Genomic DNA, 55,980 nt, shown 5'->3' on the forward strand with positions numbered 1-55,980 from the left:
CCTCGGTGTCCGGCGCCTGCGCGAGCACGGTCCCCCACGGGTCGATGATCATGCTGCGCCCGAAGCAGGTTCGCCCCGGATCGTGATCACCGATCTGCCCGGCGGCCAGGACGAAGCACTGGTTCTCGATCGCGCGGGCGCGCAGCAGCACCTCCCAGTGGTCCCGCCCGGTGTGCAGCATGAACGCGGCCGGCACCACAAGGATCTTCGCCCCGGCGATCGCAAGCCGCCGGTACAGCTCCGGGAACCGCAGGTCGTAACAGATGCTCAGCCCGGTCGACACACCACCGATCTCGGTGACCACGGTCTCGTCCCCCGGAGCAACGGTGCGCGACTCCTGGTACGAGACACGGCCGGCGATCTCCACGTCGTACAGATGGATCTTGCGATAGCGGGCCGAGAGCGATCCGTCGGGCCGGAAGATCAGCGTGGTGTTGAAGGTCCGGCCCTCCTCCGGGCCGGTCTCGTGGAACGAGCCGGCGTGCACCCAGATGCCGAGCTCACGCGCCGCCGCGGAGAAGAACGCGGCGAACTCGCCGTCGACCCCCTCGGGCTTCGGCGCGTCAGCCGCGCGACCGAGGAAGTCCACGTATTCCGGCAGGACCGCGAGCTCGGCGCCGCCTGCGGCGGCGCGCTCGAGCAAAGACCTCGCGACGGAGAGATTGTGGGCGCGGTCATCCCGCGCGTTCAACTGGCAGACGGCGACACGCATAAATTCGAGCGTACGGCGTGAGCCCCGTCCCGCACCCAGCCCAACGCCCACTTCCCACCCCGCGCCGTTATCCACACCAGCGAGTTGTCCACAGGCCGTCCACACGATCATGAAGGTTCTTGCCACACTGGCATTGGGCACGCCCCCCAGGGAGCGGTGGGGTCCGCGCCGACGTCGGCCGGAGCACGTGAAGCCAGAGCCCCAGCGAGGGGTCAGGCCGGGACCGGCAAGGGTTAGGCCGGGCAAAGCCGGCGGAGTCCGAAGCGCGGCCACGCAGAAACCGGCGCGAGTCGGGGTGGCCGGGCAGGGGCCCACCGCGGTGGCTACCAGCCGGCGGTGCCGGGCATGAGAAGGACTTCCGAGCCGACGGGCTGGAAGCCGGCGGCCAGCAGGACACGCAGGCTCGCGGAGTTGCCGGGGGCGCACTGGGCCCAGATCGGCCGGTCCTCCGGGATCAGATGCCGGGCTGCCGTGGCCAGCAAACGCCCGTGACCTCGGCCCTGTGCGGCGGGATCGACCTCGAAGGCCACCTCCCAGCGCCCGGCCAGGCCCCGGCCGACGACGAGCAGGCCGTGCTCGGACTCCCAGACGCGCACATCCCGGCGGTAGCGGTGAGCACGCAATGCCCGCGGGTGCTCGCTCGCGTCGAGCGGGGTCAGCGAGAGCGGCGGATCGCCCGGGAGTGGGCTCGCCAGCAGGGAGACGTCGAACGCCCCGGCGTGAAGGCCGAAGCGGTCCTCCAGGGCGGTCAGGAAGCGCGGGCCGGTGGGCGCGGCGAAGTCCTCGCCGGCAAGTTTCTCGGCCCAGGCGAACTCGACGTCGGCGGCGACGACGACATGGCCCGGGAACGACACCACCGCCGCCCGGTCGGGCGACGGTGGGGGTACGACCTCGAGCCACGGAACCGGCACGTGCCGGTCGCCGCGTTCGATGCCGGCGAGAATGCCCGCCAGATCGCGGGAGCCGCTCAGGCCGACTTCTCCTCACGAGCGTGCCGGCGCCGGCCCACGAACTCCCGCGGGACGATCGTGGGAATCACGTTCTCCACGACGACCTCGCGAGTGATCACGACGCGGGCGGCGTCGGGGTTGCTGGGCACCTCGAACATCACGTTCTGCAGGACTTCTTCCATGATCGCCCGGAGACCGCGAGCGCCCGTGCCGCGCAGCATCGCCTGGTCGGCGATCGCCTCCAGGGCACCCTCGTCGAACTCCAGCTCGACACCGTCGAGCTCGAAGAGACGCTGGTACTGCTTCACGTAGGCGTTCCGCGGCTCGGTGAGGATCTTGATGAGCGCATCCCGGTCCAGGTTGCGGACCGTGGTGATCACCGGAAGACGGCCGATGAACTCGGGGATCAGGCCGAACTTCAGCATGTCCTCGGGCATCACCCGGCTGAAGATGTCGTCCGTGTTCCGGTCCGAGATCGAGCGCAGGCGGGCACCGAAGCCGACGCCGCTCTGACCGACGCGCTGCTCGATGATCCGCTCCAGGCCGGCGAACGCGCCGCCCACGATGAACAGCACGTTCGTCGTGTCGATCTGGATGAACTCCTGATGCGGGTGCTTACGGCCGCCCTGGGGCGGAACGTTCGCCACCGTACCCTCGAGGATCTTCAGCAGGGCCTGCTGGACGCCCTCGCCGGAGACATCCCGGGTGATCGACGGGTTCTCGCTCTTGCGGGCGATCTTGTCGACCTCGTCGATGTAGATGATGCCCTGCTCGGCGCGCTTGACGTCGTAATCCGCCGCCTGGATCAGCTTGAGCAGGATGTTCTCGACGTCCTCGCCGACGTAGCCGGCCTCGGTCAGCGCCGTGGCGTCCGCGATGGCGAACGGCACGTTCAGCATCCGGGCCAGGGTCTGCGCCAGGTGCGTCTTGCCGCAGCCCGTGGGGCCGATGAGCATGATGTTGGACTTGGCCACCTCGACGTCGCTGCCCCCACCGGGAGCACCGTTCGACTCGGCCTGGATCCGCTTGTAGTGGTTGTAGACCGCAACCGCGAGCGCCTTCTTGGCCTGCTCCTGGCCGACGACGTAGTTGTCGAGGAACTGGCAGATCTCCATCGGCTTGGGAAGCTCTTCCCACTTCACCTCGCCGGTCTCGGCCAACTCCTCCTCGATGATCTCATTACAGAGATCGATGCACTCGTCGCAGATGTAGACCCCAGGGCCCGCGATGAGCTTCTTGACCTGCTTCTGTGACTTCCCACAGAAGGAGCACTTGAGTAGGTCGCCACCGTCACCGATCCGTGCCACCTACGTTCTCCTTGCGCTCAACGACTGACCACTGGCCGGTCCGTGTCCGAGGACGGAATGCCTCGTTGCCATCTCATCGTCTGCCGACCCGCGTAACTGAGGCTGCTGGCTCGACGTTACCCGCAAAGGGGCAGTTCTCCGACCCCCCAAAACGGGCGTGTCAGGGACCGGCCAGTCTAGTCCGACCGGTCCGGCCCCTGACATCGAGTGCCTCAGCTACCGGCGCCGACGGACTGCAGGCTCTTCTTCCGGCTGACCAGAACCGTGTCGACCAGGCCGTACTCCTTGGTCTCGTCCGCGGTCATGATCTTGTCGCGGTCGATGTCCTTGCGGACCTTCTCGACCGTCTGGCCGGAGTGACGGGCCAGCAGCTCCTCGAGCTGGGTCCGCATCCGCATGATCTCCCGGGCCTGGATCTCGATGTCCGAGCCCTGGCCGTAACCACCCTCGGTGGCCGGCTGGTGGATGATGATCCGCGAGTGCGGCAGCGCCATCCGCTTGCCCGGCGTGCCGGCCGCCAGCAGCACAGCGGCCGCGCTGGCGGCCTGGCCGAGGCAGACGGTGCTGATGTCGGGACGCACGTACTGCATGGTGTCGTAGATCGCCGTCATGGCGGTGAACGAGCCACCGGGCGAGTTGATGTACATCGTGATGTCGCGGTCCGGGTCGGTGCTCTCCAGCGTCAGCAGCTGGGCCATCACGTCGTTGGCGGACGCGTCGTCCACCTGGACGCCGAGGAAGATGATCCGGTCCTCGAACATCTTGTTGTACGGGTTCGACTCCTTGATGCCATACGAGGTGCGCTCGGTGAACGAGGGCAGCACGTAGCGGTTGTGCACCGGAGCGAACCCGGGAGGCAGGGAAAGGTCGGTCATGGTTCAGCTCCTCAGTTCAGCGTTCCGGCACCGTCCGGGACCTGAACGGCCCCGGTGATCACCTTGTCGATGAAGCCATAATCTTTCGCCTCCGCGGCCGTGAACCAACGGTCCCGGTCGAAGTCGGTGGCGATCTGCTCCGGGGTCTGACCGGTGTGGAACGCAATCCGATCCTGGAACATGCGCTTGGTGTAGAGCATCTGCTCGGCCTGGATGGCGATGTCAGCGGCGGTGCCGCCCATTCCGCCCGACGGCTGGTGCATCATGATGCGCGCGTGCGGCAGGGCGTACCGCTTGCCCGCCGCGCCGGCGCAGAGCAGGAACTGCCCCATCGAGGCGGCCATGCCCATCCCGACGGTGGACACGTCGTTGTCGATGAACTGCATCGTGTCGTAGATGGCCATACCCGAGTAGACAGAACCGCCGGGCGAGTTGATCCACAGGTGGATGTCCCGCTCCGGGTCCTCGGCGGAGAGCAGCAGGAGCTGCGCGCAGATACGGTTGGCGACCGCATCGGTCACCTCACTGCCGAGGAAGATGATCCGCTCACGCAGCAGGCGGTTGAAGACCGAGTCGTCGAGGTTGCCACTCAGGGAGTCGCCGCCGCGCCGCGACACCGGCCCGGCAGGGATGTGGAGATCGGTCATGGCAGCCCTTCACAGCTTGCTGTATCGGCCGGGTTCCGGCCGGCAGGTCGTCCGTCGTACGACCAACCTAACTGGTCGATTGCGCATCAGCTTCCCGCTCAGGCGGGTGTTCGCTGACAGCGCACCGGCCCACGTACGTACCTCTGAAATGACAGCGGCCACCGCGCACCGTGAGGGGTGCGCGGTGGCCGGGTGAAGCCTGCCTTGATCAGTGGTTGTGACCGGCGTGCTCGTCCTCGCTGGCGGCGCGGAGGTCGTCCAGGGAGAGCGTGTTGCCCTCGCTGTCCTTCATCGTGACCTGCTCCATGACCGAGGCGAGAGCCTTGCCCCGGCGCACGTCGCCGAAGACGGCGGCCGCGGCACCCGAGCGGACCAGCTGGTCGTAGTACTGCTGCGGCTGCATCTGGGCGCGCTGCGCCCGGTGCACGATCTCGTGACCGAACTCGTCGTCCGTGACCTGCACGTCCTCGGCGTCGGCGATGGTGTCGAGCAGCAGCTGGATCCGGACGCCCTCCTGGGCCGCCTCGGTCAGCTCCTGGTCGATCTGCTCCTCGGTCTTCTCCTCGGAGGCCAGGTAGTCCTGCAGGGTGGCGCCGATCCGCTCCAGCTGGTCGGTCATCGCCTGCTTGCGACCCTCGACCTCGTCCTTCACGACACCCTCGGGCGCCGGGATGCCGGCGGCCTCGACGAGCTGCTTGAGAGCCTCGTCACGGGCGGCGTAGATCTGCTCGACCTTCTTGGCCTTGGTGAGCCGCTCGCGCAGGTCACCGCGCAGCTCCTCGAGGGTGTCGAACTCGCTCGCCAGCTGGGCGAACTCGTCGTCGATCTCGGGCAGCTGCTTGTCCTTGACGGTCCGGACGGCAACCTTGACCTCGGCGTCCCGGCCGGCGAAGTCGCCACCGACGAGCTGCGTGGTGAAGGTGGCCTCCTCACCGGCGGACAGACCGACCAGCACCTCGTCCAGACCGGGGAGCAGCTGCTTGCTGCCGACCTCGTGGGAGATGTTGGTGGCCGAACCGCCCGGAACCTCTTCGCCGTCGACAGTCGCGTTCAGGTCGAGCTGAACGTAGTCGTTCTCCGCAGCGGCGCGCTCCACCGTCTTCAGGGTCGCGAAACGCTCACGCAGGCCGTTGATCTGCTCGTCGATCTCGTTGTCGCCGATCTCGACGGCCGGCACCTCGACGGTGATCCCCGACAGATCCGGGATGGCGATCTCCGGGCGCACGTCGACCTCGGCCGTGAACTTCAGCGGCGCGTTGTCGGAGAACTCGGTGATCTCCACCTCGGGACGACCGAGGGTCTTGACGTCGTGCTCCTGGACCGCGGCGAGGATCTGCTGCGGAATCGCCTCCTGGACGGCCTCGTTGAGAACCGCTCCACGGCCGACACGCTGGTCGATGACCGCCGCTGGGATCTTGCCCTTTCGGAAGCCCGGCACCTGAACCTGCGCGCCGATCTCCCGGTACGCCTTCTGCAGGCTCGGCTTGAGCTCCTCGAACGGCACCTCGATGGCGAGCTTCACCCGAGTCGGGCTCAGTGTCTCGACGGTGCTCTTCACAGGCGTACTCCTTGTTGCTGCGGGTAGTTGATGATCAGTCGGGGTGGCGGGATTTGAACCCACGGCCCCTCGCTCCCAAAGCGAGTGCGCTACCAAGCTGCGCCACACCCCGTGGCGTCGGCCAGTGTATGCGGTCTGCTTACCCGCGTGTGCGCTGGAGTCACCTGCTGGGGAATCCGGTTCGCGCGGACGGGAGATGATTCAGTAAGCTGTGCACGAGACCCGGGAAGTTCCGGGGCCTCGCGGGCGTAGCTCAATGGTAGAGCCTCAGTCTTCCAAACTGATTACGCGAGTTCGATTCTCGTCGCCCGCTCCACTGCGAAGGCCCTGGTCAGAGGTTGTTCCTCCGACCAGGGCCTTCGTCGTTCACCCGCCCGGATGATCTTGCGAGCCATTAGCTCGTCTCGGCCTTCCGGCGCTTGCCCTTCTACTTGCCCTTGGACTTCTCGCCGGCCTTCGCGATGCGCCGATCCATGGCCGAGGCGATCTCGCGATCCTGCTCGCTCGTCGTGTGCTGGTGGATTCAGTGCCGCCCGCATCGACGCGTGACCCATCCGGTGCATCAGCTCCCAGGTGGTGCCGCAGATCGTGGAAGCGGAAGTCACCCAGGCCCAGCTCAGCGACGGTCTCGTGCCAGCTCGTGGCTCTGCCGAAAGAACTCGACCGCAGCAGCTGGCTCTTGGCACCGGTGAACACCAGCGATTCCGGGTTCGCGCCAACAAACTCGGCCATATGCTCGGTCAGCGCGTTGACGGCTGCGGCCGGCAGCGCCACGACGCGTACCCCGGCCGCGGACTGCGGTGGCCCGAACTCCACCCGCCCGTTCAGGACCGCGAGCTTGCGCGCCACCCGCACGGTCCCCGCGTTCAGGTCCAGGTCGGAGCGTCGCAGCGCGGCCAACTCGCCCCAGCGCAGCCCGGACAACGCCGCCGTCACGATCAGCGCCCGGAACCGGGGCGGCATCGCGCCGGCGAGCACAAAGCCCTGGACCACGGTCGCGGTCGGCCGCTCGGGAGTGTGGTTTCGGTCATAGCCGGGGATGCGGCACGGTTGACCGGCCGGACCCGGTGCGAGTCGATGTAGGCGGCCACCGCGCCGGTCTCGAAGCGGACCAGGCGGCCGACCTTGACGAACTCGATGCGCCGCTCGGAGGCGAGGCGGATTCTGCCACCATCGGCACACCACCCGACTATGGAGCGCAGGTCGGATCCTCAGCACCGGTCGACGCCTGCAACCAGCCAGACCAGGCCTTCGGCGTAGCAAGCAGTTCCGGTCGCGACGCACCTGGCCAACGGCGCGGGAGGCATCCGTACCGGCCGAAGACCCGCAGCGCCACCCGACGGAGCGAGCAGGGATTTTCCTCGCCGCACACCGCGCAGGCACCGTCCGCGCTATACGCGACGTGCCGATCGAGCTGGGCTTGGGCGAGCTTCAGTTGCTCCCGGACGTCACGGGACAGGAAGACGCTCACGTGTCACCTTCCGAGTTCGAACGAATAGATAGAGGTCGGTAGAAGTGCAGCGCCGCGTGGCGCACGAAGATTTCCCGACGCTCGATGGCGGCACCCGCGCTGTTCACCGAGTAGCCCTGGAGCCAGACCCAGCCGTCATAGGTCGGCTTGCGGTCGATAGAAATCACTCGGAACAGCAGCCAACGCGTACCGGCGAACTGCACTGACGCGTTGCCGTCGACGACCACTACGTCACCAGACCGCGGAATCACGGGTCCTCCCCCCACACCGTCTGGGAAGGCACCGAGGCGGGTGGGAACAAGAGCCAGCACCCGCCCCGGTGCCGGCTCACGAGGCCGTCGCCACCAGATGGCCGCGCCCACCGCAATCCCTGCAGGAACGCCGGGCGGTCACCCGCGCGTCCCGGCACGTCTGCGCCACCATCAGCAGAGCCGTCCGGCGGGTCGTGTACTTCCTCCAACCCACGCCAGCGCACGAGCGGCAGGCGGCGGCCGGGGCGGAAGGGCCAAGAACGGTCATGGAGACAGGCTGTGGCCGAAATCGCCCCAGAACCCGGAAAATCATTCCGGGGTCGCCGATCCCCACACGGGGAGGGTCAGCGGATGCACGGCATGACCACGAACTTGACGATTGGCGAGCGAGTCGCCTGGTACCGCCGCAGGCGCGGCCTGTCTCAGGAGGTGCTCGCCGGCCTGATCGGCCGTACCGCGGACTGGCTCGGGAAGATCGAGAACAACCGGATCGAGCTTGACCGCCTCTCGGTGATCAAGTCGCTCGCGGATGTCCTGGACGTCTCGCTCGGCGATCTGCTCGCCGAGCCGTCTCTCGTCGAGTGGACGACGGACAGCGGGATGGAGACGGTGCCGGCTCTCCGGACCGCCCTCATGGAGTACCGGACGATCACGGCGCTCGGCGCCCGCGGCGAGGGCTCGGTTCCCCCGAACCTGGACGAGCTCCGGAAGGAGACCGGGAAGCTCTGGGACGCCTACCAGGCATCCCGGTTCGGGTTCGTCACCGGCCGACTTCCCGATCTGCTCCACCAGGCTCAAGCCGCCGCCGACGAGTTGGAAGGCCGCGACCGGGAGGAGGCACGGAGCCTGCTCGGCCTTTCCTACCAACTGGCCGCGACGCAACTGACCAAGCTCGGTGAGACCGACCTCGCGTGGATCGCGGCCGACCGCGGGCTCTCCGTGGTCCGGCCGGCGGGAGATCCGACGATCACCGGGTCACTGTTCCGGTCCGTCAGCCACGCGCTCCTGTCTACCGGCCGCTACCAGGACGCCGTGCGTCTCACGACCGACGCCGCTGACTACTTGGACCAGTACCTCACCGAAGCCGGGCCGGAGCTGCTGTCCGTCTACGGGACATTGCTGCTGGGCGGATCGGTTGCCGCCGCCAGGGCGAACGATGCCGGCAGGGCGCGGACGTTCCTCACCGCAGCCGACGAGGCCGCCGGCAGATTGGGGCAGGACGCCAACCACCTATGGACTGCCTTCGGCCCGACGAACGTCGCGATTCACCGGGTCGCCACAGCCGGCGAACTTGGGAACGTCCAGGTCGCGATCGACCTCGGACCGCGGGTCAACACCGCCGGCCTTCCGATGGAGCGTCGAGTCCGTCACGCCTTGGAGGTGTCCCGGGCCTACGGTGCCTGGAACCGCCAGGACGAAGCCCTGTCGGTCCTACTCGATGCTGAGCAGATGGCTCCCGAACAGGTCCGGCACCACTACCTCGGTCGCCAGCTGGTGCTCACCTGGATCAGGCAGCAACGCGGCAAGCCGTCCTCCGAGCTTGTCGGCCTGGCACGCCGTCTCCACGTGCTCGACTGATCCACTCGCCCTACGCTGCTCGATGTGACGACTCCAGAGACGCCCCCGATGGCCACCCCACGCGTCGCCGCTGGCGCCCTCTTCTTCGATGAGGCAGGGCGAGTCCTTCTCGTAAAGCCTGCCTACAAGGACGGATGGGACATCCCTGGCGGCTACGTCGAGCCTGGAGAGTCACCGCGTTCAGCCTGCGCTCGCGAGATCCGGGAAGAGCTTGGCCTTTCAGCCACGCTCGGGATCCATCTCGTAGTCGACTGGGCACCTGCCCCCTCCGAGGGCGACAAAATGTTGTTCATATTCGATGGCGGAGTCCTAGCTAGGGACCTACGTAACCGGATCGATTTTCACGACGGTGAACTGACCGAGTGGCGATTCGTCGCCGACGGAGATCTGGACGCCCACGTTCCTGCCCGTCTGTCACGCCGCATCCGGACAGCGGTGACAGCGAGAAAGCGCGGGGTACCAGCGTACGCGGAACACGGCGACGAGCCATCGCCGATATAACCAAATCAAAAATGGCCCTGATCCGAGGCTCCGTCATCGATTCGCTGACGCTGCTCGGCAATAAGTCGCTGAAGGCTAATGACGATCCGTCGCTGCCCTTCATAGGACGGGTGCTCCGGAGGATTACACGTCAGTGAATCCTCAGAAATCAGATACTCGGAGAACGCGATTACCTTCGATTCTCGCCCATAGACACCACCTCGTATAGCTTGGCGCATTCCATCGAATGCAGCCATGCTCCGGATCGGCGTCACGTCGGCCATGGCGTTGACATATTCGAAGTAACCTAAACTCCAACTGAGATGCTGCCTGCCAGATAGAGATATCTCAACCCTGCTGGCGCTGGAAAAGTCAGTTACCGTTGGGTCGAAGTTGAGAACTAGGCCCGCGCGAAGAAGTGCGTCAACAGAGCTTGAGGCGAACGTCCCAGCCAATCCCATCGACTCGCAGTATTCTATTACGTCTTCAACGTCCGCGAAGTGATCATCCGGATTGGAGTCGGCGAAATCCTCTAGCATCTGCAGAATTCGAACAGACACAAGGGGCGTAGCATCGACAGAATCCCCAAGGAAGAATACGTTCTGGACGTAAGGATTCTGGCCCACCGGATAGCTGTCATACTTCAGGCAGACTAGGGCCTTTGCCGCACGCCACCTTGGAAGCGAGCGCCCAGAGGAAACAAGGAATGCCCGAAGAAGGTCATCTACCTTTAGATGCGGCGAAGTCACGAACAGACGAGCTATCTCCAGCGCCCGCCGAAGATCGTTGTTTGCGAAGTTACCGATCCATTCAGAAACATCATCAGTCTGAAGAAATATTGCTTGCAGACTGCGAGTAAAGGCCGACAGATCGCCAAGCGAGAACGCAATTCCCCTTTCCAAGAAATACTTGGCCTCTGATCTTTGTCGTTCTAGTTCGATTCGACTCTGAATAAAATCGATCCTCTTCTGAATAATTCTATCCATCGGAGGAGTTGGAAGGTAAAGGTCAACGTGCTCAAACGACTGGAGCGCACCTTGGCGAGACATCTGCCAACTGGTCTGATCTGTAATGGGAAGAATGATTAGACACAAGCTTCGCTCGTGCAAGGATCTCGCATACTGATAGACGGATTCCTGGAAATCGATAGCGAAGTGGTCAGCATTATCGAAAACCATAACGGGAAGCTTGTTCCTGACACCTATTACATGACGAAGCAAGCCTTCGATGTACTCATGCGGACGCTGATCCCGGATGTCTTCAATTCGCCTTCCAAAGTCGATCTTAAAACGTTCCTTATCAGAGTTGTAAAGGGTCGACCAAGGGCCGCGCCGGAGGCGGTTGTACTCATCAAAGAACATCCCCTCCAAATCCGAGAACTCCGGGTACCCGTCGCCGAATACAGAGCGTTCGATAGCCTCGACCAGCTTTCGCTGCAGCCAATCGATTACACTGGAGGGATCCGCAGAATAGTCTCCCATATTGATTCGAAGTACGGCGCAACGCTCAGAAACATCTCTATTCAAAATGTGATTAAAGAAGCGCGTTATGAAGGTCGTCTTCCCGGCACCTTTGGTTCCTACCAGGATAATGAATTCATTCCTTTTGGCCCGAGCCGCCCGATCGATAAGCTGAGTCAAGTAGCTTGAGTCAGTTGTATCAATCTCACGGATTCGACCTACAAGATCGCTCGACACTCGCGCCAATCTCGCGTCCGCGGCTTCGCTCTCTCGGGTTTCCACGAAACACGATGTGATCATGTCTGGATCCTGATCGCCCGTTAGTCTTTGAAAGAACGAGGCCATGATCCGATCCATGTCGACCGCCAAGCTCGATGCCGGCACTACACGTGCTGAACCGGCGCGGTTAAGAGACCGAGATACAGCAGTTGTACGAAGAGGCTTACCTTCAGCCTCCTGGAATCGAGGGCGGTATTCGAGCGTTTTAACGGAATCACGGGACAACAGGCCGTAGAAGGCTGAGAAGTTCTGAATCACCTCTTCAACCTCTTTAAAGGCGAATCCCATACCCTCTACGGTATCTTTGCCGTCGCCCAATCGGTTACCCCGGAAAATTACCCACTGTCGACCGTTGGAGAGACAAGCAAGTTCAGCATTCTTCGTGCCACAGTAGCGGATCGCTTGTTCGATACCCTCCCGCAGCGTGGCCTGCTTAAAAACTGGTCCGTTTAGCTTATAGCCGCGAGTGGCATTCTTAGCCCCGTCTAAATCAAACTTCAGGCCATCCCTCTTTGCCTCTACGATAAGGCGCGAGCGGCCATCAATCCGAAAGTTATAGTCGGCAAAACCAGTAATCGCCGGATCCTCAGTAAGAAGCTCGCCGCGATCCCAGCCGAGCACTTCAACGAAGATTCGATCGATGACTTTAACCCGGGTATCCGACTCTGTGATTACGGTTTCGGCGTATCCACTTACCTCTGCGACGATGGCTTTAAAACGCTCAAAAGCGACATCAATCGGTTCCATCACGCCTCCTGCCCGACGACTCCAGCAGCCACGCTCAGCATCCATTACGTAAACATGAAATTCCTCGCATGGCAACGACTCGGACTAGCGGGAAAGCGTCGACGGCAAGGCGGGACCTCGGTCGGAAGGAGTCCCACGATCGCCTACTTCGAATCGACCCAAAATTTCCCATATGCGACAAAGTCTGATCGGCTGATACAGAAACCTAATTTCGGTATCGATCAAAGACTGCCGAATTGATCTCTTTTGGATCAAGGCGCCGCGCGAGCGCGGCGCGGCCGGGCCACTCGGCCTGCTGGCGGCCTCCGGCCGGCATCGGCCGGCGGCCCGGCCAACTATCCGAAGCAGCTTGTTCTGCTCCTCAGCACCACCGCGAGTGGCGGCACGGGTTAGGCCAGTTGATGTCTGGGACAGACGGGCCGCTGCCGCTTCCGGAGTCCTGGTATTCGAGGTTGGCCACCGTCAGCTTGATGGGCATTCCGAACTTCATCCGTTTCCCCGGCGCCGGCTTCTGGGCGACGATCGATCCCGGCTTCTCCCTGCCCCTCGCATCCCGCCAGGAGTACGAGATGTATGCATCTACCGGCGCTCCTGGCCCTGAGTTGATTTCGAGCCACATGGAGCCACGGAGGTCTGGCATCGGCTTGGAATAGAACGCGATCTCGCCCTTGGACGCTTCGACGATGGTGACCGTCGAGCCTCGCGCCACTCTGGTGCCGGCAGCAGGCTTGATCCGCAACACCACAGACTTTTCGCTCCAGTCGCTACTGCCGTGGGCGTCGGAGGCCGACCCCTCAAGGCCGGCTGACTCAAGCTGGTCGGACACGGTGTTCATGGCGTCGCCGACCAGATCGGGCACCGCGACGACGCTCTCGGCCTGCGAGTTCGAATCGGCACCAAAGAGACGGCCGCCGCAACACGCCACAAGCCAGAGAAGGCCTACGGCGCCGATCGCCGCGGCCTGACCCTTCTTCATGGCAGTTGAGGCTACGTATGAGCCTGCCAGCACACAGCCAGCGTCACCTGCAAGGTGCTGAGCTTCGCCCCTGAGGTGTCGCCCGTTCAGCCAGTCCCGGGTCCAGCAGGCATGGCTGCCGCGCCGCTTCGCGGCTTGCCACTGGGAAGGGTGGTCGCTGTGGGCGGGGCGCCGGCGGGCCGGCGAGGTGGGCGCGGGCGTGCCAGGAGCGTGCCATTAAGGCGTGCCGTCGGGGGTCTCAAGCGGTCATGATCGGGCAGTGGTGATCATGGGCTGAGCAGGCAATCCGGGCGGATCATGACAGGGCGCAGCGATCTTCCAAACTGATTACGCGAGTTCGATTCTCGTCGCCCGCTCCACTGCATCGGCCCTGGTCAGGGGGATTCCCCCGGCCAGGGCCGCTTGCTGTCACCCCTAGGGTGATCTTGCGTCCCATTGCCGTGCCATCAGGCCTTTCGACGCCGATGCTTGGCCTCGGACTTCAAGGACTCTCGGCGATCTCAGTTGCTCGCGGCGTGCTGGTAGATCAACGCAACCCGCAGACTCGCGTGGCCTACGGCGGTGCATCACCCCGCGGCGCCGCGACGCCGTTTTCGGTCTGCCGGATGCGAGGCCGACCCGCAGCGCGATCGGCCGCTCCACCGTCCGGCAGAGTTGCCGGTTCGGTTGCCAACTCCAGGCCGCTTCTCAGCGCGGCCAATTTTCTCCGTACGTAGATGGTCTCGACATGTGCGTCGGGGCATCGCCCCGGCGCAGTCCGGAGAAGACAGCCACGGTGATCAGCGCCACGTTCGGGCCGGCATCCTCTCGGCGAGCTCCCTCGCGAACCGCAGTGTTGAGACTCGCGGCCCCGGGCCGGCTGAGGTCACCTACGAGATCGCGATCGAGCCACGGCTGAGCCGCCTGCGTGGCAACGGCGGCAACGCCCCTGCCCGCCCGCTTGCAGCACACGGATGAGATCCGGTGCCCGCACGGTCAGAGGAGCACCGCAGACAACAAGCGTTGCGTACCCGGCCATGATTGATTAGCTCAGCGCACCGACCCGGGCTGCACGGCCATGAAATGCCCGCCAGATCCTCGGCCGCGGCCGGCAATCAGCCGGACCAAATCTTCGGCGTCGCAGCCAGTCCCGGTCGGGACGCACCCGCCAGCGGCGAGGAAGACACCAATGGACTGGAAGACGCTCACTTTGTCACCCGCCATGTTCAAACGACCAGTTCGAGGTCGACAGTGGCGGAGCCCGGCGTGCTGCACGACGATCTGTCGGCGCTCAATCGCCTCGCCGCGCTGTTCAGCGGGTAGCCCTGGATCCAGGCCCAGCCTTCATAGGTCGACTTGCCCCCAGCCGAGATCACCCGGAACAGAAGCCAGCGCGTGTCGGCGAACCGCACTGACGAGTTGCCGTCGATGACCACGACGTCACCGAAGGCGCCCCTGTCAGGAGTGCACTGGTCCCTGGGAGGGCGACACCAGGGGCAACACGGATCGGGTTGATAAGCCTATGCGAGATCCAGCAGGTGCAAATCACCGCCGCGAATCATCCAGTCGTCCCAGTAGCCGAGTCGGCCGCATGCGACGCAGCGGCTGGTGATAGCAAGCGCCCGGATTCCATCGCGACCCTCGTAGAGCGAGTAGCCGACGGCTATGTTGAAGTCCTCTTCGTCCCCATCGCCGTCGCACTCGCAGACCATGATGCCGGTCTTGCTTTCGTCCCAGTAGCCGCCACTGTCTGCGATGAAGTGCTCTTGGCCGCAGCCGCGGCACAGGCGTTTGGCCGTGTTCTCCGTAAGGTCGCCGTGGAGGCCGAATACATGGCCGCCGCAGGATGCGCACGCACACAGCCGCACCTCGTGCACGTCGTAGCCCTCGGCACCCTCCGCCCTCGCGTACTCGACGAGGTCGTCGAGGTCGTGCCCGATCTTCCAGTTGTCGCCATTGCGGGTTGCCACGGTCGCAATCTCATCACGGGGGCTCCGACTTCGAAACGCCTCATAGAGCCAGACGCACTACAGCAAATCAGGTTCAGGCGGAGTCGGACGGCTCAGCTCCGTGATGCGTCGCTTCGGTACGGGGATGGTCTTGCCCCAGTTGGCTGACGCCGCACGGCCCAGCGCCGTGGGCTTGCCCAGCGCGGGCCCGAAACGGCGGCAGCGGTGATCAGGGCCACGTACCTGAGCAACATTCACAAGGGGCTGAAGCACGCCGCGGCCGGGCCGCTCGGCCCGGTAGGAATCCGCGGATCGGCCGGCAGAAATGGGCTCGACGACTGCGGGGCGGCTGCGATCATTCGGTGGTGGAGTTCGGCGGGCGGCTGTATGAGATCGACTCGTGGTACTGCCTTCCTGAGAATGCCTGGCACTACGAGTTGTCCGGGCTGAGCGGTGCGCCCGGTGTCGGGCCGTACCTGACTTTCGCCATCCCGGATGTGACGCCGGACGGTGCTTTCACGCCGAGCTCGGCTCAGCATGTCGTGGTGCGTTTTGGTGGTGGTGTCGCGCCGTGGCCGGTCCTGCAGGAGTTGATCGGCCGGCTCGACTCCAGTGGGGACCTGGTCGATGAGGAGCGGGACTTGTCGGCCGGGGCGATTGCTCTTCCGCTGACGCTCAACACCTGGTCGCACGGATGCCGGCGGTTCGAGGTCAACCACTTCCACAACGACGATTCGTGGTGTTACGAGCTGTACGAGGTCGACACGGACGCAACCGGGAACAACTACATCGCCGTCCGGATCCCCGACGCGCCGGAGACGCCTGGTGATCATGTGGTCCTGACCATGCACGGCCGGTGGACAGTTCCGTGGGCGGTCTTTCGTCGGTTTCTCGATGCCATCCGGGCCGCCGACGGCTGGTGATCATCGCCATGTGCCGGGGACGCCGTCAGGGGGCTCGGAGGTCATTTCCGGGGCGGGAGCGGTAGAGGAGTCGACGCAGGGTGGCCGGTGGGGAGCCGGTCTCGGTGCGGATGGCTCGGGTCATGTGGGGCTGGTCGGCGAAGCCGGTGCGGGCGGCGACCGTGGCCAGCGACGCGCGGGGCTCGGTGAGCAGGTCGTCCAGAGCGGCTCGGACGCGCAGGCGGCGGCGGTAGGTGCTCAGGGTGGAGCCGGTGGCCTGGTGGAACGCGCGGGACAGGTGCCACGGGGACCAGCTCACCACGCCGGCCAGGGCGGTCAGGTCGAGGGTCGGGTCGAGGTGCAGGAGTTCGCGCACTTCCTCGACCACCGGGTGGGCCGGACGGGTCGTGTGCGGGGCCGGCAGCAGGGCGGCGAGCAGTTCGCCGGCCAGGTCGGGGCGGTCGACCGGCGGGGCGGCGAGCAGCCGGCGGTGGATCAGATCGGCCGGGGCGGAGACGTGGAGCAGGCCGGCGCGAAAAGAGGCGCGAAAAGAGACGCGGGAAGAGGTGCCAAAAGAGGCGCGGGAAGAGCTGGGGAGCGGGCCGGTGCGGGCCAGGCGGTCGGCCAGCTCGGGGGTGACGGTGAGGGCGGTGCACACGTCACCGCCGTGCGGGTGGCTGATTCGCTGGGTTTCGCCCGGGCGCTGGATGTAACCGGTGGTGACGTCGGCCAGGGTGGCGCGGCCGTCGGCGTGGCGGACGAAGACGCCGCGGCGGACGAGCACGACCGCGGGGGTGGTGACCGGCTCCTCGGGGGCGTGGCCTCCGGCGCAGCGGACCGCGGTGGCCGTGACCCACCCCGTGGTCAGCAACCCCCGGAACTCAAGCATGGCCCGACGGTAGCGACGGGGTACGACAAGACCGTTCAAGACCTGGGGGCGGGGCTCGGGGACGGTGGCGGCATGACTCTTCACGACGAGCTCGCGGCTGACCGCCCGTACGGGGAAATTGATGATCTTTATGGTCTTTTGATCGGAAGCTGGGACGTGGTCAACCGCTATCGGCGGCCGGACGGTGAGTGGGTCACCGGGACCGTGGTGTGGACGTTCGGGCGGGTGCTGGCCGGGCGGGCGGTGCAGGACGTGATGTGGTTCACCGCGCCGGGGCCGGACGGCTATCCGGTGCGCCGGACGGGCAGCACGATGCGGCTTCACGATCCGGAGGCGGGGGTGTGGCACGTCGTGTGGTTCTCGCCGTTGGGGCGGATCTGGACGCTTGTGGGCCGTTCGGGTGACGACGGCGACATCCTGCAGGAGGGCCGCCAGGGGGACGGGACGACCGTGCGTTGGGTCTTCACCGATCTGACCGAGACGAGTTTCCGCTGGTTGGGGCACGTCTCGGCCGATGACGGGGCATCTTGGGAGCTGGAGCAGGAGATGTTGGCGTGCCGACGCGATTGACATGTGACCGTAAGGTCACATAACTTTGCGTCATGACGGACGACGATCGGGTGTTCAAGGCTCTGGCCGACCCGAGCCGTCGCTTTCTGCTCGACCTGCTGTTCGCGCGTGACGGCCGCACGCTCACCGAGCTGGAGTCCGAGCTGGAGATGACGCGGTTCGGCGTCGCCAAGCACCTGAAGGTGCTCGAGGAGGCGGGACTCGTCGTCACGCGCCGATCGGGGCGGGAGAAGTTGCACTTCCTGAACGCGATTCCGATCCGGCAGATCCACGACCGGTGGATCGACAAGTACACCGAGCACCAGATCATCACCCTCATCGATCTCAAGCACACGCTGGAGGAAGAGTCATGAGCGACACCAAGGTGTTCCGCATCTGGGTCAAGGCCACGCCGGAGAAGATCTGGCAGGCGATCACCGATCCGGAGTGGAATCGCAAGTACGGGTACGGCACCCCGCAGACCTACGACCTGCAGAAGGGCGGCCAGTACCAGGCGGTCGCCTCCCAGGAGATGAAGGACTACGCGGCCGCCAACGGCTTTCCGATGTCGTCGGACATCGTCGTCGACGGGGAGGTCCTGGAGGCCGAGCCGCCGCGCCGGCTGGTGCAGACCTGGCGGATGCTGATGGACCCGACCACCGCGGCCGAGCCGTTCACGACGCTCACCTGGGACATCGAGGACTCGGCGCCGGGCGTCTGCCGGGTCACCATCACCCACGACGTGACCGGGGCTCCCGCGACCGGCGGCATGGTCATGGGCAGCCCGGACGCGGGCGCCGAGGGTGGCGGCGGCTGGGCCTGGGTCCTCAGCGACCTCAAGTCGCTGCTGGAGACCGGCAAGATCCTGGCCGACGCCTGAGATCGCGCCGGTCCGGTCATGGGCGGGGGAAAGCTATCCTCCGCCCATGGCCGTTCTCTGGTTCGCCCTTCTCGGACTGGGAATATCGATGACCGCGGTGGCGATCTGGCTGTCGGCGCGGGACCGCCGCCGGGGGTCGGACGGCTCCTGACAGACTGGGCCCGTGAAAGACGGGGAGTTGGCGGCGTACAGCCTCGTTGAGCTCGCCGTCGACCGGCTGCGACGGGACATTCTGAGCGGGCGCACCGATCCGGGCGAGCGCCTGGTCGAGGAGCAGCTGACCAAGCGGCTCGGGATCAGTCGCGCCCCCCTGCGCGAGGCCATGCGGTTGCTGGCCGAGCAGGGTCTGGTCGAGCACATTCCCCGGCGGGGCGCGCGTGTGGCCACGCTTTCCGACGATGACGTACGGGAGTTGTACGAGCTCCGTGACGTCCTGGAACGCCACGCCGTCACGTCCGCCCCGGAGCCGCGCGACCTCACCCGGCTGCGGGCCGCGCTGGACGTCATCCGCGAGGCCACCGAGGCCGGGGACCGGCTCGAACTGGCCAACGCGCACCGCCGCTTCCACGTCGAGGTGGTCGCGCTCGGCCGGAACCGGCAGCTGACCGCGCTCTACGAGACCGTGCTGGTGAAGATCCAGCTGTACATGGCGGTGAACATGCGCCGGGAGGCGGAGACCTCGGACGCCGTCGACGGGGTGCACCGGCACGAACGGCTCTTCGAGGCGGTGGAGCACGGTGACAGCACGGCCGTCCTGACCGCGCTGGCCGCGCACGGGGCTCGCGCCTACCTCGGCTGAAGATCACGCCGGGAAATCACGGCGTTACATGGGGTGGGATTCCCGGAAACAGAACTGTCGACAATCGACGATGTGACGTGCATCTAAGGATTGTCGAAGGGAATCCGCATGACCGCGACGATCGGACCGGTTCAAGCCAACCCTTACCTCTGGCCCTACGACGGCACGGTGCCGGTGAGCCGCACCGCGCTGATCTGCATCGACTGGCAGACCGACTTCTGTGGACCGGGTGGCTACGTCGAGGCGATGGGCTACGACATCGAGCTCACCCGCGCCGGGCTGCCGGCCACCGCGAAACTTCTCCAGCACGTCCGGGACCTGGGCATGCTGGTCATCCATACCCGCGAGGGACACGACCCCGACCTCTCCGACCTGCCGGCCAACAAGCTCTGGCGATCCGCGCAGATCGGCGCCGAGATCGGTGGCCAGGGCCCCTGCGGCCGGATCCTGATCAAGGGTGAGCCGGGCTGGGAGATCGTGCCCGAGGTCGCCCCGGCCCCCGGCGAGGTGATCGTCGACAAGCCCGGCAAGGGCGCGTTCTACGCCACCAACCTGGACCTGGTGCTGCGCACGCACGGGATCACCCACCTGATCCTGACCGGCATCACCACCGACGTCTGCGTGCACACGACCATGCGGGAGGCCAACGACCGCGGGTACGAGTGCCTGATCCTGAGCGACTGCACCGGGGCGACCGACCCGGGCAACCACGCGGCGGCGCTGCACATGGTGACCATGCAGGGCGGCGTGTTCGGCTGTGTGGCCACCTCCGGGGACGTCATCGCCGCGACGGAGGTGGCCTGATGCCCACCGTCGCCGCCGATCCCGGCCCGTTCACCTTCGACCTGGACAGCACCGCCCTGGTCATCATCGACATGCAGCGAGACTTCCTGTTGCCCGGCGGCTTCGGCGAGAGCCTGGGCAACGACGTCGCGCAGCTGCGCCGGACGATCGAGCCGCTGGTCACGCTCCTGGCCGCCTGGCGGGCGGCCGGTCTACCGGTCATCCACACCCGAGAGGGGCACCTGCCCGACCTGTCGGACTGCCCGCCGGCCAAATTGAGGCGCGGGTCGATGATCGGCCAGGAGGGGCGATTCGGGAAAATCCTGATCCGCGGGGAGTACGGCCACGACATCATCGACGAGCTCCGACCGGCCGCCGGTGAGGACATCATCGACAAACCCGGCAAAGGCGCCTTCTACGCGACCGAATTGTCGGAAATCCTGGAGAAGTCCGGCGCAAGGCAGCTCATCGTCACCGGGGTCACCACCGAGGTCTGCGTCCACACCACCGTCCGCGAGGCGAACGACCGCGGCTACGAGTGCCTCGTCCTGGCCGACTGCGTCGGCTCCTACTTCCCCGAGTTCCAGAGCGTCGGCCTGCAGATGATCGCCGCCCAGGGCGGGATCTTCGGCTGGGTCGCGGAGTCCCCCGCCCTGATCAAGGAGATCACCCGATGAAACTCGCTTATTGGGTCCGCGGCGACACCAACGCCTTCTTCGGCTTCGGCGTCAACGTCCTGGTCAACGTTCTCACCCTCACCGGCCTCTGCCTCGGTGTGATCAAGATGCCGGCCTCCGACGTGTTCGGCGTGATCCTGCCCGCGCTCGGCATCGCGCTCGTCGCCGGGAACGTCTACTACACCTACCTGGCCCGGCGACTGGCCGCGCGGGAGAACCGCACGGACGTGACGGCCATGCCGTACGGGCCGAGCGTCCCGCACATGTTCATCGTCATCTTCGTCATCATGCTGCCGATCTACCTGACCACGAAGGACCCGGTCAAAGCGTGGACGGCCGGGATCGCCTGGGCGTTCATCATCGGCGTCATCGTGCTCATCGGGGCGTTCGTCGGGCCGTACATCAGGAAATATGCCCCTCGGGCGGCCCTGCTCGGCACCCTGGCCGGCATCTCGATCACCTTCATCTCGATGAACCCGGCCGGCAACATGTTCAAGGCCGCCTGGATCGCCCTGCCGGTCTTCGGCCTGCTGCTGATCGGGCTGCTGACCGACGTGAAGCTGCCCGGCAACCTGCCCATCGGCCTGGTCGCGCTGCTCGCCGGCACCGCGATCGGCTGGATCGGCGGGGTGATGTCGGTACCGGACGTGACCTCGGCCGCCAAGGACATCGCGTTCGCGTTCCCGCACCTCAAGTTCGACCTGCTGGTCGACGGGCTGAAAGACATGGCGCCGCTGCTGGCGACCGCGATCCCGCTCGGCGTCTACAACTTCACCGAGGCGATGACCAACGTGGAGAGCGCGGCCACCGCCGGCGACCGGTACAACCTGCGCAGCGTGCTGCTGGCCGACGGCGCCGGCGCGGTGATCGGCTCGTGCCTGGGCTCGCCGTTCCCGCCCGCCGTCTACGTCGGCCACCCCGGCTGGAAAGCGGCCGGCGGCCGCACCGGTTACTCCATGGCGACCGGCGTGGTGATCGCGCTGCTCTGCTTCTTCGGCCTGTTCGGGCTGCTCGGCGCCATCTTCCCGACCGCCGCGATCGTGCCCATCCTGCTCTACATCGGCCTGCTGATCGGCGCGCAGGCTTTCCAGGCGACACCCCGGGCGCACGCCGCCGCCGTGGTCGCCGCGCTGATCCCGAACATCGCCAGCTGGGCCACCGGGCAGATGGACAACACGCTGGCCGCCGCCGGCACGACCGCGGCCCAGGTGGGCACGGACGCGCTGGCCGGGGCCGGAGTCGTCTACGACGGGCTGAAGACGCTCGGCGAGGGCGCGATCCTGGCCGGGCTCGTGCTCGGCGCGATCGTGGCGTTCATCATCGACAAACGCTTCTGGCACGCGGCCGTCTTCTCCGGATCCGGTGCGGTGCTGACGTTCGTCGGGCTGATCCACGCCGAGAAGGTGCAGTGGAACGCGAACGGGCAGGTGGCGCTCGGCTACCTGTTCCTCACCGTGATCCTGGCGCTCGTCGCGCTGACCCGCCCGGCACCGCGCGTGCCCGAACCCGGTGAACCGCCGGCGATGGAGGGCGACACGTTCACCGAGGCGCCCGAGGGCGGCGTGCCCGTGTCCTCCGCGGCGTGACCATGGAGAGGGACCGGCCCGAGGTGGTCGCCGAGGTGGCGGCCGCGTTCGAGGCGTACGAGCGGGCGCTGGTCGACAACGACGTGGACGGCATGCTCGGCTTCTTCGCCGACCGGGCCGTGCGCTTCGGCATCGCCGACCAGCAGAACGGCCTGGAGGAGCAGAGGCGGTGGCGGGTCGCTCAGGGCCCGCTGCCGGCGGGCCGCTTCCTCAAGGAGACCCAGATTCATACGTACGGGATGAGCACCGCCGTCGTCACGACCCTCTTCGGATATCCGGGATCGGTCGTGCTCGGCCGCCAGACCCAGTCGTGGGCCCGCCTGCCCGAAGGCTGGCGCATCATCACCGCCCACGTCTCCGAGCCGGCCTGACGAACGACCTTGAGTGGACGAATCACCGGATTCGTCCACTCAAGTGCTCAGAACAGGTCTTTGACCCAGTTGAAGGCGGCCATGACCCACTCGGTCTGGCGCAGGAACGTGAACCCGACACCGGTCAGGTAGAGCCCGGCCACCATGTGCGCCCCGCGCGCGGTGTGCCGCGGCCGGCTCAGGTAGCGCTCCAGAACCAGCCGCCCGACCAGCCGGGCCAGCGCGAACACACCCACCCCGACCAGCAGGGTGATCACCAGCACGACCACCGGCGTGCCCAGGTCGCCGCCCTCGGAGAGCGCCCAGATGCCCCAGCAGACGAACGCGAACAGGACGGCCGCGGTGCTCCACTCGCCGCCGCGGCGCAGCCGGCGCATGTGCCAGCCGACGCTGTGCTGCTCGCGCGGCGCCGACGTGCCCGGCCAGCCGGTGCCGGTCGGCTCGTGCACGGCGGTCTGATCGTGCCGCTCGGTGCGCGGCGTGACCGAGGCACGGCCCTGGCTGAACGGTGACTGCGGCGCCGGGGAGGTCGGCTGGTGCGGCCGCGTGGGCTCGCCGTTCTCCGGACCGGCCGGCGCGGTCACCGTCGGCGGGTCGGCCCACGGGTCCTGCGGCGGCATGTCGAGCGTCCGCTCCGACCACTGCGGTTGCTCCGGCATGATCCCCCTCTTTCGAACAGTCGGCCGAGCGGCCGTCCTGATCCGAGAGTAACGAGCCCGCAAATAGCTGGCCCGTACCCACGCGAGTCCGTTACACAAGCTCCATGGACGAGGGCATCCGGTTGCGGCCGGGCACGGACGAGGATTTCCCGGCAATCTGCGACCTGCTCGGCCTGGTCTTCCACGAGGAGTTGGAGGGCGCGGCCAAGGTCGTCGAACGGGAGGTCTTCGAGCCCGGGCGTTCGATCGTCGCCGACGAATCCGGGCAGGTCGTGGGGCATGCGCTGGCCTACACCCGGGGGCTGACGGTGCCCGGCGCGGTGCTGCCGGCCGCGCACATCTCCAGCGTCGGCGTGCGGCCCACCCATCGGCGCCGGGGCCTGCTGACCGCCCTGATGCGGCGGCAGCTCGAGGACATCGCGGCGGCCGGGGAGTCCCTGGCGGTGCTCTGGGCCAGTGAGACCACGATTTACCCCCGATTCGGGTACGGGGCGGCCGCCTCCCGCCTCCGGTTCTCGATCATGAATCGTGAGGTCCGGCTGACCGTCCCGCCCGCGAATCCGCCCGGCCGCCTGCGGATGGGCGATCCGTCGGCCCTGCTCTCCGAGATCAGCAAGGTGTTCGACCAGGCCCGGACCGGCCGGGTCGGCTGGTCGGACCGGGACGACCGCTGGTGGCGGTACGTGCTGGTCGACCCGAAGGACGGGCGCGGCGGCGCCACGAGGCTGTACGCCGTGGTCCACGAGGGCGCCGGCGGCCCCACCGGGTACGCGCTGTGGCGGGTCAAGGAGGGCTGGTCGCACCACGGGCCGGACGCCGAGGTGGAGGTCCGCGAGGTGGTCGCCGCCGACCCGGAGGCCTACCAGGCGCTGTGGCGGTTCCTGCTGGGCATCGACCTGAGCCGGTCGGTCACGTTCAGCCTGGGCGCGGTCGACGAGCCGTTGCAGTATCTGGTGGACGAGCCCCGGCGGCTCGGGCCGAGCCTGGGTGACGCGCTCTACCTCCGGGTCGTCGACGTGCCGGGCGCGCTGGCCGGGCGGCGCTACCGGACACCGGTCGACGTGGTCATCGAGGTGGCGGACCCGATCCGGCCGGTCAACTCCGGACGCTGGCGACTGACCGGCGGGCCGGACGCGGCGGCCTGCGTACCGACCGGTGAGCCGGCCGACCTGAGCGCGACGGTGACCGATCTGGGCGCGGCCTACCTGGGCGGGACGTCGTTCACCGCGCTGGCCGCGAGCGGCCGGGTGCGGCTGCTGACCGGGAACGATCCGAGCCTCGCGTTCGGCTGGCACCGGGCGCCGAGCGCGACCGAGATCTTCTGAGCGGCGGCGGGGTACCGTCGGATCATGGCTGAGCCCGAGCGTCGCCGCCGGCGCGTGCGACCCCCGTCCGGGACGAACACCGGGCCGGACGAGCCCGCCGCCCCGGTGCCCGGCCCTCCCCCGGTCCCGCCCACCCCGATCCCGGCAGCGCCGGTCCCTGCTCCCCCGCCGGCCGCACCCGTGTCCCCGGTGCCCGTGCCCCCGGTGCCCGTGCCCCCGGTGCCGACTCCCACACCCGGGCCCGGGCCCACGCCGACTCCCGGGCCAGCGCCGAAGTCGTTCGCGCGGCCCGCAAAACGGCCCAACCCGGCCGGGGGCGGCAGCAGCGACGACCGGGAGGCCGAGCGCGGCCTGCGCGGCCTCGTCGGCTCGGGGTCGTCACAGGTCAGCGTCGGCGCCGCGTTGCGCGCCCGGGACGCCGCCCGGCCCACCGACGAGGACCTGGCCGCGGCCGAGCGCGATCTGGTGATCGTACGGCGGAATTGGTTGCCCCGAGAGGATCTGCCCCGCCGCTGACTACGATGTGGATGACCACTGACCGCTCCTGGAAACGGTTGACCATCACATGCAGTGGAAGAACCGCCCCAACGGCCTGACCTGGTCAGGTGTCATCAAGAACGAGGAAGCCAAGCGTGAGGCGGCAGCCCGGCTGGCCGCCGAGTTGCAGGACGGGCAGACGGTCGGCATCGGCTCCGGCTCGACCAGCTTCCTGACCCTGCAGGCCCTCGCGGCCCGGGCCGAGCGGGAGGGCCTCTCGTTCACCGCGATCCCCACCTCGATCGAGGTGGCGAACGCGTGTGCCGCGCTGGGCCTGCGCACCGCGACGCTCAACGAGGTCCGGCCGGACTGGTGCTTCGACGGCGCCGACGAGGTGGATGCGAAGAAGCGGCTGATCAAGGGCCGTGGCGGCGCGCTCTACCAGGAGAAGCTGATGATGGCCGCGGCGCCCAAGGCGTTCATCGTGGTCGACCAGTCCAAGATCGTGGACCGGCTGGGGCAGAACTTCGCGGCCCCGGTGGAGATCGACCCGGCCGCGCTCAGCCTGATCTTCGAGCAGCTCCGGGACTTCCCCGGGCTGGACGAGGTCACCCTGCGGCCGGCCGGCGGCAAGGACGGCCCGGTGATCACCGAGCGCGGCAACCTGACGCTGGACCTGACGTTCAGCGAGATCGCCGACGACGCGCACACCCGCCTCAAGCAGATGTCCGGCGTCGTCGAGACCGGTCTCTTCTTCGGGTACGACTTCGAGCTGATCCTGGCCGGATGAACGGCTAGAAGATCAGCGCGGCGCGAAGGGCGGCGGCGACCTGGTCGGCCGCTGCCCGGGCCGCGTCGATGGTGGAGATCTTGCGGGCGAACCCGTGGTTCATGCCCATGTAGCGGGTGTGCACGACCGGCACCCCGGCCGCGGCCAGCGCATCCGCGTAGTCGGCGCCCTCGTCGCGGAGCACGTCGTACTCCGCGGTGATGATCAGGGTGGACGGCATCCCGGACAGGTCGGCGACCGCGAGCGGCGCCACGTCCGGGGTGAGCCGCGTCATCGGGTCGGGGACGTAGGCCTCCCAGGCCAGCCTCATCGAGGCGCGGTCCAGCCCGTACTCCCCCAGCTCGTCGTACGACTCGGCCGAGGTGAGCGGGTCCAGCGCGGGATAGATCAGGGCCTGGAAGTCGAGCGGGGTGGCCGCGTCCCGCTGCCGGCGGGCGACGACCGTGGCGAGCTGGCCGCCGGCGCTGTCCCCGCCGATGGCCAGCCGGAACGGGTCCACGCCCATCTCGGCCCCGGACTTGCGCAGGTAGCCGAGCACGGCCTCGGCGTCCTCGGTGGCGGCCGGGTGCGGGTGTTCCGGGGCGAGCCGGTAGCCGACCGAGAGGACGGCCAGGCCGGAGCGGTCGGCGACGCGGCGGCAGAACCGGTCGACGCTCTCGATGCTGCCGTAGCACCAGCCGCCGCCGTGCAGGTAGACGAAGACCGGGGCGCCGACGCGGGTCGCGTACAGCCGGCAGGGCACGCCGGCGGCGTCCAGATCGGCCACGACCGGCAACGGCAGCGCGGGGCCGGTCTCGGCCTCGATCGCCTCTTCCATCGCGGCACGCATGAACTGAAGCCGTTCGTAGGGACCGGCGGCCAGCTCCTCGGCGGTGGGGCGGCGGCGAAGGTTCGCCGCCGCCGTCACTTGGGGATGGAGCATCAGCCGAGCTGGGCGAGCACGAGCCCGCCGCGGGCCTTCGGGGTGAACCAGGTGCTCTTGCGCGGCAGCTTCAGCCGGGCCAGGTTGACCGCGACGAAGTCCTCCACCGTGACCGGGGCGATCAGCACGGCCAGCTCGGAGCGGCCGGCGTCGACCTCGCCGCGCAGCCACTCGACCGGGTAGTCGCCACCGATGTACGAGATCCGCTTGTCGCCCGGCTCCAGCCCGAGGGCGTCGCGCAGCAGAACCCGCTCGACCAGGGCGTGATCCAGGTTCTCGACCGCGGTGCCGGCCGGGTCGGACGGGAGGCCGACCGCGTACGAGCGGCCCGCCACGTACATCTCGATCGTGCCCTTGCCCGGAAGGGCCGCGGCCCGCGGCAGCTCGGTGACCGTCGCACCGGCCGCGCGCAGGCGGTCGAGCAGCTCCCCGGGGGTCGCCGGGAGCTCGCTGAGCAGGCGATTGTACGGCTGGATGGCGACCGACGCGGGCGTGGTGACGACGGCCAGGAAGCGCGGCAGGCCGCCGGTCTGCGCGGCCAGGCTGCGGTGGTTGCCGTCGGCCACGACCAGCTCGCCGCCGCCGGCCAGCGCGGTGAGCCGGTCCTGCAGTTCGCCCGCGCCGATCGTCCAGATGGCGTGGGTGCGACCGGTCTGGTCGGTGTCGGTGGCCTCCGGCTCGCCGGCCGCGTCGCAGGCATCGGCCAGGGCCGCGTGCAGCTCCTCGCCCTTGCCGGTCTGCAGCAGCAGCACCGGGGAGAGCAGAGTCTGCAGCGACTCGGCGAGCGCGACCCGCTCGCGCACCTTGGCGATGAAGACGTCCTCGTTGCGGATGACCAGGCCCGGCTCGTCGGCACTGGTGGAGATCTGGTCGGTGTCGACCATGCTCCACAGGCCGTAGGCGGGCGCCTCGTCCTTCGCGGTGATCCGGTAGAGCACCACGACGTGCTCAGCCTGCCGGTAGTGGCCCTCGGACTTGTCGCGCTCCAGCCGGACGACGGCGTCCGGGAGAGACTCTGCGAAGGTCTGGCCGAGGGACTCGGGCGCGAGATGCGGCATTTCCACGGCCAACGAGCTGTGCGGGTTGGCCGTGATGATGTCGGTGATTTCGGCGTCGTCGGCGAACTCGTCGTAGTTCTGGGCTCCGGTACCGCCAGTGGTGATCCAGGCCCGGCTGATCGGGTGCACGACCGTCATGGCAGGTAACTTACCCGGCCGGCCGCCGATGCCTACCCACCGGCATGTTCGCACGTGACCTGCTCAACTGCGCACGTCGATGTGCGTTCACCGGGCGTTCGACCGGGCGGGCGGTGACGGTGATCGGCGGGGCGACGAGTCCCGCCAGCTCAGGGGATAAATCCGGCCATACTTCGCGTTGGACGCCGATGGTCATCCCGACCGCGTCGCTGGATGAGGTGTACATCACCCCATCCAACGACGACGCGCGTGAACAGGTGGCGAACTAGTCGAAAATCGGACCGATCTCGCGGCTGCGCTTGAGCTCGTAGAAGCCGGGAGTGCCGGCGACCAGGAGCACGCCGTCCCACAGCTTGCCGGCGGCCTCACCCTTGGGCGCCGGCGTGACCACCGGGCCGAAGAACGCGACGGTGGAGTCCGGGTCGGGGCCCGGCGCGTGGATCACCGGCGTGCCGACGTCGGTGCCGACCGGCTTCATGCCGGCGTTGTGACTGGCCCGGAGAGCCTCGTCACGCTCGTCGGTGAGCGCGGCCGCGGCCAGTTCCGGGTCGAGGCCGACCTCGGTCAGCGCCTCCCGGTAGAGCTTCTCGTCCAGCTCGTACTTCTGCAGATGGATACGGGTGCCGAGAGCCGTGTAGAGGTCCCGCAGAACCTCCGGACCGGCCGTCTCGGCGGCGGCGATGCAGACCCGGACCGGGCCCCAGCCCTTGGACATCAGCGACTGGTACTGCTCGGGCAGGTCACGGCCCTCGTTGAGCACGGACAGGCTCATCACGTTGAAGCGGACGTCGAGGGGACGCACCTTCTCCACCTCGAGCAACCAGCGGGAAGTCATCCAGGCCCACGGGCAGAGCGGGTCGAACCACATGTCGACGGTAGATAGATTTGTCCTATTTCCGTTTTCGGGCGGCGGGTGGGGCGGTCGGATGGCAGTCATGCGTCGATTCTTCCTCGCGCAAGTACTTCGCCGCTCCCCCACGGCCGAAGGCGGGACAGGTGAGGTGTGACACGCGCGCGCCGCATAGGCTGCGGGGAAAACGCAGTCAGCTCGAAGGAGAGTGCACGTGGCCGGTGTTCACAACCTGACCCAGGTCGAGGCTGCGGAGCGGAGTCGATTGCTCGAGGTGACCGGGTACGACATCACCCTCGACCTGACCGACGGAAACGGCAATCCCGGGTCCGAGACCTTCCGCTCCACCACCACCGTTTTGTTCGACTGCTCCGAGCCCGGCGCGGAGACGTTCATCGAGGCGGCGGCGGTCAAGCTGACCTCCGCCACGCTGAACGGCCAGCCGCTGGACCTGAGCACCTGGTCGGCCGAGAAGGGTCTGGCCCTGCCCGGCCTGGCCGAGAAGAACGTCCTGATCGTCGAGGGCGACTTCGCCTACTCGGCCAGCGGTCAGGGGCTGCAGCGCAGCATCGACCCGGTCGACAAGGAGATCTACCTCTACAGCCAGTTCGAGACCGCCGACGCCCAGCGGGTGTACGCGGCGTTCGACCAGCCCGACCTCAAGAGCGTCTTCACCTGGCACGCGACCGCGCCGAACCACTGGAAAGTGGTCTCGAACATGCCGGTCGAGTCCGAGGAGCCGGCCGGCGTGGGCGCGCGGACCGTCCACTTCACCACCTCGCCGCGGATGAGCACGTACATCACGGCGATCTGCGCCGGGCCGTACCACGAGGTCCGCGATTCGCACGACGGCATCGACCTGGGTGTCTTCTGCCGCGCCTCGATGGCTCGCTACCTGGACCAGGAAGACCTGTTTCTCATCACCAAGCAGGGCTTCGACTTCTTCCACGAGCAGTTCGGGGTGCGTTTCCCGCTGCCGAAGTACGACCAGCTCTGGGTGCCCGACTTCAACGCCGGCGCGATGGAGAACTTCGGCTGCGTCACGCACGCCGAGGCCCACTACATCTTCCGGTCGCAGGTCACCGACTACGAGTACGAGCAGCGGGCCAACACGATCCTGCACGAGCTCGCCCACATGTGGTTCGGTGACCTGGTCACCATGCGCTGGTGGAACGACCTGTGGCTGAACGAGTCGTTCGCCGAGTGGGCCAGCCACTGGTGCAACACGCACGCCACCCGCTTCACCGACGCCTGGTCGACGTTCCTGTCCATCCGCAAGGCCTGGGGTTACCGGCAGGACCAGCTGTCCTCCACCCACCCGGTCTACTGCGAGATGCCGGACCTGGAAGCGGTCGAGGTCAACTTCGACGGCATCACGTACGCCAAGGGCGCCAGCGTGATCAAGCAGCTGGTCGCGTACGTCGGGCTGGACCCGTTCGTCACCGGCCTGCGCGCCTACTTCACCAAGCACGCGTGGGGCAACGCCACCTTCGACGACCTGCTCACCGAGCTGGAGACCGCGTCCGGCCGGGAACTGCGCAAGTTCGCCGCCCAGTGGCTGGAGACCGCGCAGGTCAACACGCTGCGCCCGGTCGTCGAGCTGGACGAGCAGGGGCGGTACACGAGCGTGTCGGTGCTGCAGGAGGCGCCGGCCGACTACCCGACGCTGCGCACCCACCGGATCGGCATCGGCCTGTACGACCTGGACGGTGACCGCCTGGTCCGGCGGGATCTGATCGAGGTCGACGTGGCCGGTGAGCGCACCGGGATCCCGGCGCTGGCCGGGGTCAAGGCGCCCGACGTGCTGCTGATCAACGACGACGACCTGACCTACGCCAAGCTGCGCCTGGACGAGCGTTCGCTGGGGGTGCTGGTCAACCACATCGCCGGGTTCGACTCGGCGCTGCCGCGGGCGCTGTGCTGGGCGGCCTCGTGGGACATGCTGCGCGACGCCGAGCTGGCCGCGCGGGACTACATCCAGCTGGTCGTCTCCGGTCTGCCCGCCGAGTCCGACATCAACCTGACCACGGCCACCCTGCGGCAGGCGTCGACCGCGCTGGTCACGTTCGCCGACCCGGAGTGGGCCCCGCAGGGCTGGGCGCTGCTGTCCGAGCTGGCGCGGACCCAGCTGGCCGCGGCCGAGCCGGGCAGCGGATGGCAGCTGACCTGGGCGCGGGCCTACATCACGGCGGCCCGCACCGACGAGCAGGCGGCGGTGCTGCGCGGCTGGCTCAGCGGCGGGGAGAAGCCGGCCGGCCTGGTCATCGACACCGAGCTGCGCTGGTCGCTGCTGCAGGCGCTGTCGGCCATCGGCGCGGCGGCCGAGTCCGAGATCGACGACGAGCTGGTGGCCGACAAGACCGCCAGCGGCGAGCGGGAGGCGGCGATCGCCCGTGCCCTGCTGCCGACGCCGGAGAACAAGGCGCGTGTCTGGGCCGAGCTGACCGGGCCGCAGACCCCGCCGAACTGGCTGAACCGGTCGCTGCTGCAGGGGTTCCAGAGCACCCGTCAGGTGGCGCTGACGACGCCGTACGCGGAAAAGTTCTTCGCCGTGGTGGGTGAGGTCTGGGCCCGGTCGGACAGTGAGCCGGCGCAGGAGTTCGCGACGCTGGCCTACCCGACGTTCCAGATCAGCGAGGAGACGGTCGCGCTGACCGATGCCTGGCTGACCGAGGACGGGCACCCGGCGTCGCTGCGGCGCCTGGTCGCCGAGGGACGTGACGGGATCCTGCGGGCGCTCAAGGCCCGGGCCAAGGATCGTGCCTCCTCCTGAGCGGATGAATCACGGAGCACGGCCCCATCCGGTTCGCCGGATGGGGCCGTTTTTCCCGCTACTGCAAGTTGCATCGACGCCAGGTCAGTAGGCTGACGTTCCGCGGCGTTGGAGGTGGCCCGTGACAATGCTCAGCCAGGCGCGATGGAGTGCCCCGGACGGCCGGTGGACCGAGCCCGACCTGCACCTCTTCCCGCAGGACGGGCACCGTTACGAGATAGTCGACGGCAGTCTGCACGTCACCCCGCCGAGCGGCCCGGCCCACGACTGCGCCGCCGACGAGGCGGTGATCGCGCTGCGGTCGGCCGCACCGCCGGGCTGGTGGGTGTGCACCCGGCTCGGCATCGAGATCGGCCCGAGCAGCCTGGTCCCGGACGTGACCGTGCTGCGGCCGCGCTCGGCCGGGGGGATCTGGGCCGACCCGGCCGACGTGGCGCTGGTCGTCGAGGTGGAGTCACCCGAGACGCGACGCTACGACCGGCTGCTCAAACCCGCGGTGTACGCGGCGGCCGGCATCCCGGCCCTGTGGCTGGTGGAGCCGGGCGTGGCGCTGAGCGTCTACACGCTGGACGGCGCGGCCTACCGCCGGACCCATCGGGTCGAGGGCGCCGAGGTCAAGCTCGACGCCCCGTACCCGATGCGGGTGGGTCTTCTCTAGGAACGACCGGCGTGCGAGGCGAGCTGGTCGAGGCCGATCATCAGGCCGCCGATCAGGTCGCCGCCCGAGAACGAGCCGGCCATGCCGAAGGCGGCCAGCTTGGCGTCCCGGTCGGTGATCCGCTTACGGGCCTCGTCGCCCGTGATGATCTCGAGCTTGCGCTGGTTCGGCGAGACGGCGAGCAGCACGGCCCGGTGCGGGTTCGCGATCTGGCTGTGCAGCTTCTCGGCCGACTCGCGGACCGGGTCGGCCAGCTCGCCGACGTAGATGCTGAAGGTCAGGCCGGTCGCCTGGTCGGCGAGCCGGAGCGCCTCGTCGAGGCGCAGCAGCTGACGGGTCGTGAACGGGCTCTCGCGGTCGGCCTCGACCAGCTCACCACTTGTCACTTGCGCCTCCTGTCGGGCCGGGCCGGACGGGAGCGCCGGAACTGTCCTCGATGACGAGTCCGCGCTCGATCGCCGGGGTCGCGTGGCCGTGGTCCAGCGCGGCGACGGTGCGGCCGGGCGAGGCCAGGAACCACATCGGCGCGAACTCGTAGGGCCGGCCCGGACGGTACCGCCGGGACGGCTTGGCCTTGTCGGATCCGGCGAAGACGATCGTCGCGACCGTGCCGATGACCGCGGCCGGAATGATCACATAGACCAGAATGGTGGTGATTACAGACAACTGAACGCCCCCAGGCGCCGGTGATCCTCTGTTAAGTCAAACATCAATCACGGTAGCGGAGCACGAGTCGTGCCGGACCGTCGGGTCTCGAACCCGCGTCTCACGCCGTCGGGATCTACGCGGAATGCGCGTCGCGGTGCGAAAATCACCTTCACGCGCCGTCCGCGTGCTTTCCGCCCGCGAACGGCCAGAGGGGGGATTCCGATGCGCCTGGCCGCTGTCCTGCTCCTACCGGCGCTCGCCTTACCGGTGTCCGCCGCGCACGCCGCCGCGACCGTGTTCATCGAGCTCAACCCCAGCACGGTGCGCGCCGGGGACGAGGTGTCGCTGCGCGCCTCGTGCGAGGACACCCTGAAGGCGGCCACGGTCACCGCCGACCCGATCGGCTCGGTGCCGGTCGCGCCGGACTTCGGCTTCCTGACCGCGACCGCCGAGGTGCCCGCCGGCCAGCCGGCCGGCGACTACAAGGTGACGCTGCGCTGCCCGGACGGGAAGACCGCGAGCACCACGATGCACGTGCTGGCCAAGGTCGAGCCGAGCCGCGGGCCGGCCACCGGCGGGGGCGGCACCGCCCCCGAGCGGACGGCTCCGCTGCTGGTCGGGGGCGGCCTGGCCGCGATGGTGGCCGCGGCCGGGCTGGTCCTGGTGGCGGCCCGGCGCCGGAGTCCGCGATGAGCGACGGGGCCGGGGTGCCCGACGCGGTCCGCAAGAAACGTCCGGCCCAGGTGACCGGCGCCCCACCGCCCGGCGTGGTGACCGGCCCGCTGCCCGCCCCGCGCCCGCAGGGCGGCCGGTCACCCTTCCGGGTGCCCCGCCCCCGCCGCCGGATGCCGGTCCCGCGTCCGGCCCCGGCCCGCCGGCGCCGGCGCTGGCCGATCGGCGGGATCGCGATCGGCCTGTTCTTCCTCGGGCTCTTCGCGGTCGGCATGGGCCTGGGCGTGTCCAGCGGCTTCGACCTGAACCTGTTCGGCGGGCCGGACGAGCCGCCGCCGCGGGCGTTCCCGGTGCTGGAGCCGAGCCGCCCGGAACGGCTGACCATCCCCGAGCTGAAGATCGACGCGCCGATCCTGGACGTCGGGCTGGCCGCCGACGGGACGGTCGACGTGCCGCCGCTGAAGAAGCACAACGAGGTCGGCTGGTTCGACGGCGGTCCGACACCCGGACAGTTCGGCCCGGCCCTGTTCGTCGGGCACGCGGACACCCGGACCGGTCCGTCGGTCTTCCACGACCTGGGCCGGCTCAAGCCGAAACAGACGATCGAGGTACGGCGGGCCGACGGGACGACAGCGGTCTTCGAGGTGAACTCGGTCGAGCATTACGACAAGGACCGGCTGCCGGTCAACCGTGTCTACGGCGACTTCAGCCGGCCCTCGCTGCGTCTGATGACCTGCGGTGGGAAGTGGCTCGGGGGTGACCGGGGTTACGCCGACAACGTGGTCGTCTACGCGTCCCTGATCAGCTCCCGACAGAGTTAGATCAAGAAACGATTACGCCGCCTCGGCAGGTGCCGGGGCGGCGTGATTTTCGGGCATGTCCAGCCAGTCCATCCAACGGGGATCGGGCGTGCGGTGCCCTAGGACCCGCCAGGCCACGCCCCGTGGCGCTTGAGGTATCGAATGCAACCGCCAGCCCAGCTCGGCCGGCGTCTTGTCGCCCTTGCTGTGATTGCACTTGGCGCAGGCGGCCACCACGTTCTCCCAGGCGTGCAGCCCTCCGCGGCTGCGCGGGAAGACATGGTCGATGGTCTCGGCCGAGCCGCGGCAGTAGGCGCAGCGGCCGCCGTCACGGGCGAAGATGGCCCGGCGGGAGAGACCGACGTGGGTGCGGTAGGGAACCTTCACGTACCGCGTGAGGCGGACCACGGACGGGACCGGAAGTTCTTCGTGGGCGCTGTGCAGGATGCCGTCCCCGTCGGAGACGCATTCCGCCTTGTCGGTCAGGACGAGAATGGTCGCTCGACGCACCGATACGACGCACAGAGGCTCGTAGGTAGCGTTCAGGACTAACGCGGAAGAGCCAGCTATGGGTCGTATGTCAGGCATCGCGATCACCCTTCCGGTGTCAGTCGCTGGTAGCGCGCTCCCGTAGCTCAGCCGTGTGTGATCCGGGCCTCGCTGACGAAGCCTGTGCGCCAATAGTCCCTGATGGATGACCAAATTGCGAGCACAATCTGTGGCCGGGTGGTAAACGTCTGACGTCGTCGACCCAGCCGGACCCGGTACCTTGACTCCCCGTGCTGCTCCTTGCCCCAACCCCCGTTCCGTCCGGGTCGGTGAACATCTTCACGACTCCCGATGTCACCGCATCCTGCAAGACGGACGTGTTCTGTTCGTGGGTCTATGACCAGACCAACAACCGGTGGCTCGCCAACAGCGGCTACCTGATCGTGGTCAAGCCGATCCGGGTCCTGGCCATCATCCTGATCGCGCTGCTGATCCGGTGGGCGCTGCACCGGGCGATCAGCCGGCTCACCGCGAGCACCTCGCGGGCCGCCATGCCGGCGCTGCTCAAGCCGCTTCGCGAGAAGGTGACCGAGACCGCCGAGGACGGCACGTTCATCCCCGAGCGGCGGCGCCAGCGGGCCGAGGCGATCGGCTCGGTGCTGCGCAGCTTCGTCAGCGCGGTCGTCTTCACCATGGCGGCGCTGCTGGTGATGGGCGAGTTCGGCTTCAACCTGGGCCCGCTGCTGGCCAGCGCCGGCATCGTCGGCGTGGCGCTCGGTTTCGGCGCCCAGAGCCTGGTCAAGGACCTGATAGCCGGCCTGTTCATGCTCCTGGAGGACCAGTACGGCGTCGGCGACACGGTCGACCTGGGTGAGGCCACCGGCGTGGTCGAGAGCGTCGGCCTGCGGATCACCACGGTCCGCGACTCGCGCGGCGTGCTCTGGTACATCCGCAACGGCGAGATCGTGCGGGTCGGCAACAAGAGCCAGGGCTGGGCCATGGTGGTGATCGACGTCCCGATCGGTTTCGTCAACTCGGAGGAGGCGATCGCGGTGCTGAAGGAGGCCGCCGCGGCGGTCGCCGAGCACCCGGAGCACCAGACCGAGTTCATCGAGCCGCCGGACGTGGTCGGCGTCGAGACGTTGACCGTGGACGGCGCGACGATCCGGACGATCGCCAAGACCACCGCGGACAGTCAGGTGACCGTGCAGCGGGAGTTGCGGCGGGCGCTGGCCGAGTCGCTGGAGAACAGCGGGCTGTCCGAGCGGATCGCCGCATCCCGGCTGGTCCCGCGCTCGTCGGTGCCGCCGCCCTGGTACACGGCTCCCGAGAATTCTTCGCCTTCGATTGATGAGCCCCGACCCGGCCCACCGGTCTGACCTGCGCCTACGCCAACCGAATCGGTTACACCCTCCACCGAACGGCCGAAAATCGGACCAACTGCCCTAGCTTCCCCTCGGACGATCGGGCAGAATCCGATTGAGCTTTTGCATCTGCACGTTCGCGCCGGTCGATGGAGGACACGTGGCCAACGACCCGGAGGGTCCACAACCGGACCAAAAGGCTACGGAAAGCGATCCCCCAATCACTTTCCGTGGCCTTTTTGCGCTCCGGGAGTTCCGAGCCGTCTACACGTCCATGGTCATCAGCTGGATCGGCGACTACCTGACCCGGGCCGCCGTGACCGTGCTGATCTACCAGCAGACGCGGTCGGTCCTGCTCTCGGCGATCTCCTTCGCGCTGGGGTACCTGCCCTGGATCACCGTCGGACCGATCCTCTCGGCGCTGGCCGACCGGTATCCGTACCGGCGGGTCATCATCTCGGCCGACCTGTACCGGATGGCGCTGACCGCGGTCCTGCTCATCCCCGGCCTGCCGTCCGCGGTCATCCTGCTCGTGGTGCTGCTGGCCGGACTGGGCGGCCCGCCCGCGCAGGCCGCCCGCTCGGCGCAGATGCCGCTGCTGGTCGGGCGCGACCGGCTCGCCCTGGCCCTGGCCACCCTGAACACCACCGGCCAGGCCGCCCAGGTGGTCGGGTACCTGACCGGTGCCGCCCTGGCCGTGAGCCTGAGCCCGCGGCTGGCCCTCGGCCTGGACGTGGGCACGTTCGCCCTCGCCGCGCTGATCGTCGCGGTCGGGGTGCGTTTCCGGCCGGGCGCGGTCGCCCCGTCCGAGCGCCGCCACCTGCTGCGGGAGACCGCCGAGGGGTTCCAGCTGGTCTTCGGGCACCCGGTGCTGCGGGCGATCGCGATCGTGGTGTTCACCACGGTCGCGTTCAGCGTCGTGCCGGAGAGCCTGGCCGCCTCCTGGGCCGCCGAGAGCGCCACCGACGCGATCCCGCAGGGGCTGCGGCAGGGCCTGATCATGGCGGCCGGGCCGCTCGGCATCGCCGTCGGCGGCCTGCTGTTCAGCCGGCTCGTCCCGGCCGAGCGGCGCTGGCGGCTGGTGCCGGTGCTGGCCGTCGCCACCCCGCTGGTGCTGGTGCCGACCCTGGCCGGCCCGCCGTCGGTGGCGGTCGCGGTGCTGGTGGCTCTCTCCGGGCTGGCCCAGGGCGCTTCCCTGCCGGCCCTGAACGCGGCGTTCGCGCTGATCCTGCCGGTCAGTCACCGGGCCCGGGCGTTCGGGGTGATGAGCAGCGGCATCCAGGGCGGGCAGTTCCTGGCCGTGCTGGTCAACGGGTTGCTGGCCGAGCGGTTCCGGATCCCGCTGGTGGTCGGCTTCTGGAGCATCGCGGGCACGGCCCTGATGATCGCGGTGGTGGCGTCCTGGCCGCGGCAGGTGACGCCGGCCACCATGACGCCCGCCCCGGCCCGGGCCGAACCGGCCGGCTGAGATCGGGCTGGCAGGATGGAACGGTGAGCGCACCCGTACCGGAAGAGGCCAGCTTCTTCACCGCCGTCGGCGGTGAACCCACGTTCCGGCGTCTCGTCGCCAAGTTCTACGAGGGTGTCGCCGCCGACCCGCTGCTGCGGCCGATGTATCCGGAGGAGGATCTCGGCCCGGCCGAGGAGCGGATGCGGCTCTTCCTGATGCAGTACTGGGGCGGCCCGAGCACGTATTCGGACACCCGCGGCCACCCCCGCCTGCGGATGCGGCACGCGCCGTTCCGGGTCGGCCCGGCCGAGCGGGACGCCTGGCTGCTGCGCATGCGCACGGCCGTCGACTCGCTCGGGTTGCCCGAGGCGCAGCACACGATGCTCTGGGACTACCTGGAGCGGGCGGCGCACTTCATGGTGAACACCGAGTAGTCACGCCGCCGCTGGTGGCTCGTTGATCCGTTGTCCGTCAACGATCCGGGAGCCGCCCTCATGCGTCGTCGCCTGCTGGCCGTCGCCACCGTTTTCCTGACCGGCCTGGCCGGTTCCCCACCCCCGGCGATGGCCGACATCGCCCAGTCCGGGATCGTCTCGCCGAACCCGGTGGACTGGACCCCGCACGTGCTCGACGGCACGGTGTGGGCCCTCGCGGTGGTCGGTGACACGGTGATCGTCGGCGGCGCGTTCACCAAGATCGCCGACAGTGGCCGGCACACGACGCTGGCCCGCAAGAACATCTTCGCGTTCGACCTGCACGACGGGACGATCCGGTCGTTCGCGCCGGAGGTCGACGGCGCGATCTACTCGCTCGCGGCGGGCGCCGACGGCACGGTCTACGCCGGGGGCGCCTTCAAGACCGTGAACGGTGTCGCCCAGCGCGGCATCACCCGCCTCTGGGTGGGCAGCGGCAACCGGGACACGTCGTTCCGCGCCAAGGTGAACTGGGGTGACGTGCGGGCCCTGGTCACCCGGGGCGACCACCTCTACGCCGGCGGCACGTTCTCGGCGATCAACGGCACGAGCCGGGTCGGCATGGCCCGCCTGGACGCCGAGACCGGCGCCGTCGACCAGGACTTCGACGCGAAGCTGAGCGGACCGGGCCTGAGCCGCGTCCGGGTCGAGCACCTCGACGTCACCGCCGACGGCCGGCGGCTCGTCGCGGTCGGCGCGTTCCTCAAGGCCGACGGCTACGACCGGGTGCAGATCGCGCAGTTCGACGTCGGCGGCTCGTCGGCCCAGCTCAGCAGCTGGTACACGCGGGCCTACGAGCCGCAGTGCATGAAGGGCTTCGACACCTACCTGCGCCAGGTCAAGTTCTCCCCCGACGGCTCCTACTTCGTCGTCGCGGCCACCGGCCGGGCCTCCTCGGCGCAGAAGCTGTGCGACTCGGCCGCGCGTTTCGAGACGAGCCGGACCGGCGAGCAGCGGCCGACCTGGGTCCAGCGCACCGGCGGGGACTCGCTCTACGCCGTCGCGATCACCGGACCGGCCGTCTACCTGGGCGGACACCAGCGGTGGTTCGACAATCCGTACGGCACCGACGGGAACGGCCCGGGCCCCGGCGCCGTCTCCCGGCCGGGCATCGGCGCGGTCAGCCCGACGACCGGCAAAGCCCTCTCCTGGAACCCGACGCGGGCCCGCGGGGTCGGCGTGCGCGCCTTCCTCACCGTCCCGCAGGGGCTGCTGGTCGGCTCGGACACCGACGAGCTGGGCAAGGAGTACCACGGCCGCGTCGGCATGTTCCCCCTGGACTGACGCCCTTGGAAGATCGCCGGACCTGCGGAAACTCTCGCGGGTCCGGCTTTCTCGTTCCCCACGACCGAACCGAGGATCAACTTCAAGATCTTCATTGCCTCGGTCCGCCGGGGTACAGACCGTCGCTCCCGCGGGGACCCTTGCGACCCTCGCAGGCCGCTGGCGCGGCCAGAACGCGAGGCCCGCAAGGGCGACGTGGTCGGTTGGTCGCGGTCAGGGCAACAAACCCGCCCACCGCCGCTCTTCCCCGCGAAAAGCCGCCGATGAGGAGCAACTACAGCAGAGCGCCCTCGTCGTGGAGCCAGTCGACGAACGACGTGGCCACCGCGGCACCGCAGTCGAGGAGTTCGACCAGGAGCTTGTCGTGGGCTCCGGCGGCCAGCGGCACCTGCAGCTCCGCGTAGATCGGCAGCTGCCCGCGCTCGGTCGGGTCACCCACGTACGCCTTGCAGAAGCGTCGCGTGTGGTTCCACTCGTTCACTATCCGGTAGGCCCGATCCGCCCAGTCCGGCGGAACGGTCGCGTGTGGTCGGGCCCGCATGACGAGGATCTCGTCGTCCGGCCCTTCGAGCGTGAACAGCACGGCGTGCCGCTCCCACATCGCCAGGAGGCTGCCGCTGCCGTCGGCCAGGAACCTTATGTCCAGCAGGTCCAGCGCCTTTCCGACGCGCGCCAGCGACACCTGCTCGATCTGGTCGGACGACCCGGTCGTCGGCAGCTCGGCCGGCGTGCTCGTCCGCCCTGGCTCGCGCTGGGCGGGGACACTTACCCGGACGGTGCTCTGCACCGCCACCTCGCCACCGGTATCCGGCTCGTTACCCGCGGCCGTTCCCGGACGCCAAGACCACCACGGCATTGTGCGCACCTCGCTCCCCAACAGACCCGCTGCCGGACGTTGCAGTAGATCCGAGGGCCGACGGTACCCAACCGTTTCCTAAAGGTCATCCCCCCAACGGGAGGGCGGGACCAAAGGGCCGATATGGACTCACCCTTTCGGGTGACTTGCCATCGGCATAACGGTCAATTTGTGGGCGCTCTGTCGCCACGCGACTCCATATGGTGCTGAAATTCCCACCCACGCACTCGCGGTCCTTACCCGCGCCTCGACCGGTTCGGCACCGCGCGGGCCCAGAAATCCCATTCGCGCGACCGCCTGGACGAGTCTCTGGGAGATCTGAACCACGTCGCCGCCCTCCGGCGTGACGACCAGAGCGACGTGATCGAGGAGCGCGTCACGGACCGCCCGCTGACCGACGACGCGACCGGAGACCCCACCCGCGGCGATCTCCCGGAGCGTTCCGGCGGCGGCCGCGGCCAGCCGGGTCAACTCCTCACCGGAGATCGACTCGATGGCGGTGCTCAACGGCGGCGGCAACGGCCAGCGCCACTGGGTGTCCCGGCGTTCCGGCAGATCCTGACCGCCGGCGGCCAGCACGGCCAGCAGGGCGGCGGCGGAGACGGTGGCGTCACCCGGCCCGGGGCCGGCCACCTCGCGGGTGACCATCACGTCCCAGGGCAGGTGGGCCCAGAGCGCGGTACGCCCGCCGGCCGACCGCAACCGGACCGGCGCCGCCGGGTCCAGCCGGGTCAGCCGGGCCAGGAACGCGCCTGCGTCGGGAATCCCGAGCAGGCCGTGCCCACTCATGACCCGCCGCCCGTGTACGGCGTGAGGAACTCCTTCTCCTCCGGCGTGAGCCGGCGCGGATGCCCGTTGGCCAGGTTGTACGGCACGCACACGGACTTGGCCCGGCTGGCCAGCACGCCGTCGTCGAACAGCTCGTACGACACCGTGAACGCGGCCGCCCGCAGGTCGGAGACCCACATCTCGACGCGGACGGGCTCACCGAAGTCCACCGGCTTCAGATAGTCGATCTCGTGGCGGGCGATGACGATGCCCTCCTCGAACGAGCCGAGGCCTCGCTCCCGCGCCCCGACGAAGAACATGGCGACGCGCGCCTCCTCGTACAGGGTGAGGAAGCGCGCGTTGTTGACGTGCCCGTACGCGTCCATGTCGGACCAGCGCACGGGCACGTGATGGGTAAAACGCTCAATCATGGTTTTGCTTCGGTTTTCCGCCGCGGGCAGGCTCAGTCACGGGTCAGCTTGCGGTAGGTGACCCGGTGCGGGCGGGCCGCGTCGGCGCCGAGACGGTCGATCTTGTTCTTCTCGTACGCGTCGAAGTTGCCCTCGAACCAGAACCACTTGTCCGGGTCCTCGTCGGTGCCCTCCCACGCCAGCATGTGGGTGGTGACCCGGTCCAGGAACATCCGGTCGTGGGAGATGACCACGGCGCAGCCGGGGAAGTCCAGCAGCGCGTTCTCCAGGCTGGACAGCGTCTCCACGTCCAGGTCGTTGGTCGGCTCGTCGAGCAGGATCACGTTGCCGCCGATCTTCAGCGTCATCGCCAGGTTGAGCCGGTTCCGCTCGCCACCGGACAGCACCTTGACCGGTTTCTGCTGGTCCGGACCCTTGAAGCCGAACGCGGCGACGTACGCCCGGGACGGCATCTCGACCTTGCCGACCATCATGTAGTCGAGCCCGTCGGAGACGACCTCCCACACCGTCTTGGTGCCGTCCAGACCGGACCGGTTCTGGTCGACGTAGGACAGCTTGACCGTCTCACCGACCCGGACCGAGCCGTCGTCCGGCTGCTCCAGCCCGACGATGGTCTTGAACAGGGTGGTCTTGCCGACGCCGTTCGGCCCGATGATGCCGACGATGCCGTTGCGCGGCAGCGAGAACGACAGGTGGTCGATCAGCACCCGGCCGTCGAAGCCCTTGACCAGGTCCTTGGTCTCGATGACGGTGTTGCCCAGGCGCGGGCCCGGCGGGATCTGGATCTCCTCGAAGTCCAGCTTCCGGGTCTTCTCGGCCTCGGTGGCCATCTCCTCGTACCGCTCCAGGCGGGCCTTGCTCTTGGTCTGCCGGGCCTTGGCGTTGGACCGGACCCACTCGAGCTCCTCGGTGAGGCGCTTCTGCAGCTTCTGGTCCTTGCGGCCCTGCACGGCCAGACGGGCCGCCTTCTTGTCCAGGTACGTCGAGTAGTTGCCCTCGTACGGGTACGCGTGGCCGCGGTCCAGTTCGAGGATCCAGGTCGCGACGTTGTCCAGGAAGTACCGGTCGTGGGTGATCGCGATGACCGTGCCCGCGTACTTCGACAGGTGCTGCTCCAGCCAGGAGACGCTCTCCGCGTCCAGGTGGTTGGTGGGCTCGTCGAGCAGCAGCAGGTCGGGCGCCTCGAGCAGCAGCTTGCAGAGCGCGACCCGGCGGCGCTCACCACCGGAGAGCTGGGTGACGTCGGCGTCCGGCGGCGGGCAGCGCAGCGCGTCCATCGCCAGTTCGAGCTGGGAGTCGACGTCCCACGCGTTGGAGTGGTCGAGCTCCTCCTGGAGCTTGCCCATCTCCTCCATCAGCTCGTCGGTGTAGTCGGTGGCCATCTGCTCGGCGATCTTGTTGAACCGCTCCAGCTTGGCCTTGGTCTCGGCGACGGCTTCCTCGATGTTGCCGAGGACGGTCTTCGCCTCGTTCAGCGGCGGCTCCTGGGCCAGCATGCCGACGGTGTAGCCGGGCATGAGCCGGGCGTCGCCGTTGCTGACCTGGTCGACCCCCGCCATGATCTTGAGGAGACTGGACTTACCGGCGCCGTTCGGTCCGACGACACCGATCTTGACGCCTGGCAGGAAGTTCAGCGTCACGTTGTCGAGCACGACCTTGTCGCCGTGCGCCTTGCGCGCCTTTTCCAGGACGTAGATGAACTGGGCCACGGTGTGCCCTACCTCCGAGGTCGTGAGTTTTCGGTGCCGGAATCAAAGGACAATCTTTCCAGGTCCCGCGGCCACCGCGAACGCCAACCCCGGCCGGTCAGCTCGGTACCGCGTTCTGGACCTTCGGTTCTCCGTGCTTCGGGGTGATCAGCAGGCGGAACGGGGTCACGTTGAAGATCGAGCCGTCCTGCGGCGCGACGCCCTGGAAACTGCCGTCGGGCTGCACGGTCATGTTCGGGATGAACAGCGCCGTCTGGCCCTCCACCCACTTCGCGTCCTCGCCGCCCTTGTTGGCGTGGTAGTAGAGCTTCCCGACCTTGTCCTGGCAGATCCAGATCACCGAGCCGCCGGTGGTCGTGATGCGCAGGACCTGTGACACCGGTAGCAACGCTCCGGCGTCCCTGGCCATTTCCTGGGTGTGCTCGGTGCACTCACCTTCGACCGCGAGCAGCTCCGGCGCCGAGGAGGCGGCGCCGGAGGGTGTGCCGACGTCGGAACCGGTGTCGGAGGGCGACGACGACGATTCGCCGTGCCGCTCGCTCAGCAGATACCCACCGATCATGCCGACGATCGTCAACAGCACAGTGGCAATCACCACAGGGTAGAAGATCGGGCGCCGCGGCTGGGAATGATCATCGAGGGATGCCACCGGCACAGGATGGCATCCAGGTCAAAACCTGGAGACCAGAGTCGGGTACGGCCCGGGGTGGCTACGCACAGTAGGCTCGCCCTGGGAACAGAAACCACCCGGAGGTGTACTCAGCGTGGCCCAACGAAGTTCCTTCGTCGTCGTCGCCAACCGATTGCCTGTTGACGAAGTCACCCTGCCCAGCGGGGACAAGCAGTGGCGGCCCAGCCCAGGGGGCCTGGTCACAGCGTTGCACCCGGTGCTCGTCGAGCATCGTGGGACCTGGATCGGCTGGGCCGGCGGGGACGGCCCAGCCCCGGAGCCGTTCGATCTCGAGGGCATCCACATCCACCCGGTGCCGTTGAGCGCCGACGAGCTCGAGCGGTACTACGAGGGCCAGTCGAACGCGACGATCTGGCCGCTCTACCACGACGCCGTGGAGACCCCCGTCTACAAACGCCGCTGGCGGGATTCGTATCGCGCGGTCAACCAGCGGTTCGCCGAGGCCGCGGCCGACGTGGCGGCCGAGGGCGCCACCGTCTGGGTGCAGGACTACCAGCTCCAGCTGGTGCCCGCAATGCTGCGGGAGATGCGCCCCGACCTGCGGATCGGCTTCTTCCTGCACATCCCGTTCCCGCCGATCGAGCTGTTCATGCAGATGCCGTTCCGGGCCGAGATCCTGCGCGGCCTGCTCGGCGCCGACCTGGTCGGTTTCCAGCAGCGCCTCGCGGCGCAGAATTTCGTGCGCCTGGCCCGGCACCTGCTCGGCCTGCGCTACGAGGGCCAGTCCATCCAGGTGGACGGGCGCAAGGTGAAGGCCGGCGCGTTCCCGATCAGCATCGACACCCGGGACATGGAGCGGCTGGCGGCCGATCCGGCGGTGCAGGCCCGGGCCAAGCAGATCCGGGCCGAGCTGGGTGATCCGAAGACGGTGATCCTCGGCGTCGACCGGCTGGACTACACCAAGGGCATCGAGCTGCGCCTCAAGGCGTTCCGCGAGCTGCTGGCCGACGGGAAGCTGAACGTCGGGGACGCGGTGATGGTCCAGGTGGCGACGCCCAGCCGGGAACGGGTCGAGCACTACCAGACGCTGCGGGTCAAGGTCGAGCGCGAGGTCGGCCGGATCAACGGCGAGTTCGGCAAGGTCGGCACCCCGGCCGTGCACTATCTGCACCAGTCGGTCGACAAGCAGGAGCTCGCCGCCATGTACGCGGCGGCCGACGTGATGATGGTGACCCCGCTGCGGGACGGGATGAACCTGGTCGCCAAGGAGTACATCGCCTGCCGCGGCGACACCGGGGGCGCGCTGATCCTCAGCGAGTTCGCCGGCGCCGCCACGGAACTCCGGCAGTCGTTCCTGTGCAACCCGCACGACCCGGACGGCGTCAAGGACGCGCTGCTCCGCTCGATCAACTCGGAGCCGTCCGAGCTCAAGCGCCGGATGCGCGTCATGCAGCGCCACCTGCGCACGCACGACGTCGCCCGCTGGGCGCGCACGTTCCTGGACGAACTCGGTGCCGACGAGAAGCTCGGTGCCGACGACAACGAGAAGACCATCCAGTCCTAGAACCAGGCGTTTCGGCGCCGGGCCGCTTCGGGTCCGGCGCCGATTGCTTCGGTACGGAGGTCAGCCCGCGGCCGGGGTGAACGCCTCGGTCACCGCGACCACGTCGCCGATCACGACCACCGCCGGCGGCCGGATCCCCGCGGTCGCGGCGTCGGCGGCGACCGCCCCGAGGGTGCTCCGCAGCGAGCGCTGGTGAGCGGTCGACCCCTCCTGGATCACCGCGACCGGGGTGGCCGGGTCACGGCCCTCGGCCACCAGCCGTTCGGCGATCTTCGGCAGGTTCTTGAGGCCCATCAGCACGACGAGGGTCCCGCGCAGGCGGGCCAGGGCCGGCCAGTCGACGAGCGAGTCCGCGTGGTCGGGCGGGATGTGGCCGGAGACGACGGTGAACTCGTGGGCCACCCCGCGGTGCGTGACCGGGATGCCGGCCAGCGCGGGCGCCGCGATCGAGCTGGTCACGCCCGGCACCACCAGCACCGGGACACCGGCCTCGGCGCAGGCCAGGGCTTCCTCGCCGCCGCGCCCGAAGACGAAGTTGTCGCCGCCCTTGAGCCGGACCACGAATTTGCCCTGCAGAGCCCGGTCGACCAGGATCCGGTTGATCTCGCCCTGGGCGGCCGACGGCCCGTACGGGATCTTGGCCGCGTCGATCAGCTCGACCTCGGGCCGGAGCTCGCCCAGCAGCATGCCCGGGACGAGCCGGTCGGCGACCACCACGTCGGCCGCGGCGAGCAGGCGACGGCCCTTGATGGTGATCAGTTCCGGGTCGCCCGGGCCGGCGCCGACGAGTGCGACGCCCTTGAGCTCGGGGGACGCCGGGGGCGCGGCCTCCAGCGCGTGCGCCACGAGGTCACGGACCGCCATCGCGCGCCGGCGGTCGCCACCGTCGGTCACCGCGACGGTCACCTGACCGTGCCGGGTCACCGCGGGCGTCCACGCGGTCGCGGCGTCGCGGTCGTCCGCCCGTACGCAAAAAATTCTTTGATCCTCGGCCGCCGCGCTGACCTGGGCCGCCGCGTCGGGGTCGTCGACGGCGACGTGGACCAGCCAGGCGCCCTGGACGTCGGCCGGCGCGAAACGCCGCGGCGTCCAGGTGGCCCGGCCGGCGTCGACGTGGGCCTGCAGGGCGGGGGTCAGCTCGGGGGCGACGATGTCGACGAGCGCACCGGCGGCGATCAGGGCCGGGACGCGGCGGGTGGCCACCGTGCCGCCGCCGACCACCAGCACGCGGCGGCCCTCGATGCGCAGCGCGAGGGGGTAGAGGCTCATTTCTCGGAAACTCCCGCGGAATCGAACGTGGCGACCTCGTGCAGGACGCGGACCGAGGCGGCGACGATCGGCAGGGCCAGCACCGCGCCGCTGCCCTCGCCGAGCCGCATCCCGAGGTCGAGCAGCGGCTCCAGGCCCAGGTGGGCCAGCGCGACGCCGGCGCCCGGCTCGGCCGAGCGGTGCCCGGCGACCATCGCGGCGACCGCGTCCGGCGCGAACGCGGCGGCGGCCAGCGCGGCCGAGGCGGCGATCACGCCGTCCACGATCACCGGCACCCGGTGCGCGGCCGCGCCCAGGACGAATCCGGCCAGCGCGGCGTGCTCCAGACCGCCGACCGCGGCCAGCACGCCGAGCGGATCGGCCGGGTCGGGGGTGTGCCGGGCCAGCGCGGCCGCGACCACCTCGGTCTTGTGGGCCAGCGTCTCGTCGTCGATGCCGGTGCCGCGCCCGGTCACGGCGGCCGGGGCGGAGCCGGTGAAGACCGCGGTCAGGGCTGCCGCCGGCGTCGTGTTGGCGATCCCCATGTCGCCGGTGAGCAGGCATTTCGCGCCCGCGTCGACGAGGGTCCGGGCGACCGCGATCCCCAGCTCGACCGCGGCCAGAGCCTCCTCGCGGGTCAGGGCCGGCTCGACCGTCATGTCCCGGGTGCCGCGCCGGATGTTGGCGTCCAGCAGGTTCGGCCCGCCGTGCAACGGGATCGCCACCCCGGCGTCGACCACCATCACGTCGGCCCCGGCCTGCCGGGCGAACGCGTTCACGACCGCGCCGCCGGCCACGAAGTTGGCCACCATCTGGGCGGTGACCTCCTGCGGCCACGGGCTCACGCCCTGCGCGTGCACGCCGTGGTCACCGGCGAAGACGGCGACGGTGGCCGGCTCGGGCATCGGCGGCGGGCAGACCCCGGCCAGGCCGGCCAGGCGCACCGACAACTCCTCCAGGCGGCCGAGCGAGCCGGCCGGCTTGGTCAGGCGGGACTGCAGCTCGCGGGCGGCGGCCATGGCCTGCTCGTCGGCCGGGCGGATGGCCGCCAGGGTGGTCTCCAGGGTCACGGTCGCTCCTCGATCACTTCTCGCAGAGTCTGCACGAATCGGTCCGTGGTGGCAGTGTCGCGCACCGCAATCCGCAGCCAGTCGGGACCCAGGCCCGGGAAAGTGTCGCCCCGGCGGACCGCGTAGCCGCGTCTGCGCAGCTCAACGCGGATCTCATCGGCGCCCCGAAGCCGTACGGGAACGAAAGCGGAGGCCGGGTGGCCGGGAACCGTGACCTTCGGCACCTGCCGGAGCCGTTCCACCAGATGGTCGCGCTCGGCCGCGACGGCCGCCGCGATCTCGCGTTCGGCCGCGACCGCGACCGGCGACGCGCAGGCGACGGCCGCGGCGAGCGCCGGAGTGGAGACCGCCCAGAGCGGCTGGGCCGCGGCCAGCCGGGGCAGCAGTTCGGCCGGGCCGAGCAGGTAGCCGATCCGCAGGCCGGCCAGGCCCCAGGTCTTGGTCAGGCTCCGCAGGACGACCAGACCGGGCAGGTCACGGCGGCCGGCCAGCGATTCCGGTTCCCCGGGGCAATCCGTGCGGTACGTCGTGTCGGCGAACGCCTCGTCCACCACCAGGACCCGGCCGGGGCGGGCCAGCTTCGCCACGTCCGCGGCCGGGTGCAGGACCGACGTCGGGTTGGTGGGGTTGCCGACGAAGACCAGGTCGGCGTCGTCCGGGACCAGCGCCGGATCGAGCCGGAAGCCGTCCTCCTCGCGCAGCAGCACCCGGTCGATCTCGTGCCCGGCGTTGCGCAGTGCCGCCTCCGGCTCGGTGAACTGCGGATGCACCACGACCGGGCGCCGGGCCCCGCGCAACGCCTGCGCGAGCAGCGTGAACGCCTGCGCGGCGCCGGCCGTGAGCAGCACCTCGGCCGGGTCCCGCCGGTGCCGGGCGGCGACCGCCGCGGTTGCCCCGGTCGCGTCCGGGTAGGCCGAGAGCCGGTCCAGCGAGTCTCGGATCGGATCGGCCAGCCAGCCGGGCATCGCCTGGTGACGCACGTTGACGGCGAGATCGATCAGGCCGCTGCCCACCTCGGCGTCGCCGTGATGATCAAGGTCGTACGTCATGGGGTCAGCATGCCGCACTCGCGTTGTCCGGCGGATTCGTGGGGAACATGAGGCGATTTGTCATACCTTCAGAGGGTGACTGACCGACGCCCCACCGTAGCCGGAAGAGTCGCCCTCCTGATCCGTGCCGGGCTCATCGCGGGCCTGGTCATCGCCGGCCTGTCCTATCCGTTCACGGCCCTCGCCGGGATGGGGGTCAAGGCCGGCACCGGCGCCCTGGAGAACATGCCGGAACAACTCACCGAGGTGCCCGCCGCGCAGACCACCTACGTGTACGCCAAGGACGGCCGGACCCTGCTGACCATGTTCTACGAGGAGTACCGGCGGCAGGTCGCTCTCAAGGACATGTCGCCCTACATCACCCAGGCCATCGTGGCCTCCGAGGACACCCGCTTCTACGAGCACCACGGTGTCGACGCCAAGGGCGTGGCCCGCGCGTTCGTCGCCAACCAGCAGGCCGGCGGGGTGTCCCAGGGCGCCTCGACCCTGACCATGCAGTACGTGCGGATGGCCCTGCGGGACAGCGCCCGGACCCCGAAACAGGCCCTGGAGGCCACCGAGCAGACGGCGAGCCGCAAACTGCGCGAGATGCGCCTGGCCATCGAGGTCGAACAGCGGCTCAGCAAGCAGGAGATCCTCCAGCGGTACCTGAACGCGGCGTACTTCGGGCACCGGGCCTACGGGATCTACGCGGCGTCCGAGGTGTTCTTCTCCAAATCCGCCAAGAACCTCACCCTGAACGAGGCGGCGCTGCTGGCCGGGCTGGTCAAGGCGCCCTCGGCCTACGACCCGGCGATCAAGGGCCAGAGCGCGGCGGCGCTGCAACGGCGCGACTACGTGATCGACCAGATGCTGAAGATGGGCTCGATCACCGCGGCCCAGGCCGCCGGCGCCAAGAAAGCCAAGATCAAGCTGAAGCTGAGCGCGCCGCCGAACGACTGCGTCTCGGTCTCCCGCAAGCACAACGACTGGGGCTTCTTCTGCGACTACTTCAAGAACTGGTGGCGGGAACAGCCCGCGTTCGGCGGCAACGTGCTGGAACGCGAGGAGAACCTGCGCCGCGGCGGCTACCGCGTCGTCACCTCGATCGACCCGAAGGTGCAGGCCGCGGCCATGGAACACGTCCTCGACAAGGAGAGCCGCAACAGTCCGTTCGCGCACGGTGAGGTGGTGATCCAGCCCGGCACCGGGCGGGTCGTCAGCATGGCGGTGAACCGGTGGTACTCGCTGCAGCAGGACGACAACGGCAAACACAGCGACCGGAGACAACACGACCTGCGCGGCAACTATCCGAACACGGTGAACCCGCTGCTCGGCGGCGGGGACATGGCCGGCTACCAGGCCGGATCCACGTTCAAGATCTTCACGATGCTGGCCGCACTGGACGCCGGGCTGCCGCTGTCCACCACGTACTACGCGCCCGAACGGTTCGTGTCCAAATACATCACCGCGCCCGGACCGGCGACCTGCGGGACCCATTGGTGCCCGAAGAACTCCAGCAAGTCGATGACCGGGAACCAGACCATGTGGAGCGGCTTCGGCAAATCCGTGAACACGTACTTCGTGCAACTCGAACAGCGGGTCGGCGCCGAGAAGGCGGTGGCCATGGCCGAAAAACTGGGCCTGAAATGGCGTACGGCGGTGGACAAGAAACTGGCCTCGCCCGAGCACGCGTCCGGGTGGGGCGCGTTCACCCTCGGCGTCAGCGACGCCACCCCGGTGGAGATCGCCAACGTGTTCGCGACCGTCGCCGCCGAAGGCAGCTACTGCGAACCGCTGCCGGTCGTCTCCATCCGCACCCCGGACGGGAAGAACGCCACCTACAAGGGCAAAGTCATCGCCGCGCCCCGCTGCCACCGGGTGTTCAGCCAGGACGTGGCCCGGGCGGCGACCGACGCGGCCCGCTGCCCGACCGGGTACGGCGCGGCCCGCGGAAGCTGCGGCGGATGGGGGACCTCGGAGATGGTCTACGGAACCCTGGGGCGGCCGGTGGCCGGCAAGAGCGGGACCACGGACAACAACAAGACCGCGTGGTTCAGCGGATTCACCCCGCAGCTGGCGGCGTCGGCGTTCGTGGCCGACCCGGACAACCCCGAGCACTACGTGGGGAACGGGCGGTCGACGATCTCGAAGTACACGGTGGCGCAGACGCTGCGGGACGCCCTGAAGGATCAGCCCGAGGCCAAGTTCACGCCGCCGTCGGACAAACTCGTCTGGTGATCCGTTCCGGTCAGGGCCGTCGCCTCTCCACCGCGGCGGCCCGGACCGCGTTCCCGCCGCTCACGCTGAGCGGGCGGCCGGCGGATATTCGCGGTGCAGCCGGGCCGACGGGACGTCGCCGGCCCGGGGTGGTCGCCACGACGGGTCGCGGCCGGCCAGCGCCAGCACCCGGGGCAGGTCGTCGTCGGCATCCTCCGGCTCGATCGGGACACGCGGGCCGAGAAACCCCGGGGTGCCCTCGGCCGGACCGGCCGCGAGGAAGTCGACGAGCGTGGCCAGGACGCGCGGATCGGCGGCGAAATCCTGCCCGGTGGCCCGGGCCAGATCCCAGCCGTGCAGGACCAGCTCGTTGGCGGCGACCGTGCCCATCTCACGGGCCGGCATGGACACTCCCCCGGCGTGGGCCGTGCCGAGCCAGGCGGCCGGATCCTTCCACGCGGTGGCCAGCTCCTCCAGCAGCACCGGCAGGCGGCTGCGCCAGTGCGGCGGCAGGTGGGTCGCGGACGGCGCCGGCGGCGGACCGTCACCGGACGCGTCGGCCCCCTTGCGCGCGGCCTGGGTGAACGCCTCGGCCAGGCTCATCAGGTGATCGAGAAGGGTCGCGACCGACCAGCCCGGGCACGGGGTGGGCGCGATCAGCTCACGGTCGTCGACCCCCAGCAGCAGCGCCCTGATCTGACGAACCGGCGGGTCCAGATCCAGCGGCAGGCGAGCGGCCACGATCATCCTCCTTCGGTTGTCGTTCTCTCACGGTACGAGGCGGGTACGACAGTTTCCGGACCGGCGGACGCCGTTTTGGCACGTAAGGTGGCTTCCGGCGATCAGCGCCCCGGATCTCTCCGGGGGCACGCCGGAGAGCGGCTCACCCGGCCGTACGAAATCGGTCAAAAGAACCGTGCCGAGCGCCCGGCGAGGGGTCGGTCAGGACGGAATCTGAATGTCCGAGGTGGGCCGATTGTCGGGAATCCCGCCGGTGTGCGGCATCCCGTGGATGGGGCCGCCGTTCGGCGAGCCCGAACCCGGGCGCGGCGCAACCGAGCCGTTCGGACCGGGCAGCGGCGCTCCCTGGTACTGATCGGTCAGGGGCATGCCGGGGACCGGGCCGGTGGTCGGGGCGAGATCGGACGCCGGAGCGACCGGCGGCATCCCGCCCGGCAGCGGCCCGGAGATCGAGGCGGGCATCCCCGTCTCCGCCCCGCCGCCGGCGTAACCGGCCGAGGGCGACCCCGGACCGTACGTCATCGCCGGAAGCGGCCCGGAACCCTGCGGGCCGACCGGAACCGGCCCGCCGCCCGAGACCCCGGCCGGAACCGGACCCATCGGGCCGGGCTGCGCCGGCGCGTGCGGCTCGAAGCGCTGTTCAAAAAGAGCAGGCCCGTGCGGCTCGAAAAGAGCAGGCCCGTGCGGCTCGAAGGAGGCAGGCCCGTGCTGGTCGAAAGGACCGGGCGCGTGCTGCTCGTAGGGAAGGGGCGCGTGCTGCTCGAAAGAAGGCTCGGGGTGCGAAGGCGCATGCTGAGCGGCCATCGGCTGGGCCGCCTGGGACGGCACCGGCTGCGCGAGCTGAGCGGCCACCGGCTGCACGAGCTGAGCCGGCAGGGGCTGGGCCAGCTGCGACACCGGCTGCACCATCGGAATCGGCTGGGCCATCGGCGCCTGCGGGGCCGGCGCACTCATCGGCGGCTGCTGGCCGGGCATCGCCGGACCGGCCACCGCGGCCAGGACCAGCCGCTTGGCGATCTCGGGAGCCGCCGCCCAGTGCAGGCCGAGCTGCGAGGCGTGCACCTGACGCCACACGAACCCCTCCGGGTTACCACCCGACCAGGTCCACGCCGGCGCGGAACCGGCCCGCGGCGTCACCACCGCGCGGTGCTGCTTGTAGCCGGTGATCCGGGCGCCGGCCGGGGCCAGCACCGACGTGCCCGGCGCGGTCGCCTCCCGGTAGCCGGCCACGGTCTGCTCGCCGGTCACGCCGGTGATGTCCAGCACCCCGCACATCGGGCGGCCGTCCAGCTCGCGGCCCAGCCACGGAAGGGCGACGCCCTCGGCCACCACCGGCCAGCCGTCGCGGGCGAACTGCGCCACGTCGGCACAGAGGCGACGATTGGCCGACAGCTCCTCGGCGTACCCCTCGGGAAGTCCGGAACCCACGATCAGGGCCCGCGTGCCCGGCGGCAGCGACTCGTCGCGGAGGGGGTCGACGATGACGACCTCAGCGCCGGCCGCGGACAGCAGCTCGGCCGTCTCCACGTACGTATAAGGGGCCCCCGGACCACCGGCGAGCGCGACCACCGGGCGCATCTCGACCGGCTCGCCGGCCTCGGCCGGTGTCCAGAACGGGCCGGGCAGCGACGGCGCGGTGTTGGCCAGGGCCATCAGCCGGTCCAGGTCGAGCGCCTGCGCGACCGCCTCGCCGAGGCGCCGCACGGCCCGGCCGGCCTCGACCGTCCGGTGGGCGACCGGCACCAGGCCGTGGGCGCGGGAGGGCAGCACGTTGGGCAGGTCACCGCGGCGCAGGGCGCCGAGCACGGGCATGCCGATGTCGTCCAGGGCGCTGCGGAGCATCTGCTCGTGGCGGGGCGAGGCGACCCGGTTCAGGATCACGCCGCCCAGGTGCACCATCTCGTCGAACATCCGGAAGCCGTGCACGAGCGCGGCCAGCGAGTGACCCATCGCGGCCACGTCGACGACGAGCGCCACCGGGGCGCGCAGCGCGGCCGCGACCGCGGCGGTGCCGTCGATCTCGGGCTGGCCGGTGAGACTGTCGAACAGGCCCATCGCGCCCTCGATGACGGACAGCTGCGCGCCGGAGGCGCCGTGCCCGAACAGCGGCGCGATCCGCTGCGCGCCGACCAGGCGCGGGTCCAGGTTGCGGCCGGGGCGGCCGGCGGCGAGGCCGAGATAGGCCGCGTCGGTGTGATCGGGACCGACCTTGAAGCCCGCCGTCGTGACGCCGCGGGCCGCCATCGCCGCGAGCAGACCGACGGCTATCGCGGTCTTCCCGTGGCCGGACGACGGCGCGCTCACGACCAGACGTGGCTGGGCGGCGGTGATCAATGTATCCCCCGGTGGTTTCGCGGACCCGCGGTCAGGTGCTAATGGCCGCCGGAGTTCGCACAGTACCCGGCTGCGGCGGCGGCTGCCGACACGCCGGGTAGCCTCGGGGGGTGTACCGGTTCCTGCTGACGCCTCGCTGGCTGGCCGCGGCCGTCCTGGCCGTGGTCGCCTCGGTGATCATGGTGATGCTCGGCAACTGGCAGCTCCGGCGGTACCACGAGCGCACCGACATCAACAACCGGATCGACGCGGCCGACTCGGGTCAGGCCGTCCCGCTCACCTCGGTGCTCACCGCGCCGGCCGCCCAGGGCACCCCCGGCCCGTCCCCCGGCAAGGCGTGGGCCTGGACAAAGGTCACGGTCACCGGGCATTACGACGTGGCGCACGAGATCCAGGCGCGGGGCCGCACGGTGAACGGTGACGTCGGTTTCGAGATCCTCACCCCGCTCCTGCTGTCCGACGGGACGGCCGTCCTGGTCGACCGCGGCTGGGTGCCCCCGGCGGCCGGCGGAGCTCTGGCGCCGCCGCAGGCACCGGCCGCGCCGAGCGGCGAGGTGACCGTTGTCGGACAGGTGCACCTGTCGGAAAGTCGACCGGCCCCGATCGAGCGACGTGACGGCCGGCTCGACACCCGCCGGGTGAGCATTCCGAAGCTCGCCCCCGAACTTCCCTTCCCCGTGTACGGGGCGTACGTGCTGCTCACCGAACAGACCCCGGCCAACGACGCAGCCTTCGCCCGGATCCCGATCGACCACGAGGACGCGTGGCAGAACGGGGGATACGCGGTTCAGTGGTGGTTGTTCTCGGTCATGGCGCTGGTGCTCTACGGGTACCAGGCGCGGCGTGAGGCGCGGGGCGAGAACGTCCCGGCGGCCGACCAGCCCGTCCCCGGCGACGAGCCGGCGCCCGTCCCGGCCGGGGCGCCGCGCGACCGCGTGGCCGAAGCCGATCAGCGCGCCGCCGGGTCCCGCCCGCGCGACCGGGTCGAGGAGGCCGACCGGCGCGCCGCCGCCAAGGCCGCTGCCCGGGACGCGAAGAAGGCGGCCAGATCGGGGGATCGCGTCGACGAGGCGGACCGGCGCCTCGCCGCGCGGAACGGCGCCGATTAATGTCCCGGGCATGACCTTCCCGCCGGACGATCCCTGGGGCACCCCCGCGCCGGCCCCGGGCAGTCCCACCCCGCCGCCGGCCGTGTCGCCGTCCGTCCCGTCGCAATTCCCGGCCGGGCCCCCGCCCGTCACGTCCGGGCCGGTCATCGTCCGGATCGCCGAGATCGAGATCACCTCGACGACCATCCGCACACCGGCCGGGGACTTCCCGCTCGCCGGTTCGCGCTGGCAGGTCAACGAGTTCTGGATCACCCAACGCCGTACACCGCTCTGGGCCAGGATCGTCGGCATCGCGCTGTCGGTCTGCACGGTCGGGTTCAGCCTGCTGCTCCTGCTGGTCAAGGCGTCGGCCCCGCAGGGCACGGTGCAGGTCACGCTCACCAGCGGCCCGCAGCAGTACGTGGCCCGCATCCCGGTCGACGACGAGGACGACGTGGTCACCATCAACCAGCAGGTCAATTACGTACGGAGCCTGGCCGCCCTATAACGCCCGGCCGATCGCCCGGACATCGTCGATGGTGTCCGCCTCGGCCGCACGTTTGTCCTCCCGATACCGCAGCACCCGGGCGAACCGCAGCGCCACCCCGCCCGGATAGCGCGGCGACGTCTGCACCCCGTCGAACGCGATCTCCACCACCTGCTCCGGCCGGACCCGCACCACCCAGCCGTCGTCCTGCACGGCCAGCTCCTTGAACCGTTCGGTCTGCCAGCGCAGCAGCTCGTCGGTGAGCCCCTTGAACGTCTTGCCGAGCATCACGAACCCACCGGTCCCCGGATCCCGCGCGC

General features: G+C 69.1%; 58 protein-coding genes and 2 tRNA genes (2 of these 60 running past the window's edge). 28 read left to right on the forward strand and 32 right to left on the reverse strand.

All coding sequences use genetic code 11. The features are described 5' to 3' along the window. The 7 genes from ACSHV8_RS34700 to ACSHV8_RS34730 all read right to left on the reverse strand — a co-directional run. A protein-coding gene (locus ACSHV8_RS34700; protein ID WP_436522775.1) for a carbon-nitrogen hydrolase family protein crosses the window boundary here: on the reverse strand, nt 1-712 show its 5' portion. Its footprint begins 83 nt before the window's first position; 712 of the gene's 795 nt are visible here — the first part of the coding sequence; it begins with the start codon at nt 710-712; the stop codon falls past the left edge of the window. 323 nt (nt 713-1,035) lie between these two features. After that, complete coding sequence (locus tag ACSHV8_RS34705; RefSeq protein ID WP_436522777.1) at nt 1,036-1,623, reverse strand: GNAT family N-acetyltransferase; 588 nt, start codon at nt 1,621-1,623, stop codon at nt 1,036-1,038. A gap of 56 nt (nt 1,624-1,679) precedes the next feature. Next, nucleotides 1,680-2,969 carry an ATP-dependent Clp protease ATP-binding subunit ClpX gene (clpX, locus tag ACSHV8_RS34710; RefSeq protein ID WP_436522779.1) on the reverse strand — a complete coding sequence of 430 codons (1,290 nt, stop codon included), beginning with the start codon at nt 2,967-2,969 and terminating at the stop codon, nt 1,680-1,682. A gap of 212 nt (nt 2,970-3,181) precedes the next feature. After that, entirely contained in the window at nt 3,182-3,844 is a 663-nt protein-coding gene (locus ACSHV8_RS34715; RefSeq protein WP_436522781.1) for an ATP-dependent Clp protease proteolytic subunit, read from the reverse strand. An 11-nt stretch (nt 3,845-3,855) separates the two neighbouring features. Then, nucleotides 3,856-4,491 carry a ClpP family protease gene (locus ACSHV8_RS34720; RefSeq protein WP_436522783.1) on the reverse strand — a complete coding sequence of 212 codons (636 nt, stop codon included), beginning with the start codon at nt 4,489-4,491 and terminating at the stop codon, nt 3,856-3,858. Between the two features lie 208 nt (nt 4,492-4,699). Beyond that, nucleotides 4,700-6,049: a trigger factor gene (gene tig / locus ACSHV8_RS34725; RefSeq protein ID WP_436522785.1), complete on the reverse strand. Its 1,350-nt coding sequence runs from the start codon at nt 6,047-6,049 to the stop codon at nt 4,700-4,702. 38 nt (nt 6,050-6,087) lie between these two features. Then, nucleotides 6,088-6,161, reverse strand: a tRNA-Pro gene (locus tag ACSHV8_RS34730). Nucleotides 6,162-6,291: 130 nt separating this feature from the next. Here ACSHV8_RS34730 and ACSHV8_RS34735 point away from each other — a divergent pair. Further along, nucleotides 6,292-6,365 (forward strand) — tRNA-Gly (locus ACSHV8_RS34735). 50 nt (nt 6,366-6,415) lie between these two features. Here ACSHV8_RS34735 and ACSHV8_RS34740 read toward each other — a convergent pair. Both ACSHV8_RS34740 and ACSHV8_RS34745 read right to left on the reverse strand, forming a co-directional pair. Further along, nucleotides 6,416-7,042: a tyrosine-type recombinase/integrase gene (locus ACSHV8_RS34740; protein ID WP_436522787.1), complete on the reverse strand. Its 627-nt coding sequence runs from the start codon at nt 7,040-7,042 to the stop codon at nt 6,416-6,418. Between the two features lie 474 nt (nt 7,043-7,516). Then, a complete protein-coding gene (locus ACSHV8_RS34745) occupies nt 7,517-7,747 on the reverse strand; it encodes a hypothetical protein (RefSeq protein ID WP_436522789.1) in 231 nt (76 codons plus the stop codon). 384 nt (nt 7,748-8,131) lie between these two features. Here ACSHV8_RS34745 and ACSHV8_RS34750 point away from each other — a divergent pair, with 384 nt between their 5' ends. Then, nucleotides 8,132-9,349, forward strand: coding sequence for a helix-turn-helix domain-containing protein (locus tag ACSHV8_RS34750; protein WP_436522791.1), 1,218 nt, complete (start codon nt 8,132-8,134; stop codon nt 9,347-9,349). 24 nt (nt 9,350-9,373) lie between these two features. Beyond that, entirely contained in the window at nt 9,374-9,850 is a 477-nt protein-coding gene (locus tag ACSHV8_RS34755; RefSeq protein ID WP_436522793.1) for an NUDIX domain-containing protein, read from the forward strand. Between the two features lie 5 nt (nt 9,851-9,855). Here the strand turns inward: ACSHV8_RS34755 and ACSHV8_RS34760 are convergent, their stop codons facing one another. The 4 genes from ACSHV8_RS34760 to ACSHV8_RS34775 all read right to left on the reverse strand — a co-directional run bounded on the left by ACSHV8_RS34760 (nt 9,856) and on the right by ACSHV8_RS34775 (nt 15,240). Continuing rightward, the gene (locus ACSHV8_RS34760) at nt 9,856-12,315 is read right to left on the reverse strand and encodes an AAA family ATPase (protein ID WP_436522795.1); all 2,460 of its coding nucleotides are present in this window, start codon (nt 12,313-12,315) and stop codon (nt 9,856-9,858) included. A gap of 361 nt (nt 12,316-12,676) precedes the next feature. Then, nucleotides 12,677-13,291 (reverse strand): PASTA domain-containing protein, encoded by a 615-nt coding sequence (locus tag ACSHV8_RS34765; protein ID WP_436522797.1) that lies wholly within the window; start codon nt 13,289-13,291, stop codon nt 12,677-12,679. A 1,205-nt stretch (nt 13,292-14,496) separates the two neighbouring features. Then, a complete protein-coding gene (locus ACSHV8_RS34770; protein ID WP_436522799.1) occupies nt 14,497-14,706 on the reverse strand; it encodes a hypothetical protein in 210 nt (69 codons plus the stop codon). 84 nt (nt 14,707-14,790) lie between these two features. Continuing rightward, nucleotides 14,791-15,240, reverse strand: a complete 450-nt coding sequence (locus ACSHV8_RS34775; protein ID WP_436522801.1) for a hypothetical protein — start codon at nt 15,238-15,240, stop codon at nt 14,791-14,793. Nucleotides 15,241-15,584: 344 nt separating this feature from the next. Between ACSHV8_RS34775 and ACSHV8_RS34780 the strand changes: the two genes are divergently transcribed. Further along, nucleotides 15,585-16,142 carry a hypothetical protein gene (locus ACSHV8_RS34780; RefSeq protein WP_436522803.1) on the forward strand — a complete coding sequence of 186 codons (558 nt, stop codon included), beginning with the start codon at nt 15,585-15,587 and terminating at the stop codon, nt 16,140-16,142. Nucleotides 16,143-16,167: 25 nt separating this feature from the next. On the opposite strand, the gene ACSHV8_RS34785 is transcribed toward ACSHV8_RS34780, so the two are convergent. After that, on the reverse strand, nt 16,168-17,010 hold the full coding sequence (locus tag ACSHV8_RS34785) for a helix-turn-helix domain-containing protein (RefSeq protein ID WP_436522805.1): 843 nt from the start codon (nt 17,008-17,010) through the stop codon (nt 16,168-16,170). A gap of 72 nt (nt 17,011-17,082) precedes the next feature. Here ACSHV8_RS34785 and ACSHV8_RS34790 point away from each other — a divergent pair, with 72 nt between their 5' ends. From ACSHV8_RS34790 to ACSHV8_RS34825, 8 genes are all read left to right on the forward strand, one after another. After that, nucleotides 17,083-17,580 carry a hypothetical protein gene (locus ACSHV8_RS34790; RefSeq protein ID WP_436522807.1) on the forward strand — a complete coding sequence of 166 codons (498 nt, stop codon included), beginning with the start codon at nt 17,083-17,085 and terminating at the stop codon, nt 17,578-17,580. Nucleotides 17,581-17,612: 32 nt separating this feature from the next. After that, on the forward strand, nt 17,613-17,933 hold the full coding sequence (locus ACSHV8_RS34795; protein ID WP_436522809.1) for an ArsR/SmtB family transcription factor: 321 nt from the start codon (nt 17,613-17,615) through the stop codon (nt 17,931-17,933). Continuing rightward, nucleotides 17,930-18,439 carry an SRPBCC domain-containing protein gene (locus tag ACSHV8_RS34800; RefSeq protein WP_436522811.1) on the forward strand — a complete coding sequence of 170 codons (510 nt, stop codon included), beginning with the start codon at nt 17,930-17,932 and terminating at the stop codon, nt 18,437-18,439. The genes ACSHV8_RS34795 and ACSHV8_RS34800 overlap by 4 nt, the downstream gene beginning before the upstream one ends. A 163-nt stretch (nt 18,440-18,602) precedes the next feature. Continuing rightward, nucleotides 18,603-19,238: a GntR family transcriptional regulator gene (locus tag ACSHV8_RS34805; RefSeq protein ID WP_436522813.1), complete on the forward strand. Its 636-nt coding sequence runs from the start codon at nt 18,603-18,605 to the stop codon at nt 19,236-19,238. Between the two features lie 108 nt (nt 19,239-19,346). Next, nucleotides 19,347-20,042, forward strand: coding sequence for a biuret amidohydrolase (biuH, locus tag ACSHV8_RS34810; RefSeq protein ID WP_436522815.1), 696 nt, complete (start codon nt 19,347-19,349; stop codon nt 20,040-20,042). Then, a complete protein-coding gene (locus tag ACSHV8_RS34815; protein ID WP_436522817.1) occupies nt 20,042-20,698 on the forward strand; it encodes a cysteine hydrolase family protein in 657 nt (218 codons plus the stop codon). The genes biuH and ACSHV8_RS34815 overlap by 1 nt, the downstream gene beginning before the upstream one ends. Further along, nucleotides 20,695-22,284, forward strand: coding sequence for a regulator (locus ACSHV8_RS34820; RefSeq protein WP_436522819.1), 1,590 nt, complete (start codon nt 20,695-20,697; stop codon nt 22,282-22,284). Before ACSHV8_RS34815 ends, ACSHV8_RS34820 begins: the two co-directional genes overlap by 4 nt. Before the next feature lie 2 nt (nt 22,285-22,286). Next, nucleotides 22,287-22,655, forward strand: a complete 369-nt coding sequence (locus ACSHV8_RS34825) for an AtzH-like domain-containing protein (protein WP_436537048.1) — start codon at nt 22,287-22,289, stop codon at nt 22,653-22,655. 47 nt (nt 22,656-22,702) lie between these two features. Here the strand turns inward: ACSHV8_RS34825 and ACSHV8_RS34830 are convergent, their stop codons facing one another. Beyond that, nucleotides 22,703-23,314, reverse strand: a complete 612-nt coding sequence (locus ACSHV8_RS34830; RefSeq protein WP_436522821.1) for a DNA-directed RNA polymerase II — start codon at nt 23,312-23,314, stop codon at nt 22,703-22,705. A gap of 104 nt (nt 23,315-23,418) precedes the next feature. Between ACSHV8_RS34830 and ACSHV8_RS34835 the strand changes: the two genes are divergently transcribed. The 3 genes from ACSHV8_RS34835 (at nt 23,419) to rpiA (ending at nt 25,906) form a co-directional block, all read left to right on the forward strand. Further along, a complete protein-coding gene (locus ACSHV8_RS34835; protein WP_436522823.1) occupies nt 23,419-24,639 on the forward strand; it encodes a GNAT family N-acetyltransferase in 1,221 nt (406 codons plus the stop codon). A gap of 210 nt (nt 24,640-24,849) precedes the next feature. After that, nucleotides 24,850-25,155 (forward strand): hypothetical protein, encoded by a 306-nt coding sequence (locus ACSHV8_RS34840; RefSeq protein ID WP_436537050.1) that lies wholly within the window; start codon nt 24,850-24,852, stop codon nt 25,153-25,155. A 49-nt stretch (nt 25,156-25,204) separates the two neighbouring features. After that, nucleotides 25,205-25,906, forward strand: a complete 702-nt coding sequence (gene rpiA, locus ACSHV8_RS34845; RefSeq protein WP_436522825.1) for a ribose 5-phosphate isomerase A — start codon at nt 25,205-25,207, stop codon at nt 25,904-25,906. A 4-nt stretch (nt 25,907-25,910) separates the two neighbouring features. On the opposite strand, the gene ACSHV8_RS34850 is transcribed toward rpiA, so the two are convergent. Next, nucleotides 25,911-26,828 (reverse strand): alpha/beta hydrolase, encoded by a 918-nt coding sequence (locus ACSHV8_RS34850; RefSeq protein ID WP_436522827.1) that lies wholly within the window; start codon nt 26,826-26,828, stop codon nt 25,911-25,913. Then, a complete protein-coding gene (locus tag ACSHV8_RS34855; protein WP_436522829.1) occupies nt 26,828-28,024 on the reverse strand; it encodes a DUF1015 family protein in 1,197 nt (398 codons plus the stop codon). The genes ACSHV8_RS34850 and ACSHV8_RS34855 overlap by 1 nt, the downstream gene beginning before the upstream one ends. A 44-nt stretch (nt 28,025-28,068) precedes the next feature. Here ACSHV8_RS34855 and ACSHV8_RS34860 point away from each other — a divergent pair, with 44 nt between their 5' ends. Further along, nucleotides 28,069-28,293 carry a hypothetical protein gene (locus ACSHV8_RS34860; RefSeq protein ID WP_436522831.1) on the forward strand — a complete coding sequence of 75 codons (225 nt, stop codon included), beginning with the start codon at nt 28,069-28,071 and terminating at the stop codon, nt 28,291-28,293. On the opposite strand, the gene ACSHV8_RS34865 is transcribed toward ACSHV8_RS34860, so the two are convergent. Further along, complete coding sequence (locus ACSHV8_RS34865; RefSeq protein ID WP_436522833.1) at nt 28,290-28,892, reverse strand: mycothiol-dependent nitroreductase Rv2466c family protein; 603 nt, start codon at nt 28,890-28,892, stop codon at nt 28,290-28,292. The two genes, ACSHV8_RS34860 and ACSHV8_RS34865, sit on opposite strands and share 4 nt — an antisense overlap. Before the next feature lie 196 nt (nt 28,893-29,088). Here ACSHV8_RS34865 and pepN point away from each other — a divergent pair, with 196 nt between their 5' ends. Together pepN and ACSHV8_RS34875 are read left to right on the forward strand one after the other, a co-directional pair. Continuing rightward, a complete protein-coding gene (gene pepN, locus ACSHV8_RS34870; RefSeq protein ID WP_436522835.1) occupies nt 29,089-31,647 on the forward strand; it encodes an aminopeptidase N in 2,559 nt (852 codons plus the stop codon). A gap of 127 nt (nt 31,648-31,774) precedes the next feature. Continuing rightward, nucleotides 31,775-32,305 (forward strand): Uma2 family endonuclease, encoded by a 531-nt coding sequence (locus ACSHV8_RS34875; protein ID WP_436537052.1) that lies wholly within the window; start codon nt 31,775-31,777, stop codon nt 32,303-32,305. On the opposite strand, the gene ACSHV8_RS34880 is transcribed toward ACSHV8_RS34875, so the two are convergent. After that, nucleotides 32,302-32,691, reverse strand: coding sequence for a DUF5130 family protein (locus tag ACSHV8_RS34880; RefSeq protein ID WP_436522837.1), 390 nt, complete (start codon nt 32,689-32,691; stop codon nt 32,302-32,304). The genes ACSHV8_RS34875 and ACSHV8_RS34880 overlap by 4 nt on opposite strands. Next, on the reverse strand, nt 32,678-32,971 hold the full coding sequence (gene ctaJ, locus ACSHV8_RS34885; protein ID WP_436522839.1) for an aa3-type cytochrome oxidase subunit CtaJ: 294 nt from the start codon (nt 32,969-32,971) through the stop codon (nt 32,678-32,680). Before ctaJ ends, ACSHV8_RS34880 begins: the two co-directional genes overlap by 14 nt. Before the next feature lie 204 nt (nt 32,972-33,175). Here ctaJ and ACSHV8_RS34890 point away from each other — a divergent pair, with 204 nt between their 5' ends. Together ACSHV8_RS34890 and ACSHV8_RS34895 are read left to right on the forward strand one after the other, a co-directional pair. Next, nucleotides 33,176-33,646, forward strand: coding sequence for a hypothetical protein (locus ACSHV8_RS34890; protein ID WP_436522841.1), 471 nt, complete (start codon nt 33,176-33,178; stop codon nt 33,644-33,646). Continuing rightward, nucleotides 33,643-34,446, forward strand: a complete 804-nt coding sequence (locus tag ACSHV8_RS34895; protein WP_436522843.1) for a class F sortase — start codon at nt 33,643-33,645, stop codon at nt 34,444-34,446. The genes ACSHV8_RS34890 and ACSHV8_RS34895 overlap by 4 nt, the downstream gene beginning before the upstream one ends. A 12-nt stretch (nt 34,447-34,458) precedes the next feature. Here the strand turns inward: ACSHV8_RS34895 and ACSHV8_RS34900 are convergent, their stop codons facing one another. Beyond that, the gene (locus tag ACSHV8_RS34900; protein ID WP_436522845.1) at nt 34,459-35,013 is read right to left on the reverse strand and encodes an HNH endonuclease; all 555 of its coding nucleotides are present in this window, start codon (nt 35,011-35,013) and stop codon (nt 34,459-34,461) included. Between the two features lie 236 nt (nt 35,014-35,249). Here ACSHV8_RS34900 and ACSHV8_RS34905 point away from each other — a divergent pair, with 236 nt between their 5' ends. The 4 genes from ACSHV8_RS34905 to ACSHV8_RS34920 all read left to right on the forward strand — a co-directional run bounded on the left by ACSHV8_RS34905 (nt 35,250) and on the right by ACSHV8_RS34920 (nt 39,485). Further along, nucleotides 35,250-36,293, forward strand: a complete 1,044-nt coding sequence (locus ACSHV8_RS34905; RefSeq protein WP_436537054.1) for a mechanosensitive ion channel family protein — start codon at nt 35,250-35,252, stop codon at nt 36,291-36,293. Nucleotides 36,294-36,438: 145 nt separating this feature from the next. Next, complete coding sequence (locus tag ACSHV8_RS34910; protein ID WP_436522847.1) at nt 36,439-37,746, forward strand: MFS transporter; 1,308 nt, start codon at nt 36,439-36,441, stop codon at nt 37,744-37,746. Between the two features lie 23 nt (nt 37,747-37,769). Beyond that, nucleotides 37,770-38,162, forward strand: a complete 393-nt coding sequence (locus tag ACSHV8_RS34915) for a globin (protein ID WP_436522849.1) — start codon at nt 37,770-37,772, stop codon at nt 38,160-38,162. Nucleotides 38,163-38,222: 60 nt separating this feature from the next. Continuing rightward, nucleotides 38,223-39,485 carry a PKD domain containing protein gene (locus ACSHV8_RS34920; protein ID WP_436522851.1) on the forward strand — a complete coding sequence of 421 codons (1,263 nt, stop codon included), beginning with the start codon at nt 38,223-38,225 and terminating at the stop codon, nt 39,483-39,485. Between the two features lie 274 nt (nt 39,486-39,759). Here the strand turns inward: ACSHV8_RS34920 and ACSHV8_RS34925 are convergent, their stop codons facing one another. From ACSHV8_RS34925 to ACSHV8_RS34945, 5 genes are all read right to left on the reverse strand, one after another. Continuing rightward, a complete protein-coding gene (locus ACSHV8_RS34925) occupies nt 39,760-40,341 on the reverse strand; it encodes a YbjN domain-containing protein (protein ID WP_436522853.1) in 582 nt (193 codons plus the stop codon). A 129-nt stretch (nt 40,342-40,470) separates the two neighbouring features. Continuing rightward, the gene (locus tag ACSHV8_RS34930) at nt 40,471-41,130 is read right to left on the reverse strand and encodes a hypothetical protein (protein WP_436522855.1); all 660 of its coding nucleotides are present in this window, start codon (nt 41,128-41,130) and stop codon (nt 40,471-40,473) included. After that, on the reverse strand, nt 41,127-41,540 hold the full coding sequence (locus ACSHV8_RS34935; RefSeq protein ID WP_436522857.1) for an acyl-CoA thioesterase: 414 nt from the start codon (nt 41,538-41,540) through the stop codon (nt 41,127-41,129). Before ACSHV8_RS34935 ends, ACSHV8_RS34930 begins: the two co-directional genes overlap by 4 nt. 32 nt (nt 41,541-41,572) lie before the next feature. After that, nucleotides 41,573-43,249 (reverse strand): energy-dependent translational throttle protein EttA, encoded by a 1,677-nt coding sequence (ettA, locus tag ACSHV8_RS34940; RefSeq protein WP_436522859.1) that lies wholly within the window; start codon nt 43,247-43,249, stop codon nt 41,573-41,575. A 97-nt stretch (nt 43,250-43,346) separates the two neighbouring features. Beyond that, nucleotides 43,347-43,847: a hypothetical protein gene (locus tag ACSHV8_RS34945; protein WP_436522861.1), complete on the reverse strand. Its 501-nt coding sequence runs from the start codon at nt 43,845-43,847 to the stop codon at nt 43,347-43,349. Nucleotides 43,848-44,013: 166 nt separating this feature from the next. Between ACSHV8_RS34945 and ACSHV8_RS34950 the strand changes: the two genes are divergently transcribed. Further along, on the forward strand, nt 44,014-45,444 hold the full coding sequence (locus ACSHV8_RS34950; RefSeq protein WP_436522863.1) for an alpha,alpha-trehalose-phosphate synthase (UDP-forming): 1,431 nt from the start codon (nt 44,014-44,016) through the stop codon (nt 45,442-45,444). Between the two features lie 60 nt (nt 45,445-45,504). Here ACSHV8_RS34950 and cobA read toward each other — a convergent pair whose 3' ends face one another. Genes cobA through cobC form a run of 3 tightly spaced genes read right to left on the reverse strand, consistent with a single transcriptional unit; the run spans nt 45,505 to nt 48,829 of the window. Beyond that, entirely contained in the window at nt 45,505-46,713 is a 1,209-nt protein-coding gene (gene cobA, locus ACSHV8_RS34955) for a uroporphyrinogen-III C-methyltransferase (protein ID WP_436522865.1), read from the reverse strand. Then, nucleotides 46,710-47,762, reverse strand: a complete 1,053-nt coding sequence (cobT, locus tag ACSHV8_RS34960) for a nicotinate-nucleotide--dimethylbenzimidazole phosphoribosyltransferase (RefSeq protein WP_436522867.1) — start codon at nt 47,760-47,762, stop codon at nt 46,710-46,712. Before cobT ends, cobA begins: the two co-directional genes overlap by 4 nt. Beyond that, nucleotides 47,759-48,829: an Rv2231c family pyridoxal phosphate-dependent protein CobC gene (gene cobC, locus ACSHV8_RS34965; RefSeq protein ID WP_436522869.1), complete on the reverse strand. Its 1,071-nt coding sequence runs from the start codon at nt 48,827-48,829 to the stop codon at nt 47,759-47,761. Before cobC ends, cobT begins: the two co-directional genes overlap by 4 nt. Before the next feature lie 57 nt (nt 48,830-48,886). Here cobC and ACSHV8_RS34970 point away from each other — a divergent pair, with 57 nt between their 5' ends. Next, nucleotides 48,887-51,031, forward strand: a complete 2,145-nt coding sequence (locus tag ACSHV8_RS34970) for a transglycosylase domain-containing protein (RefSeq protein WP_436522871.1) — start codon at nt 48,887-48,889, stop codon at nt 51,029-51,031. 60 nt (nt 51,032-51,091) lie between these two features. On the opposite strand, the gene ACSHV8_RS34975 is transcribed toward ACSHV8_RS34970, so the two are convergent. After that, the gene (locus ACSHV8_RS34975) at nt 51,092-51,751 is read right to left on the reverse strand and encodes a TIGR03086 family metal-binding protein (protein ID WP_436522873.1); all 660 of its coding nucleotides are present in this window, start codon (nt 51,749-51,751) and stop codon (nt 51,092-51,094) included. A 201-nt stretch (nt 51,752-51,952) separates the two neighbouring features. After that, entirely contained in the window at nt 51,953-54,055 is a 2,103-nt protein-coding gene (locus ACSHV8_RS34980; protein WP_436522874.1) for a cobyrinate a,c-diamide synthase, read from the reverse strand. A gap of 140 nt (nt 54,056-54,195) precedes the next feature. On the opposite strand from ACSHV8_RS34980, the gene ACSHV8_RS34985 reads away from it, so the two are divergent. Both ACSHV8_RS34985 and ACSHV8_RS34990 read left to right on the forward strand, forming a co-directional pair. Further along, nucleotides 54,196-55,194 carry an SURF1 family cytochrome oxidase biogenesis protein gene (locus ACSHV8_RS34985; RefSeq protein ID WP_436522876.1) on the forward strand — a complete coding sequence of 333 codons (999 nt, stop codon included), beginning with the start codon at nt 54,196-54,198 and terminating at the stop codon, nt 55,192-55,194. Nucleotides 55,195-55,204: 10 nt separating this feature from the next. Then, nucleotides 55,205-55,681 carry a hypothetical protein gene (locus ACSHV8_RS34990; RefSeq protein WP_436522878.1) on the forward strand — a complete coding sequence of 159 codons (477 nt, stop codon included), beginning with the start codon at nt 55,205-55,207 and terminating at the stop codon, nt 55,679-55,681. Here the strand turns inward: ACSHV8_RS34990 and ACSHV8_RS34995 are convergent. After that, nucleotides 55,676-55,980, reverse strand: partial view of an ATP-dependent DNA ligase gene (locus tag ACSHV8_RS34995; protein ID WP_436522880.1) — the end only. 1,240 nt of this gene lie beyond the right edge of the window; only the last 305 of its 1,545 coding nucleotides appear in the window; the start codon falls outside the window, past its right edge — the gene reads right to left on this strand; the stop codon is at nt 55,676-55,678. The two genes, ACSHV8_RS34990 and ACSHV8_RS34995, sit on opposite strands and share 6 nt — an antisense overlap.

Origin of the sequence: Actinoplanes sp. HUAS TT8 (genome assembly GCF_051380535.1) — a bacterium.
Taxonomy (GTDB): Bacteria; Actinomycetota; Actinomycetes; order Mycobacteriales; family Micromonosporaceae; genus Actinoplanes.

Coding starts and splice junctions, on each gene's coding strand:
- ACSHV8_RS34715 (WP_436522781.1), bottom strand. CDS start 3,844: ATGACCGACCTTTCCCTGCCTCCCGGGTTCGCTCCGGTGCACAACCGC.
- ACSHV8_RS34720 (WP_436522783.1), bottom strand. CDS start 4,491: ATGACCGATCTCCACATCCCTGCCGGGCCGGTGTCGCGGCGCGGCGGC.
- ACSHV8_RS34750 (WP_436522791.1), top strand. CDS start 8,132: ATGACCACGAACTTGACGATTGGCGAGCGAGTCGCCTGGTACCGCCGC.
- ACSHV8_RS34760 (WP_436522795.1), bottom strand. CDS start 12,315: ATGGAACCGATTGATGTCGCTTTTGAGCGTTTTAAAGCCATCGTCGCA.
- ACSHV8_RS34765 (WP_436522797.1), bottom strand. CDS start 13,291: ATGAAGAAGGGTCAGGCCGCGGCGATCGGCGCCGTAGGCCTTCTCTGG.
- ACSHV8_RS34785 (WP_436522805.1), bottom strand. CDS start 17,010: ATGCTTGAGTTCCGGGGGTTGCTGACCACGGGGTGGGTCACGGCCACC.
- ACSHV8_RS34790 (WP_436522807.1), top strand. CDS start 17,083: ATGACTCTTCACGACGAGCTCGCGGCTGACCGCCCGTACGGGGAAATT.
- ACSHV8_RS34795 (WP_436522809.1), top strand. CDS start 17,613: ATGACGGACGACGATCGGGTGTTCAAGGCTCTGGCCGACCCGAGCCGT.
- ACSHV8_RS34800 (WP_436522811.1), top strand. CDS start 17,930: ATGAGCGACACCAAGGTGTTCCGCATCTGGGTCAAGGCCACGCCGGAG.
- biuH (WP_436522815.1), top strand. CDS start 19,347: ATGACCGCGACGATCGGACCGGTTCAAGCCAACCCTTACCTCTGGCCC.
- ACSHV8_RS34815 (WP_436522817.1), top strand. CDS start 20,042: ATGCCCACCGTCGCCGCCGATCCCGGCCCGTTCACCTTCGACCTGGAC.
- ACSHV8_RS34820 (WP_436522819.1), top strand. CDS start 20,695: ATGAAACTCGCTTATTGGGTCCGCGGCGACACCAACGCCTTCTTCGGC.
- ACSHV8_RS34825 (WP_436537048.1), top strand. CDS start 22,287: ATGGAGAGGGACCGGCCCGAGGTGGTCGCCGAGGTGGCGGCCGCGTTC.
- ACSHV8_RS34830 (WP_436522821.1), bottom strand. CDS start 23,314: ATGCCGGAGCAACCGCAGTGGTCGGAGCGGACGCTCGACATGCCGCCG.
- ACSHV8_RS34835 (WP_436522823.1), top strand. CDS start 23,419: ATGGACGAGGGCATCCGGTTGCGGCCGGGCACGGACGAGGATTTCCCG.
- rpiA (WP_436522825.1), top strand. CDS start 25,205: ATGCAGTGGAAGAACCGCCCCAACGGCCTGACCTGGTCAGGTGTCATC.
- ACSHV8_RS34850 (WP_436522827.1), bottom strand. CDS start 26,828: ATGCTCCATCCCCAAGTGACGGCGGCGGCGAACCTTCGCCGCCGCCCC.
- ACSHV8_RS34855 (WP_436522829.1), bottom strand. CDS start 28,024: ATGACGGTCGTGCACCCGATCAGCCGGGCCTGGATCACCACTGGCGGT.
- ACSHV8_RS34860 (WP_436522831.1), top strand. CDS start 28,069: ATGTTCGCACGTGACCTGCTCAACTGCGCACGTCGATGTGCGTTCACC.
- ACSHV8_RS34865 (WP_436522833.1), bottom strand. CDS start 28,892: ATGTGGTTCGACCCGCTCTGCCCGTGGGCCTGGATGACTTCCCGCTGG.
- ACSHV8_RS34875 (WP_436537052.1), top strand. CDS start 31,775: ATGCTCAGCCAGGCGCGATGGAGTGCCCCGGACGGCCGGTGGACCGAG.
- ACSHV8_RS34890 (WP_436522841.1), top strand. CDS start 33,176: ATGCGCCTGGCCGCTGTCCTGCTCCTACCGGCGCTCGCCTTACCGGTG.
- ACSHV8_RS34895 (WP_436522843.1), top strand. CDS start 33,643: ATGAGCGACGGGGCCGGGGTGCCCGACGCGGTCCGCAAGAAACGTCCG.
- ACSHV8_RS34900 (WP_436522845.1), bottom strand. CDS start 35,013: ATGCCTGACATACGACCCATAGCTGGCTCTTCCGCGTTAGTCCTGAAC.
- ACSHV8_RS34920 (WP_436522851.1), top strand. CDS start 38,223: ATGCGTCGTCGCCTGCTGGCCGTCGCCACCGTTTTCCTGACCGGCCTG.
- ACSHV8_RS34925 (WP_436522853.1), bottom strand. CDS start 40,341: ATGCCGTGGTGGTCTTGGCGTCCGGGAACGGCCGCGGGTAACGAGCCG.
- ACSHV8_RS34930 (WP_436522855.1), bottom strand. CDS start 41,130: ATGAGTGGGCACGGCCTGCTCGGGATTCCCGACGCAGGCGCGTTCCTG.
- ACSHV8_RS34935 (WP_436522857.1), bottom strand. CDS start 41,540: ATGATTGAGCGTTTTACCCATCACGTGCCCGTGCGCTGGTCCGACATG.
- cobA (WP_436522865.1), bottom strand. CDS start 46,713: ATGAGCCTCTACCCCCTCGCGCTGCGCATCGAGGGCCGCCGCGTGCTG.
- ACSHV8_RS34990 (WP_436522878.1), top strand. CDS start 55,205: ATGACCTTCCCGCCGGACGATCCCTGGGGCACCCCCGCGCCGGCCCCG.